This is a genomic window from Olsenella sp. HMSC062G07 (genome assembly GCF_001811895.1).
GTDB classification, from domain to species: Bacteria; Actinomycetota; Coriobacteriia; order Coriobacteriales; family Atopobiaceae; genus Olsenella_F; species Olsenella_F massiliensis.
In genome coordinates this window covers 912,989-967,250 of the sequence record NZ_KV806951.1, presented here as the reverse complement: position 1 = coordinate 967,250, position 54,262 = coordinate 912,989, and the positions used below count along the sequence as shown (strand labels likewise).

General features: G+C 65.4%; 57 protein-coding genes and 4 tRNA genes. 53 read left to right on the top strand and 8 right to left on the bottom strand.

Annotation, left to right across the window (positions count from 1 at the left end):
• The first annotated feature begins 97 nt into the window (after positions 1 to 97).
• The 11 genes from HMPREF2826_RS07515 to HMPREF2826_RS07465 all read left to right on the top strand — a co-directional run bounded on the left by HMPREF2826_RS07515 (position 98) and on the right by HMPREF2826_RS07465 (position 11,743).
• Complete coding sequence (locus HMPREF2826_RS07515) at positions 98 to 1,063, top strand: tyrosine recombinase XerC (RefSeq protein WP_070640651.1); 966 nt, start codon at positions 98 to 100, stop codon at positions 1,061 to 1,063.
• Between the two features lie 233 nt (positions 1,064 to 1,296).
• On the top strand, positions 1,297 to 2,100 hold the full coding sequence (gene rpsB, locus HMPREF2826_RS07510) for a 30S ribosomal protein S2 (protein ID WP_070640649.1): 804 nt from the start codon (positions 1,297 to 1,299) through the stop codon (positions 2,098 to 2,100).
• A gap of 48 nt (positions 2,101 to 2,148) precedes the next feature.
• Positions 2,149 to 3,018 carry a translation elongation factor Ts gene (gene tsf, locus HMPREF2826_RS07505; RefSeq protein WP_070640647.1) on the top strand — a complete coding sequence of 290 codons (870 nt, stop codon included), beginning with the start codon at positions 2,149 to 2,151 and terminating at the stop codon, positions 3,016 to 3,018.
• Between the two features lie 210 nt (positions 3,019 to 3,228).
• The gene (pyrH, locus tag HMPREF2826_RS07500) at positions 3,229 to 3,948 is read left to right on the top strand and encodes a UMP kinase (protein ID WP_058270539.1); all 720 of its coding nucleotides are present in this window, start codon (positions 3,229 to 3,231) and stop codon (positions 3,946 to 3,948) included.
• Positions 3,949 to 3,957: 9 nt separating this feature from the next.
• The gene (gene frr, locus HMPREF2826_RS07495) at positions 3,958 to 4,509 is read left to right on the top strand and encodes a ribosome recycling factor (protein ID WP_058270338.1); all 552 of its coding nucleotides are present in this window, start codon (positions 3,958 to 3,960) and stop codon (positions 4,507 to 4,509) included.
• On the top strand, positions 4,510 to 5,295 hold the full coding sequence (locus HMPREF2826_RS07490) for an isoprenyl transferase (protein ID WP_058270339.1): 786 nt from the start codon (positions 4,510 to 4,512) through the stop codon (positions 5,293 to 5,295).
• On the top strand, positions 5,292 to 6,251 hold the full coding sequence (locus tag HMPREF2826_RS07485) for a phosphatidate cytidylyltransferase (RefSeq protein WP_070640645.1): 960 nt from the start codon (positions 5,292 to 5,294) through the stop codon (positions 6,249 to 6,251). Before HMPREF2826_RS07490 ends, HMPREF2826_RS07485 begins: the two co-directional genes overlap by 4 nt.
• Positions 6,248 to 7,447, top strand: coding sequence for a 1-deoxy-D-xylulose-5-phosphate reductoisomerase (gene dxr, locus HMPREF2826_RS07480; protein WP_256388673.1), 1,200 nt, complete (start codon positions 6,248 to 6,250; stop codon positions 7,445 to 7,447). Before HMPREF2826_RS07485 ends, dxr begins: the two co-directional genes overlap by 4 nt.
• On the top strand, positions 7,441 to 8,808 hold the full coding sequence (locus HMPREF2826_RS07475; RefSeq protein ID WP_246824716.1) for a M50 family metallopeptidase: 1,368 nt from the start codon (positions 7,441 to 7,443) through the stop codon (positions 8,806 to 8,808). Before dxr ends, HMPREF2826_RS07475 begins: the two co-directional genes overlap by 7 nt.
• An 8-nt stretch (positions 8,809 to 8,816) precedes the next feature.
• Positions 8,817 to 9,929 (top strand): flavodoxin-dependent (E)-4-hydroxy-3-methylbut-2-enyl-diphosphate synthase, encoded by a 1,113-nt coding sequence (gene ispG / locus HMPREF2826_RS07470; RefSeq protein WP_070640643.1) that lies wholly within the window; start codon positions 8,817 to 8,819, stop codon positions 9,927 to 9,929.
• A gap of 92 nt (positions 9,930 to 10,021) precedes the next feature.
• Positions 10,022 to 11,743 (top strand): proline--tRNA ligase, encoded by a 1,722-nt coding sequence (locus HMPREF2826_RS07465; RefSeq protein ID WP_371440579.1) that lies wholly within the window; start codon positions 10,022 to 10,024, stop codon positions 11,741 to 11,743.
• Between the two features lie 70 nt (positions 11,744 to 11,813).
• Here the strand turns inward: HMPREF2826_RS07465 and HMPREF2826_RS07460 are convergent, their stop codons facing one another.
• A complete protein-coding gene (locus HMPREF2826_RS07460) occupies positions 11,814 to 12,194 on the bottom strand; it encodes a hypothetical protein (protein WP_070640639.1) in 381 nt (126 codons plus the stop codon).
• A 252-nt stretch (positions 12,195 to 12,446) separates the two neighbouring features.
• Between HMPREF2826_RS07460 and HMPREF2826_RS07455 the strand changes: the two genes are divergently transcribed.
• The 26 genes from HMPREF2826_RS07455 (at position 12,447) to HMPREF2826_RS07325 (ending at position 37,230) form a co-directional block, all read left to right on the top strand.
• Positions 12,447 to 12,521 (top strand) — tRNA-Val (locus HMPREF2826_RS07455).
• 154 nt (positions 12,522 to 12,675) lie between these two features.
• A tRNA-Ile gene (locus tag HMPREF2826_RS07450) sits at positions 12,676 to 12,751 on the top strand.
• 490 nt (positions 12,752 to 13,241) lie between these two features.
• Positions 13,242 to 13,317: transfer RNA gene (locus HMPREF2826_RS07440), tRNA-Ala, on the top strand.
• 241 nt (positions 13,318 to 13,558) lie between these two features.
• Positions 13,559 to 15,574 (top strand): ABC-F family ATP-binding cassette domain-containing protein, encoded by a 2,016-nt coding sequence (locus HMPREF2826_RS07435; RefSeq protein WP_070640635.1) that lies wholly within the window; start codon positions 13,559 to 13,561, stop codon positions 15,572 to 15,574.
• Positions 15,567 to 15,929 carry a hypothetical protein gene (locus tag HMPREF2826_RS07430; RefSeq protein ID WP_083307330.1) on the top strand — a complete coding sequence of 121 codons (363 nt, stop codon included), beginning with the start codon at positions 15,567 to 15,569 and terminating at the stop codon, positions 15,927 to 15,929. The genes HMPREF2826_RS07435 and HMPREF2826_RS07430 overlap by 8 nt, the downstream gene beginning before the upstream one ends.
• A 16-nt stretch (positions 15,930 to 15,945) precedes the next feature.
• Positions 15,946 to 16,620, top strand: coding sequence for a site-2 protease family protein (locus tag HMPREF2826_RS07425; protein WP_070640633.1), 675 nt, complete (start codon positions 15,946 to 15,948; stop codon positions 16,618 to 16,620).
• Between the two features lie 5 nt (positions 16,621 to 16,625).
• Positions 16,626 to 17,435, top strand: coding sequence for a segregation and condensation protein A (locus HMPREF2826_RS07420; RefSeq protein ID WP_070640631.1), 810 nt, complete (start codon positions 16,626 to 16,628; stop codon positions 17,433 to 17,435).
• Positions 17,435 to 18,103 carry an SMC-Scp complex subunit ScpB gene (gene scpB / locus HMPREF2826_RS07415; RefSeq protein ID WP_070640629.1) on the top strand — a complete coding sequence of 223 codons (669 nt, stop codon included), beginning with the start codon at positions 17,435 to 17,437 and terminating at the stop codon, positions 18,101 to 18,103. Before HMPREF2826_RS07420 ends, scpB begins: the two co-directional genes overlap by 1 nt.
• Positions 18,090 to 18,920: a pseudouridine synthase gene (locus HMPREF2826_RS07410; RefSeq protein WP_070640621.1), complete on the top strand. Its 831-nt coding sequence runs from the start codon at positions 18,090 to 18,092 to the stop codon at positions 18,918 to 18,920. The genes scpB and HMPREF2826_RS07410 overlap by 14 nt, the downstream gene beginning before the upstream one ends.
• Positions 18,904 to 19,584 (top strand): histidine phosphatase family protein, encoded by a 681-nt coding sequence (locus HMPREF2826_RS07405; RefSeq protein ID WP_070640620.1) that lies wholly within the window; start codon positions 18,904 to 18,906, stop codon positions 19,582 to 19,584. Before HMPREF2826_RS07410 ends, HMPREF2826_RS07405 begins: the two co-directional genes overlap by 17 nt.
• Complete coding sequence (cmk, locus tag HMPREF2826_RS09450; protein WP_070640618.1) at positions 19,581 to 20,270, top strand: (d)CMP kinase; 690 nt, start codon at positions 19,581 to 19,583, stop codon at positions 20,268 to 20,270. The genes HMPREF2826_RS07405 and cmk overlap by 4 nt, the downstream gene beginning before the upstream one ends.
• A 5-nt stretch (positions 20,271 to 20,275) precedes the next feature.
• Positions 20,276 to 21,040 (top strand): lysophospholipid acyltransferase family protein, encoded by a 765-nt coding sequence (locus HMPREF2826_RS09445; RefSeq protein ID WP_168163992.1) that lies wholly within the window; start codon positions 20,276 to 20,278, stop codon positions 21,038 to 21,040.
• A gap of 7 nt (positions 21,041 to 21,047) precedes the next feature.
• A complete protein-coding gene (gene ispH, locus HMPREF2826_RS07390; protein WP_070640616.1) occupies positions 21,048 to 21,905 on the top strand; it encodes a 4-hydroxy-3-methylbut-2-enyl diphosphate reductase in 858 nt (285 codons plus the stop codon).
• A complete protein-coding gene (locus HMPREF2826_RS07385) occupies positions 21,895 to 23,334 on the top strand; it encodes a DUF512 domain-containing protein (protein ID WP_070641253.1) in 1,440 nt (479 codons plus the stop codon). The genes ispH and HMPREF2826_RS07385 overlap by 11 nt, the downstream gene beginning before the upstream one ends.
• A gap of 40 nt (positions 23,335 to 23,374) precedes the next feature.
• Positions 23,375 to 24,697 carry a ribosome biogenesis GTPase Der gene (der, locus tag HMPREF2826_RS07380; protein WP_070640614.1) on the top strand — a complete coding sequence of 441 codons (1,323 nt, stop codon included), beginning with the start codon at positions 23,375 to 23,377 and terminating at the stop codon, positions 24,695 to 24,697.
• Positions 24,694 to 25,383 (top strand): glycerol-3-phosphate acyltransferase, encoded by a 690-nt coding sequence (locus HMPREF2826_RS07375; protein WP_246824715.1) that lies wholly within the window; start codon positions 24,694 to 24,696, stop codon positions 25,381 to 25,383. The genes der and HMPREF2826_RS07375 overlap by 4 nt, the downstream gene beginning before the upstream one ends.
• Before the next feature lies 1 nt (position 25,384).
• Positions 25,385 to 26,404: an NAD(P)H-dependent glycerol-3-phosphate dehydrogenase gene (locus HMPREF2826_RS07370; protein WP_083307329.1), complete on the top strand. Its 1,020-nt coding sequence runs from the start codon at positions 25,385 to 25,387 to the stop codon at positions 26,402 to 26,404.
• 8 nt (positions 26,405 to 26,412) lie between these two features.
• The gene (gene rpe / locus HMPREF2826_RS07365; RefSeq protein ID WP_070640611.1) at positions 26,413 to 27,090 is read left to right on the top strand and encodes a ribulose-phosphate 3-epimerase; all 678 of its coding nucleotides are present in this window, start codon (positions 26,413 to 26,415) and stop codon (positions 27,088 to 27,090) included.
• Between the two features lies 1 nt (position 27,091).
• Positions 27,092 to 28,270: a cysteine desulfurase family protein gene (locus tag HMPREF2826_RS07360; protein WP_070640609.1), complete on the top strand. Its 1,179-nt coding sequence runs from the start codon at positions 27,092 to 27,094 to the stop codon at positions 28,268 to 28,270.
• Between the two features lie 26 nt (positions 28,271 to 28,296).
• Positions 28,297 to 29,022: a zinc ribbon domain-containing protein gene (locus tag HMPREF2826_RS07355; RefSeq protein ID WP_070640607.1), complete on the top strand. Its 726-nt coding sequence runs from the start codon at positions 28,297 to 28,299 to the stop codon at positions 29,020 to 29,022.
• The gene (gene coaBC, locus HMPREF2826_RS07350) at positions 29,019 to 30,269 is read left to right on the top strand and encodes a bifunctional phosphopantothenoylcysteine decarboxylase/phosphopantothenate--cysteine ligase CoaBC (RefSeq protein WP_070640605.1); all 1,251 of its coding nucleotides are present in this window, start codon (positions 29,019 to 29,021) and stop codon (positions 30,267 to 30,269) included. Before HMPREF2826_RS07355 ends, coaBC begins: the two co-directional genes overlap by 4 nt.
• Positions 30,270 to 30,319: 50 nt before the next feature.
• Entirely contained in the window at positions 30,320 to 31,159 is an 840-nt protein-coding gene (locus HMPREF2826_RS07345) for a deoxyribonuclease IV (RefSeq protein WP_210389003.1), read from the top strand.
• Complete coding sequence (locus HMPREF2826_RS07340; RefSeq protein ID WP_070640601.1) at positions 31,160 to 32,956, top strand: ABC-F family ATP-binding cassette domain-containing protein; 1,797 nt, start codon at positions 31,160 to 31,162, stop codon at positions 32,954 to 32,956.
• Positions 32,957 to 32,970: 14 nt separating this feature from the next.
• Positions 32,971 to 34,719, top strand: a complete 1,749-nt coding sequence (locus tag HMPREF2826_RS07335) for an ABC transporter ATP-binding protein (protein WP_070640599.1) — start codon at positions 32,971 to 32,973, stop codon at positions 34,717 to 34,719.
• Positions 34,719 to 36,581 carry an ABC transporter ATP-binding protein gene (locus HMPREF2826_RS07330; protein WP_070640597.1) on the top strand — a complete coding sequence of 621 codons (1,863 nt, stop codon included), beginning with the start codon at positions 34,719 to 34,721 and terminating at the stop codon, positions 36,579 to 36,581. The genes HMPREF2826_RS07335 and HMPREF2826_RS07330 overlap by 1 nt, the downstream gene beginning before the upstream one ends.
• Before the next feature lie 82 nt (positions 36,582 to 36,663).
• The gene (locus HMPREF2826_RS07325; RefSeq protein ID WP_070640595.1) at positions 36,664 to 37,230 is read left to right on the top strand and encodes a cysteine hydrolase family protein; all 567 of its coding nucleotides are present in this window, start codon (positions 36,664 to 36,666) and stop codon (positions 37,228 to 37,230) included.
• 24 nt (positions 37,231 to 37,254) lie between these two features.
• Here HMPREF2826_RS07325 and HMPREF2826_RS07320 read toward each other — a convergent pair whose 3' ends face one another.
• Positions 37,255 to 38,037, bottom strand: coding sequence for a GntR family transcriptional regulator (locus HMPREF2826_RS07320; RefSeq protein WP_070640593.1), 783 nt, complete (start codon positions 38,035 to 38,037; stop codon positions 37,255 to 37,257).
• Positions 38,038 to 38,239: 202 nt separating this feature from the next.
• Between HMPREF2826_RS07320 and deoC the strand changes: the two genes are divergently transcribed.
• The 5 genes from deoC (at position 38,240) to HMPREF2826_RS07295 (ending at position 41,023) form a co-directional block, all read left to right on the top strand.
• Positions 38,240 to 38,971, top strand: coding sequence for a deoxyribose-phosphate aldolase (deoC, locus tag HMPREF2826_RS07315; RefSeq protein WP_070640591.1), 732 nt, complete (start codon positions 38,240 to 38,242; stop codon positions 38,969 to 38,971).
• 196 nt (positions 38,972 to 39,167) lie between these two features.
• Positions 39,168 to 39,244, top strand: a tRNA-Pro gene (locus HMPREF2826_RS07310).
• 254 nt (positions 39,245 to 39,498) lie between these two features.
• Complete coding sequence (locus HMPREF2826_RS07305) at positions 39,499 to 39,945, top strand: hypothetical protein (protein ID WP_070640590.1); 447 nt, start codon at positions 39,499 to 39,501, stop codon at positions 39,943 to 39,945.
• A 209-nt stretch (positions 39,946 to 40,154) separates the two neighbouring features.
• Positions 40,155 to 40,385, top strand: coding sequence for a hypothetical protein (locus tag HMPREF2826_RS07300; protein ID WP_070640589.1), 231 nt, complete (start codon positions 40,155 to 40,157; stop codon positions 40,383 to 40,385).
• Positions 40,386 to 40,534: 149 nt separating this feature from the next.
• Entirely contained in the window at positions 40,535 to 41,023 is a 489-nt protein-coding gene (locus HMPREF2826_RS07295) for a helix-turn-helix domain-containing protein (RefSeq protein WP_070640588.1), read from the top strand.
• 44 nt (positions 41,024 to 41,067) lie between these two features.
• On the opposite strand, the gene HMPREF2826_RS07290 is transcribed toward HMPREF2826_RS07295, so the two are convergent.
• Positions 41,068 to 41,361 carry a hypothetical protein gene (locus HMPREF2826_RS07290; protein WP_148138357.1) on the bottom strand — a complete coding sequence of 98 codons (294 nt, stop codon included), beginning with the start codon at positions 41,359 to 41,361 and terminating at the stop codon, positions 41,068 to 41,070.
• Positions 41,362 to 41,720: 359 nt separating this feature from the next.
• A complete protein-coding gene (locus HMPREF2826_RS07285; RefSeq protein ID WP_210388985.1) occupies positions 41,721 to 42,509 on the bottom strand; it encodes a DeoR/GlpR family DNA-binding transcription regulator in 789 nt (262 codons plus the stop codon).
• Between the two features lie 205 nt (positions 42,510 to 42,714).
• Here HMPREF2826_RS07285 and HMPREF2826_RS07280 point away from each other — a divergent pair, with 205 nt between their 5' ends.
• The 6 genes from HMPREF2826_RS07280 to HMPREF2826_RS09130 are packed head-to-tail and all read left to right on the top strand — an operon-like array spanning position 42,715 to position 47,035.
• Positions 42,715 to 43,431, top strand: coding sequence for a class II aldolase/adducin family protein (locus HMPREF2826_RS07280; protein WP_083307328.1), 717 nt, complete (start codon positions 42,715 to 42,717; stop codon positions 43,429 to 43,431).
• 53 nt (positions 43,432 to 43,484) lie between these two features.
• Positions 43,485 to 43,937, top strand: coding sequence for a PTS sugar transporter subunit IIA (locus tag HMPREF2826_RS07275; protein WP_070640582.1), 453 nt, complete (start codon positions 43,485 to 43,487; stop codon positions 43,935 to 43,937).
• Between the two features lie 46 nt (positions 43,938 to 43,983).
• Positions 43,984 to 44,286, top strand: coding sequence for a PTS sugar transporter subunit IIB (locus tag HMPREF2826_RS07270; RefSeq protein WP_070640580.1), 303 nt, complete (start codon positions 43,984 to 43,986; stop codon positions 44,284 to 44,286).
• Between the two features lie 47 nt (positions 44,287 to 44,333).
• On the top strand, positions 44,334 to 45,758 hold the full coding sequence (locus HMPREF2826_RS07265) for a PTS transporter subunit IIC (RefSeq protein WP_070640577.1): 1,425 nt from the start codon (positions 44,334 to 44,336) through the stop codon (positions 45,756 to 45,758).
• 38 nt (positions 45,759 to 45,796) lie between these two features.
• Entirely contained in the window at positions 45,797 to 46,468 is a 672-nt protein-coding gene (locus tag HMPREF2826_RS07260) for a class II aldolase/adducin family protein (RefSeq protein WP_070640576.1), read from the top strand.
• 21 nt (positions 46,469 to 46,489) lie between these two features.
• The gene (locus HMPREF2826_RS09130; protein WP_168163991.1) at positions 46,490 to 47,035 is read left to right on the top strand and encodes a YcxB family protein; all 546 of its coding nucleotides are present in this window, start codon (positions 46,490 to 46,492) and stop codon (positions 47,033 to 47,035) included.
• 811 nt (positions 47,036 to 47,846) lie between these two features.
• Here the strand turns inward: HMPREF2826_RS09130 and HMPREF2826_RS09790 are convergent.
• From HMPREF2826_RS09790 to HMPREF2826_RS07250, 4 genes are all read right to left on the bottom strand, one after another.
• Complete coding sequence (locus tag HMPREF2826_RS09790) at positions 47,847 to 48,008, bottom strand: MGMT family protein (RefSeq protein ID WP_083307326.1); 162 nt, start codon at positions 48,006 to 48,008, stop codon at positions 47,847 to 47,849.
• A gap of 118 nt (positions 48,009 to 48,126) precedes the next feature.
• Positions 48,127 to 48,522, bottom strand: coding sequence for a hypothetical protein (locus HMPREF2826_RS09300; protein WP_148138356.1), 396 nt, complete (start codon positions 48,520 to 48,522; stop codon positions 48,127 to 48,129).
• A gap of 227 nt (positions 48,523 to 48,749) precedes the next feature.
• Entirely contained in the window at positions 48,750 to 48,914 is a 165-nt protein-coding gene (locus HMPREF2826_RS09440; RefSeq protein ID WP_168163989.1) for a hypothetical protein, read from the bottom strand.
• A gap of 115 nt (positions 48,915 to 49,029) precedes the next feature.
• Positions 49,030 to 50,268 carry a CHAD domain-containing protein gene (locus tag HMPREF2826_RS07250; protein WP_070640572.1) on the bottom strand — a complete coding sequence of 413 codons (1,239 nt, stop codon included), beginning with the start codon at positions 50,266 to 50,268 and terminating at the stop codon, positions 49,030 to 49,032.
• 298 nt (positions 50,269 to 50,566) lie between these two features.
• Between HMPREF2826_RS07250 and HMPREF2826_RS07245 the strand changes: the two genes are divergently transcribed.
• The 5 genes from HMPREF2826_RS07245 to HMPREF2826_RS07225 all read left to right on the top strand — a co-directional run.
• Positions 50,567 to 51,118, top strand: coding sequence for an RNA polymerase sigma factor (locus tag HMPREF2826_RS07245; protein WP_070640570.1), 552 nt, complete (start codon positions 50,567 to 50,569; stop codon positions 51,116 to 51,118).
• Complete coding sequence (locus tag HMPREF2826_RS07240) at positions 51,099 to 52,199, top strand: DUF4179 domain-containing protein (protein ID WP_070640568.1); 1,101 nt, start codon at positions 51,099 to 51,101, stop codon at positions 52,197 to 52,199. Before HMPREF2826_RS07245 ends, HMPREF2826_RS07240 begins: the two co-directional genes overlap by 20 nt.
• A gap of 132 nt (positions 52,200 to 52,331) precedes the next feature.
• Positions 52,332 to 52,655, top strand: coding sequence for an MGMT family protein (locus HMPREF2826_RS07235; RefSeq protein WP_070640566.1), 324 nt, complete (start codon positions 52,332 to 52,334; stop codon positions 52,653 to 52,655).
• A 255-nt stretch (positions 52,656 to 52,910) separates the two neighbouring features.
• Positions 52,911 to 53,411, top strand: coding sequence for an acyl-CoA thioesterase (locus HMPREF2826_RS07230; RefSeq protein ID WP_070640564.1), 501 nt, complete (start codon positions 52,911 to 52,913; stop codon positions 53,409 to 53,411).
• Between the two features lie 142 nt (positions 53,412 to 53,553).
• Positions 53,554 to 54,262, top strand: a 709-nt coding sequence (locus HMPREF2826_RS07225) for an RICIN domain-containing protein (protein ID WP_210388984.1), incomplete at its 3' end; no start/stop codon positions are given.

The following is a 54,262-nucleotide window of genomic DNA, read 5'->3' as shown; positions in this document are numbered from 1 at the left end:
AAAAAAAAGCGCGAGCGCTATCAGGCCTACGCCGACCGCGCGACGGAGGACCTCGCCCGCTACCTGGCGAGCCGCCCGGAGCTCTTCGAGGTGTCCCATGCCTAGCGCCCGCCGCCACGCGGCCGCCGGCGACCTTTCCGAGTCTGTCGCCGACCCCCAGGACGCCCGCCTCAGAGAGGACGAGGAGCGCTTCCTTGAGCATCTCCGCGTGGCGCGCGGCCTCTCGCCTCACACGATACGGGCCTACCGGTCCGACCTTGACGCCTATCGGTCATGGGTGGTGCGCCACGGCAGGGACGCGCGCGAGGTCTCCCATCGCGACCTGCGCGGCTTCTTGGGGGAGCTTTCGCGGGCGCGCTACGCCACGACGACCATCGACCGCCGGCTCTCCGCCGTGCGCAGCTTCTATCGCTGGCTCGCTCGTGAGGGGATCTGCGACAAGGTCGCCGCCGACGCGATCGCAAGCCCCAAGGCCGCCCGCTCGCTGCCCCGCACGATCGACGACGCGGACGTGAGCCGCCTTTTGGACGCCTGCGAGCAGGACGTCGCGGGACGCCGTGACGCCCTGCTCATCGAGCTGCTCTACGCCACGGGCGCGCGTATCTCCGAGGTCGCCCGGCTCACGGTGGGAAGCGTTGACGTCGCGCGCGGGCAGGTGCGACTGTTTGGCAAGGGCTCCAAGGAGCGCATCGTGCCGCTCTACCGCGGAATCGTCGAGCGGCTCTGCTCGTACGTGCGCGGCCCTCGCGCGGAGCTCGCGTCCCGGGCGCGCGGGGGCAGGACCGAGGCCCTGTTCGTCTCGATCAGGGGTAACGCCATGAGCGCCGACGCGCTGAGGGCGGCCTTCGAGCGTCGGGTCAGCCTCGCGGGGCTCTCGGACGAGGTGACGCCGCACACGCTTCGTCACAGCTATGCGACCGAACTGCTCGCCGGCGGTGCCGACCTGCGCAGCGTCCAGGAGCTGCTGGGTCACGCAAGCCTCTCGACGACGCAGATCTACACGCACCTGTCGGCCGAGCGCCTGAAAGAGGCCGCGCGTCAGGCGCACCCGCGCGCCGAGTGACGACGCGCCGCTGCCCTTCTTCGTTCACTAACTGTGGATGAACGAGCGCACGGCGTCGTTCTTGGTGGCGCGGACGCGGCGCGCCTGCTACAATCAAGAGCTGCCGTGCGACCGCACGGCGTCAATTCGCACGCGTGGCTACTCGAACCCCTGGTGCCCAGGCCTCTTGCCAAGGCGTGGGTGGGGCTTTGGGACTGACACCACGCGGAGGCCCAACCAACGGAGGTTAGAACATGGCTGTCAAGATTAATATTCGCACCCTGCTCGAGGCCGGCTGCCACTACGGTCACCAGACCCGTCGCTGGAATCCCAAGATGAGGGAGTACATCTTCGGCGAGCGCAACGGCATCTACATCCTCGACCTCAAGAAGACCGTCCTCGGTGCCGACAGGGCCTACAGCTTCCTCAAGGAGACCGCCGCCAAGGGCGGGCGCGTGCTGTTCGTGGGCACCAAGAAGCAGGCCCAGGAGCCCGTCGCCGCCCAGGCCGAGCGCGCGGGCATGCCCTACATCAACCAGCGCTGGCTCGGCGGCATGCTCACCAACTTCGTGACCATGCGCTCCCGCATCGACCGCATGGAGGAGCTCGAGGCCATGGTGGAGGACGGTCGCATGGCGCTTCGCGGCAAGAAGGAGCAGGCCGTGCTCACCAAGGAGCTTGAGAAGCTCCAGCGCAACCTCGGCGGCGTCCGCGACATGAAGAGCCTGCCGCAGGCCCTCTTCGTCATCGACTCCAAGCGCGAGGAGATCGCGATTCGCGAGGCCAACCGTCTGCACATCCCCGTCGTCGCCCTGCTGGACACCAACTCCGACCCCGACGTCGTCGACTATGGTATCCCCGCGAACGATGACGCCATCCGCTCGGTGAACCTCATGTGCGAGCTCGTCGCCGACGCCGTCCTCGCGGGCTCCGGCAAGGAGCAGATCAGCGTCGAGGAGATGGAGGCCGGCCAGACCACGCCTGCCGTCGAGACGACCCCCGCTTCCGAGCCCGCCGCCGCGCCCGAGGGCACGCCTGACGCCGGCAAGGCCGAGTAGCTCGAGCCCAGACACATCAGCTCTCAGGACCCAAGAAGGAGACACACCATGGCCAACGTTACCGCCGCAATGGTCAAGCAGCTGCGCGAGATGACCGACTCGCCCATGATGGAGTGCAAGAAGGCCCTCGTCGAGGCCGACGGGGACATTGAGAAGGCCGTTGACGTGCTGCGCAAGATGGGCGTCGCCAAGGCCGTCAAGCGCGCCGGCCGCGACACCAATGAGGGCACCATCGCCACGCACATCTCCGAGGACGGCAAGGTGGGTGCGATTCTCGAGCTCACCTGCGAGACCGACTTCGTAGGCACGAACCCCAAGTTCACCGACTTTGCCGCCGAGCTCGCCAAGGTCGTCGCGCAGAACGATCCCGCGGACGTCGAGGCGCTCAAGGCCTGCGCCATGGGAGACGCGACCGTGGCCGACGAGCTCACCGAGATGATTCACGTCATCGGTGAGAACATGAAGATCGCCCGTTTTCGCCGCGTGAGCGTCGAGGACGGCGCCCTCTCCTCCTACGTGCACCTGGGCGGCAAGCTTGCCGACCTCGCCTGGTTCTCGCTCGCCAAGGCCGAGACGGCGCAGAGCGACACGTTCAAGGTCTTCGCGCATGACGTCGCCATGCAGGTTGCCGCCGCCGCGCCCGTGGCTGCCAGGCGCGAGGACGTGCCCGCCGAGACCGTGGAGCACGAGAAGTCCATCTACATGGCCCAGGCCGCCGAGTCCGGCAAGCCCGCGTTCATCCAGGAGAAGATTGCCGTCGGCAAGCTCGAGAAGTTCTACAAGGAGATCGTCCTCACCGAGCAGGAGTTCATCAAGGACTCCTCGATGACCATCGCCGATTACGCCGCCAAGGTCGGCAAGGAGCTCGGCGACACCGTCAAGGTGGAGGGCTTCGTCCGCTTCGCCTTCGGGGAGTAGGTCTCGGGGCCTGCGGATGCTGCGCCTGTCAGGCCCGCACCACACGGTGCGGGCCTTTTTTGGGCCGCGCGGACGTCGCGCACGAGGCGGACGGCACGCCTTTGCGGGCGCGTCCGCGTCGGGGGAGGGGGGAGTCTGCGGGCTCTGGTAGAATTGACGGGGCCAGGCTGCTGCCGGGCCACTTGAAGGGCTCGCGTCTGGAGGTCAACGGTGACTACGTACAAGTACAAGCGCGTCTTGCTCAAGCTGTCCGGCGAGGCGCTCATGGGCGACAAGGACTTCGGGATCGACCCCTGCGTCCCCCAGAAGATCGCCGACGACATCAAGCCCGCCTATGACAACGGCGTGCAGATAGCCGTCGTCGTGGGCGGCGGCAACATCTTTCGAGGCCTCTCCGGCGCTGCCGCCGGCATGGATCGCGCCCAGGGCGACAACATGGGCATGCTCGCGACGGTCATCAACTCCCTCGCGCTGCAGGACTGCTTCGAGCGCAACGGCATGCAGTGCCGCGTCATGAGCGCCATCGAGATGCACCAGGTGTCCGAGACCTACATTCGGCGCCGTGCGATTCGCCACCTCGAGAAGGGTCGCATCACCATCTTCGCGGCGGGCACCGGCAATCCCTACTTCACCACCGACACGGCGGCGGCCCTCAGGGCCTGCGAGATCGGCGCGGAGGTGCTCATGAAGGCGACGCAGGTGGACGGCATCTACGACGCTGACCCCCGCACGAACGAGGATGCCACCAAGTACGATACCATCAGCTACACGGAGGTCCTCCTCAAGGGTCTACAGGTCATGGACTCTACGGCCACGGCGCTCTGCCATGACAACCACATGCCCATCATGGTGTTCAACCTTGATGGCACCGACATATTCGAGCGCGCCCTCAAGGGCGAGTCCGTGGGAACGACCGTCGTTGACGAATAGGAGACAGCTATGAGCGAGTACACCGACTCGGCCAAGAGGCACATGGAGAAGTGCGTTGACGCCCTGGGCCACAACTTCTCGAAGGTGCGCACGGGGCGCGCCAACCCCCATGTCCTCGATGACATCCGGGTTGACTACTACGGTCAGTCAACCCCGGTCAACCAGCTTGCGGGCATCAAGTCCGAGGCGTCCCTGCTCATCGTCGAGCCCTGGGACAAGAGCTCCCTCAAGGCCGTCGAGAAGGCCATCGCCTCCTCGGACCTGGGCATCACGCCCAGCAACGACGGCGTGAGCATTCGCCTGCCCTTCCCCAAGCCCACCGAGGAGCGCCGCCGTGAGCTTGCCAAGGAGTGCAGCAAGTACGCCGAGGAGGCGAAGATTTCCGTGCGCAACGCCCGTCGCGACGCCAACAGCCTCGCCGAGCGCGCCGAGAAGGCGGGCGACCTCTCCGAGGACGACGTCAGTCGCGAGAAGAAGTCCATCCAGAAGCTCACGGACGGCTTCATCGAAAGGATCGACGCCATGCTCAAGGCGAAGACCGCCGAGGTCATGGAGATATAAGTGGAGTTTGACCTCGACAAGCTGCGCGCGCACTATGCCGATGCCCGGAAGGACGTCTCCCTGGCCGACGTCGACCTCTCGCGCCTGCCCTCCCACGTCTCGATCATCATGGACGGCAACGGCCGCTGGGCCCAGGCCCGGGGCCTCGACCGCTCCCGAGGCCACGTTGCCGGCGTGGACGCGCTGCGCGAGACGGTCACGACGAGTGTGCGTCTGGGGTTGGATGTGCTGTCGGCCTACGCCTTCTCCACGGAGAACTGGCGTCGTCCCCAGCGCGAGGTCGACCTGCTCATGCACCTGTTTGCCACCACGCTCGTCAAGGAGCTCCCCCTCTTTCGCCAGGAGAACGTGAGGCTGCGCTTCCTGGGCGACCTCGATGCCCTGCCCCGCAAGACCCACGACGTCTTCATGCGCGGCCTGGACGAGACGGCCGGCAACACCGGCATGACCTTCGCGCTGGCGGTCAACTACGGCTCGCGCGCCGAGATCGCCCGTGCTGCCCGCCTTGTCGCCCTCGACGTCGTCGAGGGGCGCTCGCGCGTCGAGGACGTCGACGAGGAGACGCTGGGACGGCACCTCTACACGGCGGGACTTGCTGACCCTGACCTGCTCATTCGCACCTCCGGCGAGCTGAGGCTCTCCAACTACCTGCTGTGGCAGCTGGCATACACGGAGCTGTACGTGTCACGCGTGTTGTGGCCCGACTTCGATCGCTGGGAGCTGCTTCGCGCCATCCGGGACTTTCAGTCCCGCGACCGCCGCTTTGGGGGTGTCCACTCGTCGTGAGCGACGCATCTGGCACAGAGGGCCGCGGGACGGAGGCGCGGCGCACGCGCGGCCTTGACGCGGGCATAGACCTGCTCGAGCGTATCCGCCTGAGGCGGGAGCCCCGGCGCGACCGCGGCGACCTGCGCTCCCAGAAGGTCCGCGCGCGCACCGAGAGGGTCCTCACTCGCGTGCTCACCGGCGCCATCTACGCCCTCACGACCCTGGCGGCCATCCTCTTGGGGAGCCTTCCCACGGCAGTCGTCGTCTGCTCCATGTCCTGGCTCTGCTGCTCCGAGTTCTACAAACTCACGCGCCTCTCGGGTCGCATGCCCAACGAGGTGGTTGGCCTGGCCGCCGCCGTCGTCTTTCCCCTGATGCCCCTCACGGGGCGTCTCGTGGGGTCGCTCGTGGCGCTGTTCGTGTTCATAGCCCTTGTGGCGGGCTGGTACGTGGTGACGCCGCGGGCCAACGTCTCGGACGTCGCGATCACGTTCTTCGGCCCCGTCTACACCTCGCTGACCCTCTCGTGCATCGTGATCATCCGCATGTGCGACGGCGGCGTCAACGGGCAGCTGCTCACCTTTGGCGTCATGGGGTCGGTGTGGCTCAACGACTCGCTCGCGTACTTTGCGGGCTCGCGCCTCGGCAAGCATAAGCTCGCCCCGCGCATCTCGCCCAACAAGAGCGTCGAGGGGCTTGTCGCGGGCCTGCTCGGCAGCGTCCTCGTCTGGATCCTCATGTGGCTGCTGGGCGTGCGCGGCCTCACCCTGGACCTCGCCGTGGCGGGCGGCCTGCTCGTGGGCGTCTTCGCCGTCGTGGGCGACCTCTTTGAGTCGCGCATCAAGCGCGGCGTCGGCGTCAAGGACTCCGGCACCATCATGCCGGGCCACGGCGGCCTTCTCGACCGCTCGGACTCCATGCTCTTTGGTGCCACCGTGGCGTTTTTGCTTCTCTATCTAGGAGGTATGCTGTGAGCATCCTCGACGAGCCGCCCGTCCCCTGCGGCGGGTGTCCGCGCCCCCTGCGCCTTGCCATCCTGGGCGCCTCGGGCTCCATCGGCATGCAGGCCCTGGACGTCTGCCGCCGTCATCGTGACCGCCTTGAGGTCTACGGCCTGTCCGTCAACGGCTCCGTCGCCGCGGCGGTGCGCGCCGCGCGGGAGTTTGGCGCTCGTCGCGTCGTCATCACCGACGAGGCGCATCGCGATGACGCCGCCCTTTTTGACCTGCCTGCGGGCTGCCGCGTCGACGTGGGCCCCGCCGCGCTCGAGGACCTCGCGCGCGACGCCGAGGTGGACTGTGTGCTCAATGCCGTGACGGGCTTTGCCGGCATCGGCGCCGGCTTCGAGGCGCTCAAGGCGGGCAAGATCCTGACCTACGCCAACAAGGAGTCCCTCGTCGTGGGGGGCGACCTCCTCATGCCGCTTGCGCGGCCGGGACGCTTTCGTCCCATCGACTCCGAGCACAGCGCCATCTTCCAGTGCCTCGTGGGGGAGCGCCACGAGCGGATTCACGCCCTGTGGCTCACCTGCTCGGGCGGCCCCTTCCTCGGTCGCAGCCGCGAGGAGCTCGCGCGCGTCACGGCCGCCGAGGCGCTCAGGCACCCCACCTGGTCCATGGGCCCCAAGATCACGATCGACTCGGCGACGCTCATGAACAAGGGGCTCGAGGTGCTCGAGGCGCACCAGCTCTTTGACGTGTCGGTCGACCAGGTGCGGGTCCTCGTCCACCGCGAGAGTCGCGTCCACTCGATGGTCGAGTTCTCCGACGGGGTCGTGAAGGCGCAGCTCGGCCCCTCGGACATGCGCACGCCCATCCAATACGCCCTGAGCTACCCGGAGCGCTGGGACTGTCCCGAGGAGCGTGTGGACTACTGCGCCATCGGGAGCCTGAGCTTTGACGCCCCCGACGAGGAGGCGTTCGGCTGTCTGGCGCTCGCCCGCGAGGCGGGGCGCGTCGGCGGCACGCTTCCCTGCGCCATGAACGCGGCCAACGAGGTCGCTAACGCGCGCTTCCGGGACGGGGCCTGCGGCTTCTTGGACATCGAGGCCTGCGTGAGCGCCGTCATGGACGCCACGGACGTCGAGAGGGTCGAGTCCCTCGGTCAGCTTCGTGACGTGGATGGTCGGGCCCGTCGGCAGGCCGAGGCCTTCCTGGGGTCGCTGTGCTGACGGCCGCCTGCGCAGGCGCGCTTTCGGCGGCGTTCTGGGGCGTGCTCGTCCTCTCCCTGCTCGTCTTCGTGCACGAGGGGGGTCACTACCTCATGGCGCGCGCCTGCGGCATGCGCGTGACGGAGTTCTTCCTGGGCATGCCCTGCAGGCTCAAGCTGTCGTGGAAGTCGCGGCGACGGGGCACGGAGTTTGGCGTGACGCCCCTGCTTCTGGGGGGCTACACGCGCATCTGCGGCATGGGGGGCGTCCAGGACGAGCTGCTGGGCGCCTGCTTCGAGCTGGTCCAGCGCCAGGGGCGCGTGAGCCTGCCCCAGGTGGCCCAGACCCTGGGCGTCGACGAGGAGCGGGCCTACGACCTGCTCGTCACCCTGTGCGACTGGGCGGCCATCAGGCAGCGGCCCGCCGCGACGGGCGACGACGCGCGCTTCGAGACCCTCGCGCGCGACGGGCGCTTTTTGACTGAGTACGACCGCGGCTGCGACTTCGCCCTGCCTGGATGCACCGACGCGGGCGCGCCGCGCCCCCTGGTCGGGGACGTCGCCTCCGCCCTCGACAGGGAGCGCTCGTTCACCTACCTGGGAAAGAGCTTCGTCCGCCGCACGCTCACCCTTCTGGCCGGCCCCCTCGTCAACCTGCTTTTCGCGTTCGTGGTCATGACGGCGGGGCTCTGCCTCGTGGGGACCGACGTTGTCTCCGGCAGCAACGTCGTCGGGTCCGTGGGCGACGGCAGCCTCGCCCAGGCGGCGGGGCTTCAGGCGGGCGACGCCGTCGTCTCCGTCGATGGTCGACCTGTGAGCGACTGGGCCGGCGTCGCGCAAGCCCTGTCGGGGGTGCTGGGGGAGGGGCGCGACTTCTCCCTTGACGTCATGCGCGCGGGCGAGACCGTCACGCTTTCCGTCGACGTCCCCGACGGCCAGGACGTCCAGGCCATCGGCATCAGGCCCACCACCCGCAAGGTCAGGATGGGCCTTGTCGAGGCCTCCCGCGTCACCCTGTCCTACGGCGCCTCGGTGGCGGGCTTTGCCGTTCGGCTCATCATGCCGCAGCACACGCTTGAGACGATCCAGGGCACCTCGTCGGTGGTGGGCATCTCGGCCATGGCGAGCGAGGCGGCCTCTGCGGGAGCCTACCCGCCGATCCTCTTCATGGCGCTCGTCTCCATGTCGCTGGGCGTCATGAACCTGCTGCCCATCCCGCCGCTGGACGGGGGCAAGGTCATCATCGAGCTGATTCAGCTCGTCCTGCGCCGCCCCCTTTCGCTCAGGGTCCAGACAGTCGTGAGCTACGTGGGGCTCGCCCTCTTCGTCCTCATCTTCGTCATCGCCCTGAGGAATGACGTCTTGCATCTCATGCTCGGATAGGAGGACCTATGAACCTTCCGGAGGAGCGACGGTTTTTCCATCCGCCGACGGGCGACGCCCGCCTTGCCACGCACCAGGTTCGCGTGGGGTCCGTCGCCGTGGGCGCAGGGGCGCCCATCTCGGTGCAGTCCATGTGCACCACCAAGACGGACGACGCGTCCGCGACGCTGTCGCAGATCGCCCTGCTCGCGCGGGAGGGCTGCGAGATCGTCCGCGTGGCCGTCCCGAACGCCCGCTCCCTCGACGGGTTTGCGGCCGTCTGCGAGGCGAGTCCGCTGCCCGTGGTGGCCGACATCCACTTTGATTACCGTCTGGCGGTCGAGGCCGCACGGCGCGGCGCCGCGGCGCTGCGCATCAACCCTGGCAACATCGGCTCCCTCGATCGCGTGGACGCGGTCATCGACGCGGCGGGGGAGGCGCACATCCCCATTCGCATCGGGGTCAACGCGGGCTCGCTCGACCCTGCGGTGGACGGGCGGGATGACCTCACCCTGTCCGAGAAGCTCGTTTACTCCGCGGCATCCTTCGTGAGGCACGTGGAGGGGCGGGGCTTTCATGACGTCGTGCTCAGCGCCAAGGCGCACTCCGTCCCGGTGACGCTCGCCACCTACCGCGCCCTCTCGCGCGAGCTGCCCCACGTGCCCCTGCACGTGGGCGTGACCGAGGCGGGCGGCCTGCGCCAGGGCACCGTCAAGAACTGCGTTGCCGTGGGCGTCCTGCTCGAGGAGGGCATCGGCGACACGATGCGCCTCTCGCTGACGGCCGACCCCGTCGAGGAGGTCCGCGTCGCCTGGGACCTCCTGGGCGCCCTGGGCCTCAGGCGCCTGCATCCCGAGCTTGTCAGCTGCCCCACCTGCGGACGCTGCCAGGTGGACCTCATCGGGCTCGCCGACGAGGTCCAGCGGCGCCTCCAGGAGGTTGACGCGCCGCTCTCCGTCGCCGTGATGGGCTGCGTCGTCAACGGGCCCGGCGAGGCGCGCGACGCCGACCTGGGCATTGCCTGCGGCCTGGGGCAGGGCGTGCTCTTTGAGAACGGTCGGCGCGTCAGGAACGTTCCCGAGGAGCGCATCGTGGACGAGCTCATGGACGAGGTGGCCAAGAGGGTCGCCGGCACGTCCTAGCGCGAAGTCGGACCCGGTGATGTACCATGGCAGCCGGTCGCAGGGGCCTGACCTTGCATGCCGGCGAGGAAGATGACGTGAAAGGACGAGCGTTGAGAAGCTACATGAGGATGTCAAGGCTGTACGGCCCCACCCTGAAGGAGGATCCCGCGGAGGCGGAGCTCGCGAGCCATCGGCTCCTGCTGAGGGCCGGCTTCATCCGCAAGGGCGCGTCGGGCCTCTACAGCTACCTGCCCCTCGCGTGGCGCTCGATCATGAAGATCGAGGCCATCATCCGCGACGAGATGGACGGCATCGGCGCGCAGGAGATGCAGGTGCCCATCCTCACGGACGCCGAGCTCTGGCACCAGAGCGGCCGCTGGGACGCCTACGGGCCCGAGCTCATGCGCATCACCGACCGTCACGACCGCCAGTTCGCCCTGGGGCCCACCCACGAGGAGTCGTTCACTGACCTCGTCTGCAACGAGCTCAAGAGCTACAAGCAGCTGCCCGTCACGCTCTATCAGATCCAGGACAAGTTCCGCGACGAGCTGCGGCCCCGCTTTGGTCTCATGCGCGGCCGCGAGTTCATCATGAAGGACGCCTACTCCTTCAGCGCGACGCAGGAGTCGCTCCAGGAGTGCTACGACCAGGAGAAGGAGGCCTACGCCCGCATCTGCGAGCGCTGCGGCCTCAGGGCGCTTCCCGTCGTGGCTGACTCCGGTCAGATCGGCGGCGACACCTCCGTCGAGTTCATGGCGCTGGCCGAGGCCGGCGAGGCCGAGCTCGTCTACTGCGACGCCTGTGGCTTCGCGGCCGACACCGAGGCCGCGACGGCGCCGATCAGGCTCATGGAGGGCGAGGAGGGCTCGCTTGAGGTCGTCTCGACGCCCGGCTGCTCCACCATCGCCCAGCTCGCGGACTTCCTCGGCGTGGACGAGGCCGCGACGCGCAAGGCGCTCGCACTCGTGGACGGCGAGGGAGCGCCCGTCGTCGTGTTCGTCCCCGGCGACCACGACATGAACGACGTCAAGGCACGGCACGCCTTTGGCGACTACCACCTGATGAGCGACGAGGAGCTCGAGCAGGCCGGGCTCTGCAAGGGCTATATCGGGCCCATCGGCCTGCCCGACGGCGTGCGCGCCTGCTTTGACGTCTCGCTCAAGGGCTCCCAGTGGTGGTGCGCGGGAGCCAACGAGGAGGGTCGTCACATAGTCCACGCCCTCGTGGGCCGTGACGTTGACATTCCCGACGACGCCTGGGTTGATGTCCTTGCGGTGAGGGAGGGCGACCTCTGCCCGCGCTGCGGCTCGCCGCTCGCGAGCGCCCGCGGCATCGAGGTCAGCCAGGTGTTCCAGCTGGGCACCAAGTACTCCGAGGCCATGGGGGCGACCTTCGCCGACGAGGACGGCAGGGAGCGGCCCTTCCTCATGGGCTGCTACGGCATCGGCGTCTCGCGCATGCTCGCCGCCGTGGTCGAGCAGCATCACGACGAGGCTGGCATCGCCTGGCCCGTTCCCGTGGCACCCTTTGAGGTCGAGGTCATCGCCCTTGATGTCAAGGACGACCTGGTCTGGCCGGCGGCGCAGGCCCTCGCCGCCGCGCTCGCCGAGCGTGGCCTTGACGTGCTGCTCGACGACCGCAGGGAGCGTCCGGGCGTCAAGTTCAACGACGCCGACCTCATGGGCCTGCCCTTCCAGCTCATTTGCGGCAAGCGAGGGGTCAAGGCCGGCATGGCCGAGCTCAAGGTGCGTGCCACGGGCGAGCGCAGCGACGTCGCGCTCGACGAGGCTACAAAGCTCGTGGCGTCAAAGGTCGCGGCGCTGAGAGGCTAGGGGAGAGCCAGGGAGCCTCCGGGGAGCCGTCGGGGGTCTTTTCAGGCCTGTCCCGCCAGGACCCCCTTCCTTACGCTCGCTCGAGGCGTCTCTTGACGACAAGGGCGGACAGACAGACGACCAGACAGAGCACGGCCCCCATGGCGATGGCGCCCAGCGCCAGGACGTCGGCGACGCCCACGGTCGCGACGGCGGTCGAGAGATTCGCCAGCTCGACGGCGCACCCCACGCCCGAGGCACGGCTGATGAGGCGGGCGTTGGAGGGGACGTTGGCCAGCCTCGCCAGGCGCAGGTTGATGACGAGCAGCACGACGCCTCCCATGAGGACCAGACCTCCCTTGACGGGATGCTGTCCCTGGGCGAGCAGCACCGCGCCGAAGACGGCGGCTGCGGCGCCGGCCGCGAGGGCGACGAGGGTCAGGATCTTCACGCGCTTGGCGTCTTGGGGCATGGCTACTCCCTTTCATGTCGGCTCACGTGGGTAGTCTACCTCACAGGCGTATGACGCGCGTGGCGAGGCGCCTGCGACGGCGGCTGCCAGGAGCCTCATGTTGCGGGCACCCCGCGATTGCGGGCTCGCCCGACATGCGGGCCCTCTCGACAGGGAGGTCCTCTCGACAGAGGGGGTCCTCTCGACATGTGCAGAACTGATAATTTCTCCTTGGGTCCCGACGCCGCTTCTGGTACCATAGCTAGCGCGCTAGGGCGATTGGCTCAGGGGTAGAGCACTTCCTTCACACGGAAGGGGTCGCTGGTTCAAATCCAGCATCGCCCACCATGACATGACGAGGGCCAGGTCGGGTGACCTGGCCCTTTTTTGTCTTGCCGCGTTTGCGCTTGCCAAGCCTGCCAAGGCCGCGTAAAATTCCCTTGCGCGACTGCGGGCTTGACTGCGGGATTCTTCGTGTCGTTCCGGTCGTGCGTCCTCATAGGGGCCTATGGCGCAACGGTTAGCGCAGGGGACTCATAATCCCTGGGTTGCAGGTTCGAATCCTGCTGGGCCCACCACGACGTCTCACCCCGTCTCACGCTCGTGGGGCGGGGTTTACTACGCCGCTGATGTTTCGACGGTACGCAAGAGCACGCGACGGCGCGATACGGGGCGGTGCGACGCGATACGACACGGCGCGATATGACGCGATGCGATATGACACGCTCATCTTGCCATTTGACGCACTTTTCGCTCAAAATCGGCCATAAACTGTGTAAAAAGACAAGATGAGGGCGCTGCGGGGCGCCATGGAGTGCTGCGTCGTGCTGCAGGGCGCCATGGGGTGCTGCGTCGCGCTGCAGGGCGCCATGGAGTGCTACGTCGTGCTGCAGGGCGCCATGGAATGTCGCGTTGCGCTGCAGGATGCTACGGAGTGCCGCGTGGCGACGCACGGGGGGGCTTCGCCAACAGTTCCGCCTTGGCACGACGGTACCGAGAAAAACTTCTCAAATTTTCCCTAGGCAGTCGCCAAAGTCTTTGCTATAGTAGCTAGCGCACCAACGCAACGGGGAATTAGCTCAGTTGGGAGAGCGCATGACTGGCAGTCATGAGGTCAGGGGTTCGAATCCCCTATTCTCCACCATGTAATTGCTGACCAGGGCTTTTGCCCTGGTTTTTTTATACGGACCTGATTCGTACGCGAAAATGTCCCGTGTCGAGGCTGCGCCGCCAGCGACGGGGGCGTCCCTTGGCAAGGGCGTCCGTGCGCTCTGTATGTGGCGGCGCCCCGAGGCGACTGCCGCGTCCGCGGGCATACCGTATAATTCATGCGGAAGGTTGGGGGGCGCCCGTCAAGGCGCCCGGCGACGCTCAGGGGGTCATGCTTGATCGCGCTCGCGGACAAGGTGTCAAAGTCGTTTGGCGGCCGGGTTCTGTACTCGGCCGTCAGCTTGCAGCTCAACGCCGGCGAGCGCTGGGGCCTCGTGGGGCCCAACGGCGCCGGCAAGACGACGCTGCTCAAGATCCTGATGGGCCAGGAGACGGCCGACGAGGGCAGCGTGAGCTTTGCCAAGGACACCACCGTGGGCTATCTCGAGCAGGAGACGAGAATATCCGGGACCAAAAGCGCCCTGCAGGAGGTCATCGATTCCGCTCACGAGATTCGCGAGCTCGAGCGCCGCATCAAGGAGATGGAGCGCCAGATTGCCGCCACGGTCGGCGCGGACGAGCGCCTTCTCGAGCGCTACGGCGTCGCCCAGGACCGCTTCGAGCGCCTGGGGGGTTACGAGCTCGAGGCCAAGGCCCGCCAGATCCTGGGGGGGCTGGGCTTTCCGATCAAGGACTTCGACAAGCCGTCCGGGGACTTCTCCGGCGGCTGGCAGATGCGCATCGCCCTATCGAAGCTGCTGCTCAAGCATCCCGACCTACTGCTGCTTGACGAGCCCACCAACCATCTTGACCTTGAGTCCGTGGGCTGGCTCGAGCAGTTCCTCTCGGCGTATGACGGGGCCGTGCTCCTGGTGAGCCACGACCGCTCGTTCATGGACGCCTGCGTGAGCCACGTGGCGTCGCTCGAGAACAAGCGCCTTGTCACCTACGTGGGAAACTACTCCCTCTACCTGCGCCAGCGCGAGGACAACCTGGAGCAGCTCCGGGCCAAGCGCGCAGCCCAGGAGCGCGACCTCAACCACATGCAGGTGTTCGTGGACAAGTTTCGCTACAAGCCCACCAAGGCCCGGCAGGTCCAGGAGCGTCTGCGCCGCATCGAGAAGGTGCGCAGCGAGCTCGTGCAGCTGCCCGAGAAGTCCAAGAGCGTGCACTTTGCGTTTCCCGAGCCCCCGCGCACGGGCGACGAGGTCGTAGCCCTCGAGGGCGTGTCCAAGCGCTTTGGCGACAACGTGGTCTACGAGGGCGTTGACCTCAAGCTCTACCGCGGGGACCATGTGGCCCTCGTGGGGCCCAACGGCGCCGGCAAGTCCACGCTCATGAAGCTCATCGTGGGCCGCGAGGCCCCCAGCGCGGGCACGGTGAGCCTGGGTCAGAACGTGACCCAGGCCTATTACGCCCAGCACCAGCTCGACACCCTCGACGAGTCCAAGACCGTCCTTCAGGAGATGGACGAGGCGGCCCCCGGTTGGACCAGCTCGGAGGAGCGTCGTCTGCTGGGCGCCTTCCTCTTCCACGGGGACGACGTGGACAAGCGCGTGGGGGTTCTCTCGGGCGGCGAGAAGGCCCGTCTGGCCCTCGCTCGCATGCTCGTGGCGCCCGACCCGCTCCTCTGCCTGGACGAGCCCACCAACCATCTTGACATTGACTCGGTGAGCGTCCTCGAGGACGCCCTGAGGTCGTTTCCGGGCACCATCGTGCTCATCAGCCATGACGAGCACCTGGTGAGGGCCGTTGCCAACAAGGTGGTGGACGTCCGGGACCACACGGTCACGCTCTATGACGGCGACTTCGAGTACTATCTCCTCAAGCGCGCCGAGCTCGAGGCGCGCGCATCGCAGGACGCCGGCCCGGATGCCGCGCACGCCGTTGCGTCCGTCCCGAGCGCCCAGGCTCCCGGCGGGGGTGCCCAGTCGGCGGCGGACAAGATGGCGACGGGACGCAACGTCAAGACCCGCGAGCAGCGCCGGGCCGAGGCCGAGGCGCGCAACGCCGCCAACAAGGCCGTCAGGGAGGAGCGTCGGCGCCTTCGTCAGGTGGAGGCGGCGCTCAAGCCCGCTCAGCGTCGCTACCAGGAGCTCATGGGCCTCATGGCGAGCGAGGAGCTCTACAACGACGCCGCGCGCTTTGACGCCTGCATGAAGGAGTACAACGCGCTCTCCAGGAAGATCCCCGCGCTGGAGGAGGAGTGGCTGGCGCTGAGCGAGTCCATCGAGGAGGGGCTCAATGGCTGACGAGCGACACGTTTCGGACGCGACGCGCGTGCTGCGGCGGGGTCGTCCCGGCGCCTTCGAGGCGACGGCGGCCCTCGCGCGCCTGCTGTCGCTGGCCTGCCGCCTCGCCGCCCTGGCGCTCACCGCCCTGGTCGTCCTTTCCGCCGTCGTGACGGGGGCGGGCCGCCTGACGCTGGTCGGCTACAGTGGTACGGTGACGTCATGGCTTCCCGACGGCCTGGCCGGGCGTTTCGTGTTCGAGACCCCCCTGGGCGGCGTGCTGCGCGGGGACTTTGCCCTCGCCGCGCTCGCCCTGTTCGTGACCGATTGGCTGCTTGCCCGCCTTGCGCACGCGTTGCGGTCCCGGCGCGGCTAGAAAGGAACGTGCGACCATGAACATCTCCACCGTCAGAATCGTCACGATGGTCTTCTCCATCGTGCTCGTGATTTTCTCGACCATCCTCCATGAGGTGGCGCATGGCTGGATGGCCCTTACGTGCGGCGACACCACCGCCCGCGACGCCGGGCGCCTCTCGCTGGACCCGCGCAGGCACCTTGACCCCTTTGGCTCCTTCGTGCTGCCCCTCATCATGGCCTGGCTGGGCGGGCCCGTCTTCGCCTATGCGAAGCCGGTCCCCTATGACCCCCGCAACCTGCGTAACCGCCGCGTGCAGGAGTTCCTCGTGGCGCTTGCGGGACCCCTGTGCAACGTCGTCCAGGCGCTTGCGGGCACGCTCCTGTTCGTCATCGCCTTCCGCGTCTGGGACGGGGGCATGGGCGCGCTCTTCTGGGTCCTGAGAGTGCTTTCCACCTACGTGTACGTGAACCTCGTCCTCGCCTTCTTCAACCTCATACCGCTCCCCCCGCTTGACGGGTCCAAGGTGGTCTCGCTCTTCCTCAAGGGGTCCCGGCTCGACAGCTACTACGCCTGGCAGCGCTACTCCATGCCCATCCTGCTGGTGATTCTCTTCGTGCTGCCCATGGTGCTCCACGTCGACATACTGGGCGCCTATCTCAACGCCACGGCGGGCGCTCTCACCGATCTGCTGCTGGGGCTGGGGGCGTAGGTCGCGTGTCGTTTGCGGTCAGGACACAGGCCTACTCGGGCCCCTTCGACCTTTTGCTCCAGCTGGTGAGCCGCCAGAAGGTCACCATCGGCTCCATCTCCGTCGCCGAGGTGGCCAGCCAGTACCTTGCCGAGGTCGATGCCATGGGGTCGCTCGACCTGGACGTCGCCAGCGACTTCGTGCTCGTGGCCGCGACGCTGCTCGACATGAAGGCGGCGGCCCTCGTGCCGAGCCGGCCCGTGCGTCCGCGCGGGGACGAGGACGAGGACGACGACCTCGCGGGCCTCTCGCCCGACGAGGCGCGGGAGGTCCTGGTGGCGCGCCTCGTCGCCTATAAGCAGTTCCGTGCCGCCGGCGCCGCGCTGGCGGGACGCATGGAGGCCGAGAGTCGCATGGAGCCGCGCTGCGCGGGTCCCGACCCCGAGTTCGTCGGCCTCATGCCCGACTTCCTGTCGGGCATCTCGCTGCGCTCGCTCGCGGTCATCTGCGCGGACCTCGACGGTCGCCGTCAGAGCCTCCTGCTCGAGGCGGAGCACGTCGCCCCCCGGCGTCTTCCCATCGCGCTGACCGTGGCGACGATCGACCGCGTGACGCGCTCGCGCTCCGTCGTGACCTTCTCGGAGCTTCTGGGGGCGGATCGGCGGGCCGAGACGGTCGTGGCGACCTTCCTGGCCATCCTCGAGCTCTCGAAGAGGGGGGCGGTGACCCTCTCGCAGTCCGAGACCTTTGGCGACATCGACGTCGTGCGCGTGGAGGGGGCCCCGGCCTTCGAGCTTGACGAGTCGACGCTCAGTTTTCTTGAGGAGGACATCTGATGCACGACCTGCAACCCTTGGAGGCGGGGTCACTGAAGGCGGCGCTCGAGGCGCTGCTGCTGGTGTCGAGCGACGCCGTGAGCGCGCTCGACCTTGCCCGCGCCCTTGGCGTCGCGCCGACGGAGGCCTCGTCCGCCTTGGCCGACCTCGCCGCGGAGTATGCGGACGCCGGCCGCGGCTTTCAGCTGCGCGAGGTGGCGGGCGGCTGGCGCCTCTTCACCCATCCGGCCTTTCACGAGCAGGTCGAATCCTACGTCCTCAGCTGGGACACGCGCCGGCTGTCCCAGGCGGCCCTCGAGACGCTCGCCGTCATCGCCTACCATCAGCCCGTGTCGCGCGAGGGCGTCAAGGCGGTCCGCGGCGTCAACTCCGACGGCGTCATCGGCTCTTTGCGCGAGAAGGGCCTCGTGCGCGAGGCGGGGCGGGACCCCGGCCACGGCAATGCCGTGCTCTTTGGCACGACGCAGCGCTTCCTGGAGCAGTTCGGGCTGCGCTCGCTCAGGGAGCTCCCCCCGCTGGAGGACTTCGCCCCGGACGAGCAGGCGCGCCAGTTCATCCGCGAGCGGCTGTCGGGCACGGCCGCCTCGTCCACGCTCGAGGAGACCGTGGACGACATGGACGACGAGCGCGAGCTGCTGGGCGAGGAGTACGACGATGCCGACGAGTGAGCGCGAGGGATACCCGCGGACCATGCGCCTGCAGCGCTTCCTCGCGCGCGCGGGCGTCGCCAGCAGGCGGGGCGCGGAGGGCCTCATGACGGCGGGGCGCGTGAGCGTCAACGGCGTCGTGACCAGCGAGCTGGGCAGCAAGGTGGACGCCGACCGCGACGAGGTGGCCGTTGACGGCAGGGTCGTGCGTCTTGACGATGGACACAGCTATCTCATGCTCTACAAGCCGGCCGGCTACGTGACCACCATGAGCGACCCCCAGGGACGCCCCTGCGTCGCCCAGCTCGTTCCCACGGACCGCCTGCCAGGACTCTTTCCCGTGGGACGCCTGGACGCCGACACCACGGGGCTGCTCCTCTTCACGACCAACGGCGACCTCGGCAACCTCATGCTCCGCCCCGCGAGCCATGTGTGGAAGCATTACGTGGCCCTGGTGAGGGGGTCCTTGGGCGACGAGGCCGTCCGTCGCCTGAGGGAGGGCGTCGCGCTCCAGGACGACCGCGCCCAGCCCGCCCACGTGGAGCTGCTGGGCGTGGACGACGCACGGGCGCGGCCCGTCGTGGCGCAGGGGGTGCCGCGCGGCACGAGCGTGGTGGGCATCACCGTCCATGAGGGCAAGAAGCATCAGGTCAAGCGCATGCTCAAGGCCGTCGGGCATGAGGTCGTGCGGCTGCATCGCGACGCGTTCGGGCCCCTGCGCCTCACGGGGCTTCGACCCGGGCAGCTGAGGGGGCTCGACCCTGGCGAGCGCGCCGCCGTCGAGGGGCTTATGAGGGACGTTGCCCAAAAGGGAGGCGCTTATGATGCGACGTCATAGGATCCTGGTCATGCGTCACTCCGAGACGTTGGCCAACGTTGCCCACACGCTCTCGGGGCGCAAGGACGTCGACCTCACGGAACGCGGCGAGGCGCAGATGGCTCGCGCCGTCCGGGCGCTCTGCGCCTGGGGTCCCGACCGCCTGTGGACCTCCCCGCTCTCGCGCTGCCGCGCCATCGCCGAGGAGGCCTCCGCGCGCCTCGGCGTGCCGTGCACGGTGGTGGAGGACCTCCAGGAGATCGAGTTTGGCAGCGCCCAGGACCTGACGCTGGAGGAGCTCGAACGACGGGGGCTGAGCTTTCCCTGGCGCTTCGGCGCGGACGGTCGCTCACGTCCGGCGCCGGGCGCCGAGAGCTTCGAGGAGCTGCTGGAGCGCGGCCGTGCGGTGCTGGACCTCCTGCGACCCCTGGACGGCGCGACCGCCTGCGTCACGCACGGGGGCCTCTCACGGGCCCTCGTCGGCGCCGCCCTCGGCGCCTCCGCGCGCAGCTTCTGGAACCTGCGCGTGGCCAACGTCAGCTCCCTGGAGCTGAGCTGCGACGGCGACGCCTTCACGCTGTGCTCCCTGGGCCTCTCGCCCGAGGAGCTCATGGAGCGCCGCCGGCATCCCGAGCGCGCGGGGACCGACGTCGCCGACGCGTTCAGAAAGGACACGACGACATGATCGTTGCCATCGACGGGCCCGCCGGGTCGGGCAAGAGCAGCGTCGCCAGGGCCGTCGCCCGCCGCCGCGGCCTCATGCTGCTCGACACCGGGGCCATGTATCGCGCCATCACCTGGCGCTGCCTCATGCGCGGCGTCAGCTGCGAGGACGAGAGGGCCGTCTCGCGCGAGGCGGCGCAGGCGCGGGTGAGCTTTGGCGTGGGCGACGACGGGTCGCAGACCGTCATGCTCGACGGCGCCGACGTCACGCGCCAGATTCGCCTGCCCGAGGTCGACCGCAACGTCTCGGCCGTCTCCTCCTTCAAGGCGGTGCGCGAGGCCATGGTCGCCCAGCAGCGCCAGCTGGCCGCGGCGCAGGACGTCATCGCCGAGGGACGTGACGTCGGCACGGTGGTCTTCCCGCAGGCGGATGTGAAGGTCTTCCTGACGGCGGACGCCCGCGAGCGCGCCTTTCGCCGCGCCGCCCAGCGCGCGGGCGCCGATGCCGCCATCGACGCTGACGTGCGGGTGGACGAGACAGAGCGCCAGAGCGTCCTTATGGATCTCCTCCGCCGCGACGAGCTGGACTCGACCCGTCGCGAGTCACCGCTCAGGGCTGCCGCCGATGCCGTGCTCATCGACTCCTCTCGCCTCACGTTTGACGAGGTGGTCGACAGGATCGTACGGATGATGGACAGGGTGGGGTGAGGGCGATGACGCAGCAGATCTCCCAGGGCGCCGGCGACGCGACGACGGCGCCCGCCCGTCCCGGCAGCTCGCTCGAGCGCCTCTACGACGGTCCCATGCGCGACTACCCGCTGTACAGCCGAGCCCTCCTTGCCGTCGTCATTGTCATGCTGGGTCTCGTCACCAAGATCCTGTGGCCCTGGAGAATCGAGGACGGCCATAAGCTCTGGGACGACGAGCGCGGCCGCGTGCTGATCATGAACCATCAGTCCATGCTCGACCCGGTGGTGGTGGTCGTCTCGCTGTGGTTCCACCATCGCCGCGTGCGCTGCATCTATAAGAGCGAGTTTGACACGTCGCCTATCGTGCGCTGGCTCTTTGCGCATGCGGGCGGCATTCCCGTGGCGCGCGGCACCGCCGACATGAGGGCCATCCGCCGCGCCCAGCACGCGGTGGAACGCGGCGAGTACGTGCTCATCTACCCTGAGGGGACGCGCGTCAAGTCCGACGACCAGAAGGTCGAGATACACAAGGGCTTCTCGCTCATCGCCCGGCTCGCCAAGGCGCCCGTGCAGCCCATCGCCATCGTAGGCGCCCGGGACATCACGCCCAAGGGACGTCACCTGAAGCGCCTGGGCCGCGTCTACCTGCGCGCGGGCGATTGCATCGAGTTCAAGGACCTGGGCGTCACGTCCAGGAAGGGACAGGCCGAGGCCATGGAGCGCAGGGCCATGGGCGCGGTCTTTGACATGGTGGACGCGCTCAGGCGCGAGCACCCCGGAAAGATGTGAGGAGGCCATGACGCCCACGATTCGCGTGGCCGACGAGGCTGGCGCCTGCTATGGCGTCAACAGGGCCCTGGACATGGCGCGCGCCGCGACCCGCGAGGCGCCAGCGCCCATCCACACCCTTGGGCCCCTCATCCATAACCCCAGCGTCGTGGCTCAGCTCGCCGCCGAGGGCGTGGGCGTGGTCGAGGACCCGTCCGACCAGCCGGGGGGTACCCTGCTGCTGCGGTGCCATGGCGTGACGCCGAGCCAGGAGCGCGAGGCGCGCGCCACCCACGAGCTGGTTCTTGACGCCACCTGCCCCTTCGTGGTCAGGGCCCATCAGGCCGCCGAGCGCCTCACGTCCGAGGGCTACCAGGTGATCGTCCTGGGCGAGAAGGGGCACCCCGAGGTCGAGGGCACGCTGGCCCATGCTCCCGACGCCGTCGTGCTCTCCGGCGCGGGCGGGCTCGACGGGATGTCACTCGGCCGCAAGGTGGGCGTGGTGGTGCAGACCACGCAGGCCCGCTCCTGCCTGCGCGACCTCGTGGCCGCCCTCGTGGGGCGCTGCGCCGAGCTGCGCGTCATCGACACCATCTGCGAGGCGACCAGCCTCAGGCAGGAGGCCGCGGCGCGCCTCGCGGGCGCGTCCGACGTGATGGTCGTCATAGGCGGGCGCAATTCGGCCAACACGACGCGCCTGGCCCGCATCTGCGCCGAGCGCTGCCCTGCCACCCATCACATCGAGCTGCCGGGCGAGCTGAGGGCGTCCTGGTTCGAGGGGGCGGCGCGCATCGGCGTGACGGCGGGCGCCTCCACCCCCCAGACGCAGATCGACGAGGTCGTACACGCCATCGGCGCGCTGGTGGGTGACGGGCGTGGCGCGTGACGCGAGGCAGGCGCCGCCGCCGGCGCCCGGGTCCGTCGCCGCCACGCGCGCCGACTACGCCAGCTCACGTCCGCAGGCGGACGGCGCTTGGATCGCTGCGGTGCAGGAGGGAAGCCCCGCCTGGGAGGCGGGGCTGGAGCCGGGCATGCGCGTCGACGGCGTGGGGGGACGTCCCCTGCGCGACGTCATCGACTGGCGCTGGGAGGCCGACGGCCAGGTTGCCGACCTCGTCGTCAGCGTGCCGGGCGAAAAGGGGACCTTCGCCTGCACGCTCGAGCGCGAGCCGGGCCAGGACTGGGGCCTGACGTTCACGGACGTCCTCTTTGACGGCATACGCACCTGCGTGAACGCCTGCCAGTTTTGCTTCATGCGCATGCTGCCTGAGGACGCGCGCTCCTCCCTCATGCTCCGTGACGACGACTATCGCCTCTCGTTTCTCCAGGGCAACTTCGTGACCCTGACGAACGTGACGGACGAGGACCTCGAGCGCATCATCCGTTGCCGCCTCGAGCCCATGAACGTGTCCATACACGCCATCACGCCCGCGGTCAGGCGCTCGCTCATAGGGCCGCACGCCCAGCGGGGCATAGACGTCCTCGAGCAGCTCTGCGAGGCGGGCCTCGAGGTGCATGGCCAGATCGTGCTCTGTGCGGGAATCAACGATGGCGACGAGCTCGCGCGGACGCTCGACTGGGTGGAGGCGCGGCCCGCGATCAGCTCGCTGGCCATCGTCCCCATGGGCTACACGCGTTACTCGACGCGCTTTTCGTCCTCGTTCTCTGAGGACGTGGAGGCCTCGCGCCGGGTCGTCGAGCTCCTCGCCCCCTATCAGAGGCGCGCCCGCGAGACGCGCGGCATCACGCGCTTTCAGCTCTCTGACGAGTTCTACCTGGACGCTCGCATGGACGTGCCTCCCGCCGAGACCTACGACGGCTACCCTCAGTACTATGACGGCATAGGCATGCTGCGGAGCTTCCTGGACGAGAGCGAGGAGCTGTGCCGTCTGCGCGGCGACGACCTTGCGTTTGTCACGCAGCGCCTGCGGTCGCGGGGCCTGCGGGCGCTGATCGTGTGCGGCGAGGCGGCACTGGGCGTCAACAGCCGGCTCGTCGAGCTCTGGGACGCCGTCTGCGGGGGTGACTGCCTGGTAGGCGTCCAGGCCATCCGCAACGACTACTACGGGGGCGACGTCAACGTGACGGGGCTCATCGTGTCCAAGGACCTCCTGTCACAGCTTGCCGAGGACCTGTCCGGCACCCTCGTCGTGATACCCCAGATCATGTTCAACTTTGACGACGTCACCTTGGACGGGGACGACAAGGGGCACATCATGGACGAGCTCGCTCGCAGGGGCGCCCTTGCGCTCGCCTGCGACACCACCCCCGTCGCCCTCCTCGACGCGCTTGCGGGGGCGCTCGGGCTGGCATGATAGACTCTTAGGCACACGAGGACGAATCAGGGGGAGACGCATGCCCAAGCCCAAGGTAGCCATCGTCGGCAGGCCCAACGTGGGAAAGTCGACGCTCGTCAACAGGCTCGCGGTGAGCCGCGAGGCCATCGTCCACGAGTCGCGCGGCGTGACGCGCGACCGCTCGTATCATGACTGCGACTGGAACGGTCGAGAGTTCACTCTCATCGACACCGGCGGCATCGAGTCCGTCAGGAGCAAGGACGCGTTCGCACCGCGCATCCGCGAGCAGGCGCTGGTCGCCTGCGACGAGGCGGACGTCATCGTCTTCGTGGTCGATGGCAGCGTGGGGGTCACCGACGAGGACGAGGAGGTCGCCCGCGTCGTGCGCGGCGCCCGCAAGCCGGTCCTGCTCGTCGTCAACAAGGTTGACGATCCCTCGACGCTGCTCGACAGCTGGAACTACTACTCGCTGGGCGCGGGCGAGCCGCGTCCCATCTCGGCGGGCCACGGCCATGGCACGGGCGACCTGCTCGACGAGGTCGTGGCGATCCTGCCGGAGGGGGACGAGCCGGAGCGTGACGAATCGGTGCTCAACCTTGCCATCATCGGCAGGCCCAACGTGGGAAAGTCGTCGCTCGCCAACCGACTCGCCAAGACGAATCGCTTCATCGTCGCCGACCTCTCGGGCACCACGCGCGACGCCACCGACGTCATGATCAGCTGGAAGGGGCGCACCATCCGCCTGGTGGACACTGCGGGCATGCGCAAGAAGACCCAGGTCCACGAGGACGTCGAATACTACAGCCTCGTGCGGGCCCTGGCCGCCATGGACGAGGCCGACGTCTGCCTGCTGGTGATCGACTCCACGGTGGGCGTCACCGAGCAGGACCAGAAGCTCCTGGGCATGGCCGTGGACCGGGGCTGTGCTGTGGTGATCGTGCTCAACAAGTGGGACCTCGTCGACACGGACGAGCGCCGCGACCACGTCATGGACTCCCTCGCCGCGCGCATGGGCTTTGCCTCCTGGGCGCCTGCGATCAACGCCTCGGCGCTCACGGGCAGGTCCATCGACCGCGTCCTTGCGGCCGCCCTCAAGGCCGACGCCGCCCATGCCATCGAGATCAAGACGAGCCAGCTTAACGCCCTCATCACCAAGATTCGCGAGAGCGGCCATACCGTCACGGACAAGGGCCGCCGCCTCAAGGTTCGCTACGGCACCCAGACCGGTCGCCGCCCGCCCGCCCTCACCTTCTGGTGCAACGCCCCCGACCTGGTGAACGACAACTACGAGCGCTTCCTGGAGAATCGCCTGCGCGCCGCTTTCGACTTGGAGGGCACGCCCCTGCGCCTGCGCTTCAGGAGGAAGGACGAGGCAAAGTGACGAGCTCACTCATCCTGACGACGCTGTCGTGCATGCTGGGCGCCTACCTTCTGTGCGGCATCCCCTTTGGCCTCATCGTGGCAAAGGGGTCCAAGGGGCATGTTGATGTCAGGACCGTCGGCTCGGGCAACATCGGCATGACCAACGTCGCGCGGGCGGCGGGCGCCAAGGCCGCGGCGGCCACCTTCCTCCTTGACATGGGAAAGGGCGCCCTCTCGATGGCGGCAAGCCGTCTTGCCCTCGCCCATGTGGCGGGCGTCCCTGCCGGCGAGCTGGGCGCGACCGGCGCGCTCGCGCCACTTGCGGCCCTCGTCTTTCTCGCCTGCGTCTGCGGGCACGTCTTTTCGCCCTACCTGCGACTCAGGGGTGGCAAGGGCATCTCGGTTGGCTTCGGCGCGGGTCTGGTGCTCCTGTGGCCCATGTCGCTGGCCGCGCTCGTCATATTCCTCGCCTGCGTCGTTCCCACGCGCTACGTGTCCCTGGGGTCGGTGGCGGCGGCCGTCACCATGCCGTTCGTTGGCCTGCTGTTGGGCATGAGGCCGCCGGCGGCGCTCGTGGTGGCCCTCGCCTGCGCCGTCGTCGTCTGGCGGCACAAGGACAACATCCTGCGCCTGCGGCAGGGGAGCGAGCGTCGCCTTACGAGGCGGGAGGGCGCCGGACGGCGCGACGAGGGGGAGGGGAAGTGACGTGATAGGAAAGGTGCTGGTCATAGGCACGGGGTCCTGGGGCACCGCCGCAGCGGGGCTCGCCGCCGTCAACTGCGCCCAGGTCGTCCTCTGGGCACGCTCGCTCGAGGTCGCCCGGGGCATCAACGCCACTCGCAAGAATCCCCGTCACCTGCGCTCCTATCTGCTGCCACCCAACGTGACCGCCACGCACGACCGGGAGGAGGCGGCCTGCGGTGCCGAGGCGGTCGTGGTGGCCGTGCCCTCCAATCATCTGCGCTCTGTGCTGAAGGGGTTTACGGGCCTCATTGACGCCGAGGTGCCCGTCGTGGTCCTGACCAAGGGGATCGAGCCCAGCTCGCACCTGCTCATGTGCGAGGTCGTCGCGGACGTCCTGGGCGGCGAGGCGCGCGTCTGCGCCCTCTCGGGCCCCAACCATGCCGAGGAGATCAGCCAGGGCATGGTGTCCGCCGCCGTCGTGGGGTCTGCGAGCGACCGGGTCGCCGGCCTCTTTCAGGAGCTCTTCCTCAACCCGCACTTCCGCGTGTATCGCACGGACGACCTCAGGGGTGTCGAGGTCTGTGCGGCCGTCAAGAACGTCATCGCCATAGCCTGCGGCCTCTCCGTGGGCTACGGGATGGGAGACAACGCCACGGCGGTGCTCATGACGCGCGGTCTCGCCGAGATGAGCCGCGTCGTGCATGCCCTGGGCGGCAACGCCATGACCTGCATGGGACTGGCGGGCATGGGAGACCTCGTCGTCACCTGCTCCTCGGGGCATTCGCGCAACCGGACGTTCGGCGTGTCGCTTGCGCGGGGCGCGACGCTCGAGGGCTTTGAGCGGAGCACGGGGATGGTCGTCGAGGGCGCTCGCGCCGTCATCAGCGTCCGGGAGCTCTCGCGTGAACTTCACATCGAGACGCCCATCACGGCGGCCGTTCACGCTATCCTCTATGAGGGGCAAGGTTTCGAGGACGCGGCGCGCATGCTGCTCGCCCGCATACCCGACGAGGAGTTCTACGGACTGCCCACAAACGAATAGGGGAAGCTATGACGAGCGATGACGTACTGGTCGCACCTTCGGTGCTCTCTGCCGACTTCACGCGCCTGCAAGAGGAGCTTGATGACGTCAGGGGGGCCGATCTTCTTCACTTTGACGTCATGGACGGGCACTTCGTGCCCAACCTGTCCTTTGGGGTCGCCATCGCCCAGCAGGTCAAGCACTCAAGCTCCCTGCCCCTTGACGTCCATCTCATGGTCGAGAACCCCGAGGAGGTCGTTCCCTGGTTCCTTGAGGTCGGCGCCGACGTCGTGACCTTCCACTGGGAGGCTCAGACCCATGCCGAGCGCCTCGTTGACCTCATTCATCGCTCCGGCGCCAAGGCGGGCGTCGCCCTCAACCCCGCCACGCCCGTCTGCTGCCTCGAGAGCATCATCGACGAGCTTGACCTCGTCCTGGTCATGACCGTCAACCCCGGCTTCGGGGGGCAGGGGTTCGTGGAGGGCTGCCACCGCAAGCTGCGTCAGCTGACGGGCATGTGCCGCGATCACGGCGTCGAGCCCCTCATCGAGGTTGACGGCGGCATCAAGGCCGCCAACGCCTCCCAGGTGGTGCGCGACGGCGCGCGCGTCCTCGTCGCGGGGTCGGCCGTGTTTTCGGGCGACCGCGCCCGCAACGTCGAAGACATCCGTCGCGAGGCCCGCCTGGGCTTGCAAAGGAGCGTCTAGCGTGTCCGCGCCCGACCCCAGGCGCCTCGTCTACCTTGACTACGCCGCCTCCGCACCGATCAGGCCCGAGGCCCTCGATGCCGAGCGCGCCTACGAGGCCTCCGAGATCGCCGGTGTCAACCCCAACTCCCTCCACACGCTGGGACGTCGCGCGGCTCGCGCCCTCGACGGCGCCCGACGTGACGTCGTCAGGGCCCTGGGGGGCGGGTTCAGGCCCCAGGATTTCATCCTCACCTCGGGCGGCACCGAGTCAAACAACCTCGTCCTGTACGGCCTGGCCCTTGGCGCGCACGGTCGGGACCGCGCGCGCCGGCGCGTGGTCATCTCGGCCATCGAGCATGACTCCGAGCTGGACGTGGCGCCGTCCCTGCGCGACGCGGGCCTCGAGGTCACGCTCGTGCGACCCGGTGTGGACGGGTCGGTCTCGGCCGCGGCGCTCACGGACGCGCTCGGGCCCGACGTGGCCCTCGTCTCCGTCATGTGCGCCAACAACGAGACGGGCGTCGTCCAGCCCGTGGACGCCCTCGCCCGAGCGGCCCACGACGCGGGCGCCCTCATGCACGTCGACGCCTCACAGGCCTTCGGCCGCATACCCCTCGTGCTTAACGACGTGGACGCCGTGACCCTCGCGGCGCACAAGATCGGCGGCCCCGTGGGCGTGGGCGCCCTGGTCGTGAGGAGCCGCTGCCCGCTGCGGCCCCTCACCTTCGGCGGGGGACAGGAGGCGGGCAGGCGGCCGGGCACCCAGGACGTTCGGGGTGCCCTGGCCTTCGCCGCCGCGGCGCGGGCCGTCTGCGCGCGCCTCGACGACACGCGCGTTGTCGTCTCGTCTCGCGCGCAGAGGCTCTATGACCGCCTGTGCGCCGAAGGGACGGGCATCGTCCCCACGACGACGGCCCAGATGGGCCCCGACCGCCTTCCCGGCATCGTTTCGGTCATGACGGGCCGCCTCGACTCCGAGACGCTCGTGCTCAAGCTTGACGAGCGGGGCTTCGAGGTCTCAGCGGGCTCGGCCTGCTCCTCGGGCTCGCTCGATGCGAGTCACGTATTGTTGGCCATGGGCATACCGCGCGAGCTGGCCCTGGGTGCGCTGCGCATCTCGTTTGACGAGCGCGTGAGCCCCCAGGACCTCGACCGCCTCGCCGACTGCCTGCTGGGCATCGTCGCAGACGCACGCTAGGCGTGCGCCTCACCTAAGGGAGGGACATGAACGATTACGAGGCGCTCCTTTCGCTGCAGGACATCGACCTCAGGCTCATCCGCATCAGCCGCCAGCTCAAGGCCATGCCTCAGGAGCGGAAGATTCAGATGAACGGGCGTTCGCGCAAGCGTCTTGCCAGCGAGCTCTCGAAGATCGTGGGGCTGCGCAAGGACGCGCAGATGGAGCTCGACGAGGCCGACGAGGCCCGCGCCCATCTGGTGGACGTCCAGGCCGAGGTCCGCGAGCGCGCGCTCGCGGAGATTGACCATCGTCAGATCCTGAGCTTCGAGGAGCAGCTCTCCTCGCTTGCCAAGAAGATGGAGAAGAGCGACCACGGGCGCCCTGCCAGGCTTGAGGCCCTTCGCAAGCTCGAGCGGGCCGAGTCGAACACGCACGCGCTGCTCGAGCGTCTTGACGAGCAGAAGCGCGCCCTCGAGGCGTCGCTGAAAGACGAGTCGGCCGACCTGATGGGCGAGGCCAAGGAGCTCGCCGAGCGGCGCCGGGCGCTGTCGCGCGTCGTGGGCCCTGAGGTCATGGGTCGCTACGAGGCCGCGCTCAGGCGCTTCGGCGGCCTCGCCGTCGAGCGCCTTGACGGGGCGATGCCCAGCGTCTGCAGGGTGTCGCTCAGACCGAGCCAGGTCGCGGCCCTCGTCAGGGGCTCCGCCATCGCCGAGTGCCCCTACTGTCACCGCATGCTCGTGACGACGTCTGCGGCGGGAGAGGGAAAATGATGAGCGAGACGAGTACGGCGGCGGAGCGTCCGGCCTCTCGCGCTCCCCACGTGCTGCTCGCCGTGAGTGGCGGCATCGCTGCCTACAAGGCCTGCGAGCTGCTTCGCCTGCTTCAGAAGGCGGGCTGCGACGTGCGGGTGGTCATGAGCGAGGACGCCGCGCGTTTCGTCGGCGTCGCCACCTTCCAGGCCCTGAGCGGGCACCCCGTCGTCATGAGCCTCTTTGGCGACGCGTCCGACCCCATCCCGCACATCTCCCTGTCCGACTACGCCGACCTGTGCGTGGTGGCACCCGCCACGGCCAACGTGATGGCAAAGATGGCGGCCGGCATCGCGGACGACGCGCTCACCACGACGCTGCTTGCCGTGCGCTGTCCGGTCCTGATGGCGCCCGCCATGAACGTCCACATGTGGAACCACCCCGCCACCCAGGCAAACCTCAAGACGCTCCTGGGCCGCGGCGTGCAGGTCGTCGATCCCGCTAGCGGCCTGTTGGCCTGCGGCGAGACGGGGCAGGGCAAGCTCGCGGCCGTCGAGGACATCGCCGCCGCCGCCCTGACGCTCGTGACCCGTTTTGCCGCGGGCGCCCTGGCGGGCCGTCGGGTCGTCGTCAACGCCGGGCCCACGCATGAGGCCATCGACGCGGTGCGCTTCATCGCAAACTCCTCCACGGGCAAGATGGGCTATGCGATCGCCCGCGAGGCCGCCCTTCAGGGGGCCCAGGTCACGCTCGTCTCGGGCCCCTGCGCCCTGCCTGCGCCCGCCGGCGTGCGCAGGGTCAACGTGGTCTCGGCGGCTCAGATGCTGACGGCCACGTGCGAGGCCTTCGACGCCGCCGACGCCGCCGTCTGCGCCGCCGCGGTGGCCGACTACACCCCCGCCCGCCCGGCCGACCACAAGCTCAAGAAGGGTCGTGAGCCGCTGCGCGCGGTGGAGCTGAGGCAGACCGAGGACATCCTGGCGACGCTTGCCGAGCGCAAGGGCTCGCGCGTGGTCATCGGCTTTGCCGCCGAGACGGACGACCTCATCGCGAACGCCCGAGACAAGCTCGCTCGAAAGGGGGCCGACCTCATCGTGGCCAACGACGTCTCGCGCCCCGACTCGACGTTTGGCTCCGACACCAGTCGCGTCGCCCTCGTCGGGGCAGACGGTGTGGAGCAGCTGGACACGCTCCCGCTCGCGGACGTCGCCCGCGCCGTCGTCGGCAGGCTGGCGCGGCTCCTGGGGACGAGGGGGCGCCTGACGTGACGCGGCTGAGCCTGGGCTGTCACGTGTCCTGCGCCCGAGGCTACGAGGCCATGGGCAAGGTCGCCCTCTCGCTGGGGGCGACGACCTTCGCCTTCTTCACGCGCAACCCTCGCGGCGGTGCCGCCAAGCCCTCCGCTCCTGACGACGTCCGTGCCCTGCGCACGCTTCTGGACGAGGAGGGCTTCGGGCGTCTCGTCGCCCATGCGCCCTACACCTACAACCTCTGCTCCGCCAGGCCCGACGTCGTGGACTTTGCCCGGCGGGCCATGCGCGAGGACCTCGAGCGCCTCGAGGCCCTGCCCGGCGGCTACTACAACCTGCATCCGGGCAGTCACGTACGACAGGGTTGTGACCGAGGCATCGAGCGCATCGTCGAGGGTCTCAACGAGGTCCTCGTGCCGGGACAGCGCTCGATGGTGCTGCTCGAGACCATGGCGGGCAAGGGCACCGAGGTGGGGCGTAGCTTCGAGGAACTCGCGCGCATCCTGGAAGGCGTGCGATACCCCGAGCTCGTGGGCGTGTGCCTTGACAGCTGTCACGTGCACGACGCCGGCTACGACATCGCCGACGACCTTGACGGCGTGCTTGACGAGTTTGACCGCGTCATAGGCCTTGACCGCCTCAAGGCCCTGCACCTTAACGACTCAAAGAACCCCCGCGGGACGCGCAAGGATCGCCACGAGCGCATCGGCGCCGGGCATCTGGGCCTGGCGTGCTTTGGCCGCATCGTCACGAACGAGCGGCTCGCGCGGCTGCCCATGATCCTGGAGACCCCTAACGACCTTGAGGGGTACCGTCGCGAGATCGCCCTTTTGCGCTCCCTCGCCGCCGAGGGGATGCCCGAGGGCAGCGCGCCGGCGCGACGAGGGACGAAGGAGGGGAACGCGTAGGTGGGCATCCTCATCGGACTGGAGAAGGTCTTCCACGAGTGGCCGGGCAAGAAGGTGCTCGAGGGCGTGACCATCGGCGTCAACGAGGGCGACCGCATCGGCATCGTGGGCAAAAACGGCGACGGCAAGTCCACCCTGCTTGACGTCATCGCGCGCGCCACGCGTCCCGACGCCGGCACGGTCACCTATCGCAACGGCATCAGGCTGGGCTTCCTGGGGCAGACGGACGCCCTGAACGACGATGACGAGGCCCTCTTTGCCATCGTGGGCGACGTGCCGGAGTATGAGTGGGCCTCCGACGCCCGGGTCAGGTCCATCATGGAGGCGCTCGTCGCGGACGTCGGGCGGCACCAGAGGGTGGGGGCGCTCTCGGGCGGTCAGCGGCGTCGCGTGGACCTCGCCCGCGTCCTCATGGGCGACTGGGACGTCCTCGTCATGGACGAGCCCACCAACCACCTGGATGTCCAGGCCATCACCTGGCTGGCGGGCCACCTGCGGACGCGCTGGGCCGACGGCGCGGGGGCGTTCATGGTGGTCACGCACGACCGCTGGTTCCTTGACGAGGTCTGCGAGCACATGTGGGAGGTCCATGACGGCGTCATCGACCCCTTCGAGGGCGGGTACTCGGCGTACGTCCAGCAGCGGGTGGAGCGCCAGAGACAGGCCGCCGTCATGGAGGAGCGTCGGCAGAACGTCCTGCGCAAGGAGCTCAACTGGCTCGCCCATGGCGCCAAGGCGCGCAGCTCCAAGCCGAAGTTCAGGGTGGACGCCGCCCGCGCCCTCGTCATGGGCGACCCGCCCCTGCGCGATCAGGTCGAGCTCAGGCGCCTTTCCGTGGGACGCCTGGGAAAGCAGGTCATCGAGATGAGGGGCGTCTGGGCCGGCTACGGCGACGAGGTGGTCCTCGAGGACGTCAGCTGGCTCATCGGCCCCGGCGAGCGCATCGGCATCCTGGGCGAGAACGGGGCGGGAAAGTCCACTCTGCTCAAGCTCATGACGGGCAGGCTCCTGCCTCATCGCGGCTACGTGAAGGTCGGCAAGTCGGTGCGCTTCGGCATCCTCTCGCAGGACCTCGACTTCATGCACGAGCGGGACGACTGGCGCCTGAGCGAGCTCGTGGCCAGCTACAAGCGCTTCGTGCGCATCGACGGCAAAGACACGAGCGCCGATCAGCTGCTGGAGCGCCTGGGCTTTGGGCGGCGCGAGTGGCCAACCCGCGTCCGCAACCTCTCGGGCGGGCAGCTGAGGCGCCTTGCCATCATGTGCGTGCTGCTCGAGGAGCCCAACGTGCTCGTGCTGGACGAGCCCGGCAATGACCTTGACACCGACATGCTGGCCGTCCTCGAGGACCTTCTTGACGGCTGGCCCGGCACCCTTCTGCTCGTGACGCACGACCGCTACCTCATGGAGCGCGTCACGGACGACCAGTATGCCCTCATGGGGGGAGGGGTGCGCCATGTCCCGGGCGGCGTTGACGAGTACCTTGCCCTGCTGGGGGAGCAGGGCGCCCAGGACCACGAGTCCGCCCGACCTTGTCTCGAGCGCGCGCAACGGCCCAAGGCGGGCCTCGGCAACGTCGAGCGCCGCGAGCTCAAGAAGCGCCAGGGCGCCGTCTCGCGGCGCCTCGAGAGGCTCCGGGACGCGCTCGACGAGCTGCGCGGGCGCATGGCCGCCACTTCCGCGACCGACTACGAGGCCCTGATGGCGCTGCAGGCCGAGCTTGACGCCACGTCGGGCGAGATCGCGGGCCTGGAGGACGAGTGGCTCGAGCTCGCGGAGCAGCTGGACATCGACTAGGGACGGAGGATGGCGTGAGGGAGCTGCTGAGGCGCTTCGTGTTCTCGAGCTACCGCGGCCGCGTCGTGGTCGGGGTTCTCTGCAAGGTCGTTGAGGTCGTCTTTGACCTTATGACGCCGCTCGTCGTGGCGCGCATGATCGACGAGGGGGTTAGGGGGCGTGATGGAGGCCTCGTGCTGCGCCTGGGCGCCCTCCTCGTGCTCTTTGCCCTGATTGGCTACGGATTCACCCTGGTCTGCCAGAAGATGGCGGCCCTCGTGTCCCAGGGGACGGGCACCGACCTGCGCGCCGCCCTCTATCGCAAGGTCAACGAGCTGTCCTCGGCCGACGTCGACCGCTTTGGCATACCCTCGCTGGTGACGCGCGTCACCAGCGACGTCAATCAGGTGCAGGTGACGGTGGCGCTCGGGGTGCGTCAGCTCATCCGCTGGCCCCTTCTGGCCCTGGGCTCCATGGTGGCCGCCCTCGTAATCGACCTCAGGCTGGGGTTGGTGTTTCTCGTCTGCACCCCGGCCATAGGCGTGGTCTTCTGGTGGGTCACGAGCCGGTCGGTCCCCCTCTTTCGCGCCGTGCAGACCAAGCTGGACAGCATCGCCCGCATCACGCGGGAGTCACTCGCCGGCGTGCGCGTCATCCGCGCGTTTGGCCAGGACGGGCGCGAGGAGGCTCGGATGGCTCGCGCCGCCGCCGCCCAGGCGTCCACGGCAATCGCCGTGGGACGCCTCTCGTCGCTGCTCAACCCGGCCACCCTTCTCGTCATGAACCTAGGCGTCGTGGCCATCCTCTGGTCGGGAGCCCTGCGCGTGGACGCCGGACAGCTCACCCAGGGACAGGTCATGGCCTTCGTGAACTACATGGCACAGACGCTCGTCTCCGTGGCCTACGTGGCCAACCTGGTCGTGACCTTCACGCGCGGCGCGGCCTCGGCCGGCCGCGTCATGGAGGTCCTTGACTGCGAGGTAACCCTCGATGACGCCGGCAACGCCGAGGTCGTCGCAGCCACCAATGCGCCGGCGGCATGCGCCCTGGAGCTTGAGGGGGTCTCCTTCACCTACGCGGGCGCCCCCGCGCCCGCGCTGAGCGACATCTCCCTGCGTCTGAGGGCGGGCGGCACGCTCGGCGTCATCGGCGGCACCGGCTCGGGCAAGACCACGCTCGTCTCGCTGCTCCCGCGCCTCTATGACGTCAGCGCCGGGGAGTTGCGCGTCTTTGGGACCGACGTGCGCGACTATCCCTTCGGCCAGCTGCGGTCCCTTGTCTCGATCGTTCCCCAGAAGGCCTCCCTCGTCTCGGGCACCATTCGCAGCAACCTCGTCTGGCGCGACCCGACCGCCGACGACGAGGAGCTCTGGGCGGCTCTCGAGCTGTCCCAGGCGGCCGACTTCGTGAGGGCGAAGCCCGACGGCCTTGACGCGCGGGTCGAGACGGGCGGCAGGAACTTCTCCGGCGGTCAGCGGCAGCGGCTCACGATCGCCCGCGCCCTCGTGGGCGCCCCCCGCGTGCTGGTGCTCGATGACGCGGCCTCGGCCCTGGACTTTGCCACCGACGCGCGCCTTCGCGCGGCCTTATCCGGATTGGGAGACCGTACGACCTGCGTCATCGTGTCACAGCGAGTGTCGGCGGTCATGGGAGCCGACCAGATCCTCGTCCTCGATCACGGGCGTCCGGCGGGTCTGGGCCCGCATCGCGAGCTTGTGGCGAGCTGCCCGCTTTATCGCGAGATCTGCCTCTCGCAGCTCAGACCCGAGGAGGTGGGCGCCTGATGGCCAACCCGTACGCTGCCGGCGGCTCCGGCGCCGCCATGCTCGCGAACGTCCGGGGCGACCTGGGCGGGGGACCTGACGCCATGCTGGACGGGGAGGGGGGTGGCGGCTACCCCGTGACGGTCGTGGCGCGTCGGCTTTTTGCCTACGTGCGTCCCCACCTCGCCGCGCTCACGGGCGCCTTCGTCGCCTCGACGGCCTCGGTGCTCCTGCAGCTCTACGTCCCCATTCTCGTGGGCCGCTCCATCGACTGCCTCGTCGGCGCCGGCAGGTCCGACCTGGCGGGACTCGCGCCCGTCCTGCGCGAGCTCGCCCTCGTCGTCGTTCTTGCCGCCGCCTTCCAGTGGCTTGCCGGCTACTGCACGAGCCGCCTGAGCTATCTGACGATTCTCGACCTCAGAGTGGACGCCTTCGCAAAGCTGCGCCGCCTGCCGCTCTCCTTCATGGACGCACATGCCCATGGCGACCTGCTGCAGCGGGTGGCCACCGACGTTGACCTCGTGGGGGACGGCCTTCTTCAGGGGCTGACCCAGCTTTTTGGCGGCATCGTCACGATCGTGGGCACCCTCTGCTTCATGTTCTCGCTCTCCGTACCGGTGGGGCTGGTCGTTATGGTAGTCACGCCCCTCTCGATCGTGGTGGCCGGCGCCATCGCGCGTCGCTCGGCGTCGAGCTTTGCCGCGCAGCAGCAGACTCAGGGACAGCTCGGCGCCTACGTCGAGGAGATGGTCACAAACCAGAAGCTCGTCCTGGCCTTTGCCCGCGCCTCTGCCTGCGAGCGGGAGTTTGGCGCCATCAACGCTCGCCTGTACGAGGCGGGCCAGCGCGCCCAGTTCGTGAGCTCGCTCTCGAACCCCTCCACGAGGCTCGTGAACAACGTCACCTACGCCATCGTGGCCGTGGTGGGCGTGAGCTGCGTGATCGTGGGATGGCCCAGCGTGCTCACCGTGGGACAGGTCCAGAGCTTTCTCTCGTACGCCAACCAGTACATGCGCCCCTTCAACGAGGTCTCCGCCGTCGTGACCCAGGTCCAGTCCGCCTTTGCGAGCGCACGTCGCGTGTTTGCCCTGCTTGACGCTGCCGAGCTGTCCGCTGACCCCGTGCCGGGCGCGCGCGTCGCGCATCCTCGGGGCGCCATAGACGTCGACCACGTGGATTTTTCCTATGTGCCCTCCCGTCCCCTCCTGCGCGACGTGTGCCTTCATGCCGAGCCCGGCAGCCGCATCGCGCTCGTTGGCCCCACCGGCTGCGGCAAGACGACCCTCATCAATCTCCTCTTGCGCTTCTACGAGGTCGATGCGGGCAGCATCAAGGTGGACGGCATCGACGTGAGGGACATGACGCGCGCGCACCTGCGCTCCCTCTTTGGGATGGTGCTCCAGGAGACCTGGCTCTTTGAGGGAAGCGTGCGCGACAACATCGCCTACGGCCGACCGGACGCCAGCCCTGCGGAGGTCGAGGACGCCGCCCGCAGGGCCCATGCGCACAAGTTCATCATGCAGCTCCCCCAGGCGTACGACACCCTGCTGGGTGAGGGCGGCGGCTCGCTGTCACAGGGGCAGCGGCAGCTGCTCTGCATCGCTCGCGTGATGCTCGCCGACCCCGTCATCCTCCTTCTTGACGAGGCCACGAGCTCCATCGACACCCGTACCGAGCTTCAGGTGCAGGACGCCTTCGACACGATGATGGAGGGACGCACCTCGCTGGTCGTGGCCCATCGCCTCTCGACCATCCGCGCCGCTGACGTGATCCTGGTCATGAGAGACGGGCGGATCGTGGAGCAAGGGACGCACGAGGAGCTGCTCGGGGCGGGGGGCTTCTATGCCCACCTGTACGAGAGTCAGTTTGAGGGTGTTCGCTAGGCACGACGCGGGCGGAAAGTCGCGGACCCAAGTTCATGCCGGCCGCCGCCCTGACAGTTGACATACGAAGAGGGGAGCAACCATGCAGATCACGAGGACGAGGACGGCCCTGCTGGTCATCGACGCCATCGAGGCGTCGGACGCAGTCTATGAGCCCGACCGAGCGACGGCGGCGTATCGCGCGGGCGTCGCGCGAGTGGTGGACGCCTGTCACGAGGCTGGCGTGCCGGTGCTCTTCTGCAACGACGCGCATCTTCCGGGGCTGGACCAGGAGCTGAGGCTGTGGGGAGACCACGGCATCGCGGGCAGGACGCGCATCTTTCCCGAGATCGATCGCAGGGAGGGGGACCGCATCGTTCCCAAGCGGCGCTACTCGGCCTTCTTTGGCACTGACCTTGATCTGACCCTGCGGGAGCTGGGCGTGACCTGCGTCATCGCGGTGGGGGCTGACACCAACATCTGCGTGCTCCATACCCTCGCCGACGCCTACTTCCTCGCCTATGACTCCATCGTGGTCGAGGACGCCACGCTCACCTTTCTCTGCGGCACGCAGGAAGGGGCGATCGAGCACTGCGTGAAGTGCTATGGGAGCCAGATCGTGAGCGTCGCCGAGCTCGTCGGCGCGCTCGGCGAGCACACGACTGCCTGACGGCCGCGCCTGTCGGGCCGGAGCCTAGGTCGTGATCTTTGACACGGTCGTTCCGTGCGTGTCCAGCGTCAGCTGGAAGCGATTGCGGTCAGCGCGCAAAACGATGACCGAGGCCTCGAAGGGTCGCCCGTGCGCGTCGAAGGTCGTGCGTAGCGTGCGCAGGGCGGCCATCCCGGGCGACAGTTCCAGGGCGGAGGCCTCGCGGGCGTCAAGGTTGATGGCCTCGTAGACCTCGACCGCCCGCGCGGGCATGCGGCCCGACGCCTCGGCGATGAGGGTGTAGAGCGACGACTCCAGGGCCTTCTCGTCGATCTTGGGACAGACGGCGACGGGGACGTAGGCGACGACGTACTGCAGGGGCTTGCCGTCGGCGTAGCGAACGCGGCGAATCTCCCAGACCTCCGTCCCGTCAGGCACGTCCAGCCGTCTGGAGATGCCGGCCCTTGCTTTGACGCGCCCGAGGCGCAGCACCTTTGAGCTCGGGACCTTGCCGAGCGCGGATATCTCGGCCGTGAAGTTGAAGGACGTCTCGAGCGTGTGATACTGGCGCCGGTAGATGACGAAGGTGCCCCGTCCCCGCTTGCGAATCACGTGCCCCTCCCTTACCAGGTCCGCGAAGCAGCGTCTGACGGTGCCGCGCGAGAGCCCGAGCGCGCGGGCGATGCTCTCCTCAGTGGGAAGCGGCGTCGTCTCGTTGAGCGCGCGCGTGGCGACGACCTGCAGGATGCGCTCCTTGAGCTGCTGATAGAGGGGGATGGCGAGGCTTGGGTCAAGCGGCTCGGCAGCCAAGGCGGCAAGGGGGTCCATGGGAGCTCCTTATAATGACAGTTAGTACATAATGTACTGTACATACTAGCGTATTTCTCGTTCAGCCGTCGCAGCGGCGTCAGCCGTCGTACAGTACAGATGGCCGCCTGATGGGCGGCAGACAGACGCCGTCAGGCCCTAGGCCCTAGGCCCAGGGCCCGGCCCATAGGAGTGCCCTTGCGGGGGCAGAAAGGGGAGCACCATGAAGCCGACGAAGAAGGCAGCCGAGATGACCGTCCGCGAGCTCGCTCGCTACATCGACCAGTCAGTCCTCAAGCCCGAGTTCACCGTCGACGACATCAGGCGCTACTCCCAGGAGGGCATCGACTTCGGCTGCGCCACCATCTGCATCAACCCCTCGAGCCTGCCCATCGTCGCGCCCATGGTAAAGGGCACCGACACGGGCCTCTGCGTCGTCTGCGACTTCCCCTTCGGCCTCTCCACGACCGAGTCAAAGGTCAGGCAGGCCGAGACCTACTGCTCCCAGTACCAGATCGAGGACCTCGACATCGTCGCCAACTACGGGCGCCTGCGCTCCGGCGAGCTGGACTACGTCACCGCCGACATCAGGGCCGTCGTCGAGGCCTGCCACAAGCACGGCACGAAGGTGAAGGTCATCATCGAGACCGACGCGCTCACCCTGGAGCAGGTGGCCGCCGGCACCCGCTGCGCCGTGGCCGCCGGCGCCGACTTCATCAAGTCGTCCACCGGCTTCTTCACCGGCGGCGAGCAGCGCGGGGCAACGACCGAGGTCATCCGGACCATGATGGACGCCGGCGAGGGCAAGATCGCCGTCAAGGGCTCCGGCTGCATCCGCACTCGCGAGCACTTCCTCGAGCTCATCGACATGGGCATTGACCGCATGGGCGTGGGCTTCCGCTCCACCCCCGTCGTGCTCGACTGTACCGTCGAGGACGCCAGGAAGCTCGACTAGGTTCCATGTTGCCAAGACGACGGGACCTTTGGGCATGCTGAAGGGCGGAGACGTTCGATGGCGTACCGCGTGTGGACGCCTGCGAGCTGTAGGGGAGGGCATCGTGACACGTCAGGGGTGAGAAGAAATTTCTTCTTGCCACTGGCGGTATTGAGTGTTAGATTATGTACTCGCGCACCAGCACGGTGGGCAACGGCGGGTGGTGGCGCAGCTTGGTAGCGCACTTGACTGGGGGTCAAGGGGTCGCTGGTTCGAATCCAGTCCACCCGACCAGAAACTGCAGGTGGGACGGGTTTTACCCGTCCCACTTTTTGTTTGAAGAGGTTGTCGCTCCGCTAAGGTCCGCTAAGCCATAGCGCCAATCGACATAAATGCATAAAAATATGCACTCTCGCCGCTTGCCTACTAATTGCTACCGTCTACAGCTGCCAACTTAATTTTTCTCTTATGTAATTAACTTGCTATAAAATCAATTATATGCTATGTGACATAGGTTTTCTACCGTAGAGAGAAGAGTAGGAGACGACATGCGCAAGATAATTAAGGGGAGGCTTTACGACACAGACACGGCGGAGCCGCTCACCGAGACCATCAAGTCGGGAGGCATCGACAACGTTTCGCGATGCGAGGAGAGGCTCTACCGCAAGCGGACCGGCGAATTCTTCCTGTGCGGATGGAGCGGGCCTTTGGGGCGCTATTCGAAGCCATGCGGCGAGAGCGGCTTTGGCAGCATGCAGGGAAGCGGGATCATCCCCCTCACGCAGGAGGCCGCGCGCGAGTGGGGCGAGTACAACCTCGACACGGAGGACTACAAAAAGATTTGGGGCACCCCGCCGGAGGACGAGATGCGTCAGATAGGTGTGCAGGTGAGCGAGGCCACCTACCGCGCCATAAAGCGCGAGGCCGCCGACCTCGGCATTACGATGGGCGCCGTCGTGGACCGTCTCGCGGAGGCACTCCCGTTTGCCGACTAGGAGTGGCCGCCCGACGCGCTCGTAGGAGCAAACCCCGCCTCGGCGGGGCATTTTTGCCGCTTTTTACCCTTTGCCTCATGACTTGTCGCTTACCGCCGAAAATGTGCCGCTCACGCTTGTTTACATATGTACTCTAGCATATGCTTTACTTACTAGGTAGTCTTATATACTATAAGTACATAGAAATTAAGCGATGAAGTGATCACACCATGAGCAGCATCGAGACAAGGACATATGCAAACGACGGCGGCATGACGATCTACCGTCTGGAGAACGGGGAGACGGTCTGGGACAGCCGGTACACGAGCCTTGAGGACGCCACCTATGCAGCGCAAGACTTCATCGGCCTTGCCACTCAGTGCATGGACCCCATCGAGGAGGGCTGGCCCGGTGAGCAGCTTGACGAAGCCGTCGAGCTTGGCACCCCCATCGCCACCTAACTGCACGACGCCAGGACGGGAGACACCGACTGCACCAAGCCCGAGAGGGCGACCACGGCATACGAGAAGGCCTTCGCGAGGGCGATTTACGAGACCGCAAAACGGAAACGGGGGCGGGGCTGCCTCGACCCCCACATGACTGGAGGCATATGGAGGGCGGCAGGGCGAGGCGCGGCGGGGAGAGCTTCGAGCGCCAGAAGAGGGAGCGCCCGAAGGCGGAGTTTCGCGCCTTGCGTGAGACGGTCGGCATGACGCAGGGGTTCCTCGCAAGCGTCCTCATGGTGGGCGACAGGAGCGTGCGCAGGTGGGAGGGGCCGGACGACAGGTACTACCCGCCAGACGACGCCTGGGACCTCGTTGACGCCGCGCTCAGGCGGCAGAGGCGCGTCGTGGCGCTCGCCCTCGCGAGGGTGGACGAGACGGCGAGGGAGCGGGGAGGCTACCCCGACGTGGTCACGCTCACGTACTGGCCAAGCGACGAGCAGCACGTGGCGGGCAGCCGCGTCCCCGACGGCGGAGACTGGCGCATGGCGAACGCGAACAGCCGCCTGATAGCCTTCGCGCTCAGGCGTCGCGGCGTCCGCGTCGCGTGGTCGGACGGCCCCACGGCGCCCGGTCAGGAGCGCATCGAGGCATAAGAAAAGCCCCCGCGCCAAAAGACGCGGGGGGCATCTCTCACGGTCTACTTTGTCGATACGCTCAGCTCGATGCTGGCGCGCCTGGCCGCGACGGCGTCAGAGACCGCCTTGGCCACGGCTTCTGGGTCGGCGCCCCTCGTCGCCGCAAGGGTCTTCACGGCCTCGGTAAGCACGGCCACCTCGATCACGAGCCTGCCGCAGTAGGTGTCTATGTAGCGTATGCGCTCGGCCAAGCCCGCGCCGCTCGTCTCAACAAGGCGAAAGTCTGCCTGCATGAGGCGCCCACCGGCCTCAACCACCATCTCGGCGCACCCGCTCAAGAAGACGAAAAACAACAAGAAACTTTATCTTTAGATCTACGAAAGCCATATCATCATATTTACTTGATAATAGAAGATGTTCTGCCAATTCAGCGTTGAAGCATGGAAAAGTCCAGCCAAGGCTGTCTTTTTTTGCTATCAAAACGCATGTGGAATCCTAAAGATCAATGGCGTTAAAAGCTAAACACGGACCTTTAGTGTGTGTAGATAAGATCGAGGTCTGGAAACACTTTTTTCTTTGCAGAAAGCCTGGTAGCAAGAGGTCAGATAGGCGCTGGAAGCATCATAAGGTGCAGGATGAAGGGTGGTCCATCTGTGGGGCGTAGCCGCGGATAGGTTGTTATTCTCTGTGTAGGAGATGCACGAGGTTTTGAGACTCAGACTTCGTCCGTATCGATCAGAAGGCAATCTGCCCTGTCCAGGCCTTCATGCCACCCTTTGCTCAGAGGCTCATCGGTGATTATCCCCGTCGCTTCCGTGAAGTCGCAGAGATGGACAAAGGACGTGTTATCGAACTTGGAATGGTCTGCGACAAAGTAGGTATGCTGCGAATGTTCGAGAACAATCCTTCTGACATCATTCCAACGGTCGGTGGAATCTGTGATGCCGCTGTTCAGGGATAGGGACCGGCAAGAGAGAAATGAAGTGTCGACGTAATAGCGCGCTATGGTCAGTTTTGCTATAGGTCCGTAAAAGGCCTTCTCCGTTAGGGAATAGTTGCCACCGATGCCAATGAGCTTTATGTTCGAACACTTTGCAAGCATGTTCAGAATCATCAGGTTGTTGGTCAGGACTGTAATTCGCATGTCCTGCAGAAGCTTCGCTATATAGAAGCAGGTCGTCGAGTTATCCAGGAAAATGGTGTCCCCGTTACTGATAAAACGCAGACAGCGCGCAGCGATGATTTTTTTGCTGTGGCGGTAGGCGGTCGTTCGGATATTGACATCTACAAGATTGTCAACACCCGTCTGGACATATGCTCCTCCATAGGAACGCCTGAGAGTCCCTTTGGATTCGAGGACCTTGAGATCTCTCCGGATGGTTTCGTCCGTCACCGAAAAGATCTGGGCAAGTTCCGTTACAGAAGCGCTCTTCTTTTCGCGAACGATCTCTGCAATTTTCTGACGTCTGACCGCACCAATCATTGTCCACCAGTCCGAGGGCATAGAGAATCACGTTAAGACATTAATTATGACTCTTTTTGCTTGTTCTTGTACTTCTTTTTATGAAAAATCCGTTCACCGAAAAATCAACAATATATGACACAAATCAAAAAGACTCTCACATAAACCAAAAAGATACGTGTAATATCAGGCAATGTGCTATGTGTTTCCTGTTGAAATCTGTTGATTTTGAGAGGCGGTGAATTCAATGAAACAGATATTCATGTCTGAAAAGGAGGCTCGTCAGGCAATTGTCGAAGTAGGAAGGCGCATGTATGGTCATGGCTATGTCGTCACTAACGACGGTAACATTTCCGTCCGGATTTCTCGATCGGAGATAGTTGTTACGCCGACTGGTGTTTCCAAGGGATTCATGACGCCAGAGATGATGGTGAAGATGAATCTAGATGGTGAAGTGCTTGATGCAAAGGGCACAAAGCCTTCCAGCGAAGTGAAAATGCATCTGCGTGTCTACGCAGAAGACGACAATGTGACGGCGGTTGTCCATGCGCACCCCATCTATGCGACGTCCTATGCAATTGCGGGCATTCCGCTGGATGAACCGATTTTATCTGAAGCGATGCTCCAAATAGGAGCTGTGCCTATTGCAAAATATGCAAAGCCCGGAACATATGATGTTCCGGATGGCATTGCGGCGTTCGTGAAGGGCTATGGGGCAGTACTTCTCTCGAACCATGGTGCCCTGACATGGGGGACGACGCTCGGTGAAGCATTTTCCCGCATGGAGGTGCTCGAGAACTATGCACATATCAGCTTTGTTGTAGGCCTGCTCGGTGGTGGACGAGGTCTTGATGCGGAACAGGTTGCCGGGCTGGCCGGAATCCGGAAAGAGATGGGTCTTGCGGCGATTTCCATGCCCGTGGGTCGGCAAGAAAAGGAAAACGGAGAAGACCTGATTCCGTAAACGTCACGGATTCTGCAGGTGCGCGCAACGAATGTGGTGAGGGGTATTTCGAAATGCTGTTGAGGAAAGAACTTGTCTATGTCAATCTCAAAGTTTTGTCAAGGGAGGACCTGCTTCGAAAGCTTGCAGGTGAATTTCTGGAAGTGGGGTTGGTCAAGCCGTCTTTTCCCCAGGCGATCCTTGACAGGGAGGCAGTGTATCCCACAGGACTTCCTGCTGTTGCGTTTGATATAGCCATTCCTCATTGTGCAGCTTCGAATGTCAACGAGACGTCTATGGCGGTGGCTACCCTGGAACATCCTGTGGAATTCCAGCAGATGGGGTCAGCAGATATAACGCTGCATCCTGAAGTCGTTTTCATGCTTGCCATCCAGGATCCCGGCAAGCAGCTGGAGATGCTCCAAAAGATCATGGGAATCATACAGGATCGCGGGCTGCTCGAAAAGATTCGCAGCTCGAAGAATGCCGATGAGCTGTATGGTTTGCTGTCGCCAAAGGTCAATTAAGGTCAGGCTGTCGGATGGATCGGCAAAAGCGAGGAAGGAAGCAATCATGCTCAAGAAAGTAAAGTTCCTGTCAGTGTGCGGTTCAGGTGTGGTGACCTCCCACATGATGGCCAATAAAATCGTCGATATGCTCTCTGATGAGGGCTATGACGCAGAAGCTGACGAATGCAACCCCTCTGAGCTCGATGGATATCTGATGCGCGCAAATTATGATTTCATTGCCAATTCGAGCCCCATTGGCGACGCGCATGGAGTGCCTGCATTCTCCGCAATGGGTCTCATTACGGGACTGGGAGACGAGGAGTTTTTGGAGCAGGTGCTTAATCTTCTTCAGCAAAAAGACAAGTAAGTGCTTTCGCTCGGGCAGCAAGCTTGGATATAACAGAAAGGGAAAGAATGGACGCATTCCTCAATGCCTTGAATCTGTTCTTCACGACATTCAAGGCTGCCGTTTTTGTTCCTGTATTCATTTTCATCATTGCCCTTGCCATGGGCGTAAAACCCAAGAAGGCCTTCTTCTCTGCACTGTCAGCTGGTGTAGGCCTTGAGGGCTTCTCGCTCGTTATCGGCACGTATAGCCCGATTCTCCAGCCTGTCGTCGACAACATGATCAATTCGGTTGGTATCAATCTTCCTGTCGTTGATCTTGGTTGGCAGACTACTTCCATCATTGCCTATTCTTATCAGGTTGGCATGATCTATATTGCAGTTGCAATTGCCCTGCAGGTCATTCTCTATCTTGTAAAATTCACGACCATTTTCCAGGCAGGAGACCTCTGGAACAACTACTCGTACTTTGCATGGGGTTCCTGCCTGTTTGTACTCACGGGTAATTTCTGGCTTGCAATGGCATGCATGGTCGTACAGCAGCTCTACACGCTGCTCTGCACCGAAATAATCGCTAAGCGTTGGTCTACCTACTACGGTTATCCTAACTGCTCCATTGCGTCTCTTCACACTGCAACCTGTGGTATTATCGCGGTCCCCCTAAATCTTCTTCTCGACAAGCTCGGCCTCTACAAGACCAATGCCGATCCCCAGACCCTTCGCCAGAAGCTCGGCTTCATCGGCGAGCCTATGACCCTTGGTCTATTCCTCGGGCTCCTGATTGGCGTCATTGGCGACTTCAATAAGTTGGGAGAGCTTGCTACTTGGGGAGAGATTACGACTTGCGGCATCGCCACGGCAGCTGTTATGGCAGTATTTCCGAAGGTATCCGGCATCTTTGCTGGATCTTTCTCAGCCATTACCGAAGCCGGCAAGAAGAAGATGAAGAAGGCCGGAGCCAGCAATCGTGAGTGGTATCTTGCCGTCAACGATGCTACGGGCTACGGTGAGGCCGCAACGCTGATCACCGGCATCCTGCTTATGCCGGTTACGCTGCTTGTCGCATTCATCCTGCCGGGCAATCTCACGCTCCCAATGCTCGATCTCGTTGCTATTCCGTATATCATCCAGCCTTTCGTTGCCTGCTCCAACGGAAACATTGTCAAGTCGTTCATCGGCGGCTTGGTTTTCATGATTATCGACCTGTACTGCTGCTCGTTGACAGGCGCTGCATTCACGCAGGTGGCAATCTCTACCGGCATTGATATTGGCTCCTATGGCATGATTACCTCCCTTGTCATCCTTGGACAGCCAGTCGGAGCCATCATCTTCCTGGCATTTCTCAGCCAGAGCCCCATTATGATTGCGATCGTGATTGCCATCTATGCCGTTTGCTACATTCTCGTTCACAAGAATATGGAATCCATTCATGGATTTATCGAGAACTCTGCAGTGAACCACCAGATTGGTGTTCCAACAGCGACGGCCGAATAGCGGTTTTCCGACGTTATCAAAGAAGGAGACTTGTTTCCATGCCTTCATCTAAAGATGTGAAGCCCGATCTTCAGGAGCTTGTTAGACTCTCGGGTGTCCGGATGATTGATTCTGGTCTTACTGTGGCAACATGGGGCAACATCAGCTGCTGCGACAGAGAGACGGGCCTGATGTATATCACGCCCAGCGGCATGAACTACCATGAGATAGTCTACGATGATATCAATGTATATGATCTAAAAGGCAACCTTGTCCAAGGCCATCGTCGTCCGTCTATCGAGCACGATATGCATCGCGGCATGTATAATGCGCGCCCCGAGATATCGGCTTGCGTACATACCCATCCCATTTTTTCAACCGTATTTTCGTCGATGGGGGAGAACATTCCCATTAACCTTCACGATGAAGCAGCGCAGGCGTTAGGTGATACCGTGCGCTGTGCGGACTACTGCCTTCCGGGGACGATCGATCTGGCAAGTGCTGTAGTGAGGGCCATGGGGGAAAAGGCAAATGCGTGCCTGCTCCGGAATCATGGAGCCGTGTGCATTGGTGAAGATATGGACGGTGCGTTCAAAGTTTCGACTGTCCTTGAAATGGTCGCGGAGATCTATTGGCGCATTCGCGCTACAGGCAGCACCTATATCCCCATATCTGATGAAAACGTCGCTGCGATGCAAATGTTTGTCAAGACTAAGTACGGCCAGTACTAGATTTGCATGGAGAGACAGGCCATGAAGTATACATATAAGTTCAAAATTGATGTGCCTACTTTTCGGAAGGCGCTGTATTTCAATGCCTTTGCTCGTAACCGTGCTCAGCTGGGATTTGTGGCCGCTGCATGGGCAGGAGCTGCAGTCCTTGCCGGTTTGGACCTATTTGGCAGGCTAGAGCTTACCAATGTTGTCCAGATTTGCTATATCGTGGTACTTCTCTCAATGCCGCTTCTTATCTTCTCATGCGAGCGCGGGTGGCGTGAATATCGGGATAGTGGGCTGCAAGAACGCGAACGAAGCGTTTCTGTCAGTGAGGACTGGGTGAAGTTTTGCATAAGCGGAGATGCAGATTCAGACAAGGTCGAGTGGCATAATATATCTGCTATTTTCGAACTTTTTGATGAGTTCGTCATCTACCGTGATGCCGATCAGATGGTTGTTCTCCCAAAATCAGTGATTAGTAATGAGGAAATGCTAGTTCTACGTAGCCTGTTCATCAGAAAGTTGGGAAGAAGCTATAAGCTGCGAGCTTCTGTACCTGAGGTAGCATGTATTAAAGCATGATGACGAACGGGGATTGATCCAATTTCGGAGCAGAGGGGCTGTATGCCTCTCTGCTTTTTGCTTATAACATTTTTACCTATGTCGTTGTCCTCTTGCCTGAGAAGTCCGGCTTACTGAGCTTGAGAAAGGTCCATGGTCTCGAAGTAGGTGGTGTTTCTCTGGAACCGGATGGCGGATTGAGCCATTGAGGGATGCGTTATTGGGTTGCTTTCCCATCAGTCGAGTATCTCTCGCTGCTCTTTTTGCAGAGCCTCCTGCCATGGTCTTCATCTCCCACGCGTCGAAATGCTCGCTGAGTTCATGAAGATCTACTGCATCCATTTCTGTTCTTAAGGGTCTAACTGGAACCGGAGCTGCGAAATCTATGCAAAAACCTCCAAGCATCTCGATAGTCCCTCATGTAATTCCAAAGACATATGGCCCGCATAGATCTTAAAACTTGCTGTCCATGACATTTACAGGGATTACGGGACGAGAACCAGAAATACGAGACAGGGAGCTGCTGCTTGCGACTGACAGTATGTTAATCCGGAGCACAGTTATTTTTGTCCCTCGGGCCTCCAAGCCCTCCAAGCCCTCCAAGCTGCTGACTCTCCAAGATGTCTAGGGTTCCGTTCCCAATGAAAGCGGCTTATAAGCTTTGCTGTCATATGGATGCTAAAAATTCGAACAATTCGGCGATTTCAAACATAACAAGTTGATCTGCCTGGCAATCAAAAATGTCCCCAGCGACAAGTGCGTGGCATGCAGGCTACCGCGTAATTCCTGGATTCTGCGAATTGTTTCATCCTCACGGATGCCTGGGACTCCTTCATAGTGCCCTCGAACTTAAGGCGATCTTTTCATCGATGCCGCTACTGAAGTTTGTCAGGTTGTCGTTGATTCCAATGACGCGGTGGCAGACAACAATGACGGGATAGATGTTGCGGATGATGGCACCTCCGACGACATGAGGAGACAAGCGCCTTCCTATCTTTTTTCATGATGTCCTTGGTTATGTCGCCGTGGGTCATTGTTTGCCGCAGGGAATAGCGAGCTGGACAGTGCGGACAGTTTTCCAGACTTGGTGCCGCATGGCGCAAAGGGGGCTCTCAGGGATCGGGACGCATGTCTACAAAATGGCGGTCAAGTCTGTCTCGCTCCTGCTGCAGAATGGCCAGATCGTTTTTGCTTTCCATCGTGCCGCCCAGGCCAAATCCGAAGCGGCATGCGCTGCCGACGATGGGGGTGGGGCATCCCCTGAAATACACAGGCCTTTCTTCCTGTTGGTCAGGCATGTCTTTGCGCCGTCCTTTTGGCGGCATCCGTCTTGGATCGTGCGTCTGTTCCTGCTCACGGCGTCTCTCGCCCGGAAGGATGCAGACGGAAATATCCGTCGCATTTCGTGTGCAGAGGATGTGCCATGGTGCAGAAGCCTGCCGCCAGTCGAGAAATATAGGATGCGGGATCTCAGCTGCTGTCATTATTATGGTGTCGGAAAGATACAATGTGAAAGCCTCTTCGTTACGCTCGTGAGTGCATCTGCATCCGTTATCGGCCGCACGAATAGGGGATGCTCGGAGATTTCTGGTGCAACGGGTGTCGGAAGGACACCCCTCTCTTGCTCATGATTTCAATCGCCGGACTGTTGTCGCGTTCGGACAGACCTTTAGTCTACCGACATGGGAGCCGCGCTCAAACACCCGAGATCCGAGATCTCCGGCATACTCCTCGCTCATTTGGCAAAGAAGAGTGCCCGGTACGCGCACGCTGCAAAGAGATAGGACTCCCGCGAGATGTACCGCATGGTCTTAACCTCGCTTGCGCGCTCGAACGTCATGCCCTTGCCCCTGAGAAACGCGATTTGCCTCCTCGGGGTGAGCTTCGACTTCTTGGTCATCCGTTAATCCACTATCTCCACCCTTGCGACGCGTTTCCCGGCCGCCTCGGCCCTAGTCGAGCCTCAGTCGGGGATGAGGGTGACGCCTCGCGCGTCCTGGACCACATCCAGGTGCTCATGCCCCTTCAAAGAGCCCCCTTGTCTCTCTCCACGTCTTTAGGCCTTCCATCAGCGTGTGCTCGTCGGCCGCCTGTCTCTCTGCCATGTGCTCGAGCTCCGCGCACCACGTCTGACCCGCGCTGCAAGACAGCCTCCCCAGCAGCTGCTGGTTGGTGCGGGCGTCGCAGAGCTCCCCCAGGCGCGTCTGGAGCTCCTTGAGCCGTGGCTCCATCCCCTCGAGGGACTCGGGGCATCCCAGGCTCTCGATGACGTACCGCAGCCGCTTTGCGGCTTTCCTGAGCTCATGTGTTGCCGTGACGTCCGCAAAGTCGTGGTCGTCGAGCCGCAGCTGGAGGTTGAGGGCCTCATTAAGACAGGTCTCGTCCCCCTGACGCGCCAGGGCGTCCTCGTCCAGCTCGAGCGCGCCGAGGGCTTCGCGCAGGGAGTCGAGCCTGGTGGGCAGCGTCCCGTCCACCATCGCGTCGAGAAACACCTCCATAGACGTCGCACGTCGCTGCGTCAGCCTCGTGACCAATGCCCGCGCCGCGTCCGTCGTCAGCTGCCCCACCTCTTCCGCCTCCTTCAGGCGCGCGCACAGCACGTCGGTCTCGCGCACGTCCGATAGGCTTCGTGCGAGGTCGCGCAAAATCTGGCGCGCCTGGCGGTTGGGAGCACGCCTTGTCCACGGTCGCATGAAGTCAAGCAGGGAGCGCAGGGTTCGTGCCCTCACCCGCACGTCATGAACGGACTCCCCGTCGCCGCCCTGAAGGAGGCGCAGGAGTGCCGCGCGAAGCGCTCGTTCCAGCTCGTCCAGGCGTCGTGTCGCTGACGTCCCGGCATGCTCGCGCGTCGCTGACGAGCGAAAGAGGTGCGTCCGCCCGCTCTCGTCGATGCTCCAGCGAACCTGAGAGGAGGGTGCGTTGCCATCCAGGTCGAGCAGCACGGCAATGCGGTCTGACCCTCCCGTCGAGCAGAGGCAGCGATACGTCTTTCTGAACAGCCTCCGCGGCTGTATGACGGCAAGCCGCCCTTCATAGCCCATGACAGCGGCGAGGACCTCCCCCAGGCCGGGGCCGGACGTAAGCCGCAGCCGTGAGCCGGGTGGTAGCAGGCCCTCGCCGGGCTCCGCCGCCGCGAGCCAGCGGGTCGGCAGGCCGCCCGCAAGCAGCGAGCAGCGCCTGAGCAGCTCTTCCGAAGAGATGGCATGCCCCGACGTCCGCCGTGGCTCTGTGAGGAACAAGACCCAATGGTCCATGGCGCAACCCCCCTGCACGGTCGTTTCGCATGGCCTCGGCCGTTCGCGCTTATGCCTCAAGTATCGCCCTAGGTCGGGCATCATTGGCGCGCATGCGGGGGAGAGGCGCGGCGGCGTCGGGGAAGGCGACACAGTCCCGGCTCGCGCGACGATCGCGTCGCAGGATGAGGGGCTGCGGGTGCATCTGCGAGTGACATCGGCGTTCTTGTCAGCTTTGGCGACGTGCATCGTGTCATACGTAGAGAGGGTCCCTACTCGGGTATGACGACGAAAAAGAGGGCATGTGCGCGGAGGAAGCATGTTCACACTGACGAGAGATTCCGCCCGACGGGGCCGATGGAAGCGAGGACGAGCCGAGCGGCTGGTGGAGGCCTATGCCGACCTCATTCTGCGCCTGAGCTACAGCTACCTGCGCTCCACGCAGGACGCGGAGGACATCTGCCAGACGGTGCTGCTTCGGCTTCTCATGACCGACCCGCCCATACGCGACGAGGAGCATGAGCGAGCCTGGGTCATTCGCACCACGGCAAACGCCTGCAAGGACGTCCTCAAGTCAGCTCGACATCGTCGAGTGGTGGCACTTGACGCTGTCGGCGAGGTCCAGGGCCCGGCGACGGACGACCCCGCCGAACTCGTGAGCGACGCGGGCGCGGAGGCGCTCGCCGCCGTTATGGAGCTGCCCGACGTCTACCGCGAGGCAGTGCACCTGCACTATGTGGAGGGATGCCCCATAAGGGAGGTCGCCCGACTTACGGACTCGACAGAGGCGGCCGTCGCCAAGCGTCTGAGCAGGGCGCGCAAGATGCTGCGTACAAGATTGGGGGAAGACCATGGCCGAGCCGATGGATGACTACAAGAGGCGGATGAAGGCGCTGTCGTTCTCTGACGAGGCAAAGGAGCGCCTGGTGACGAGGCTCGTCGAGGCGTCGACGCAACAACGGGTGGGGGAGGCGGACCACCGTCGGCGCCACATGGCGCTGAGGCCCGTTGCGGCAGCTGCCGTCCTTGTCGCGGCGTGTGCCCTCGGCGGGCTGGGCGTGGCATATGCCGGCGGCTCCCTCGTGAGCGTGTCGGACTTCTTCGGGGACGTCTTCCAGGGCGCCCCGGCACAGACTGACGTCGTCAACAAGGTGGGACGTCCCCTGGGCGCCGTCGCGCATGCGGACGGCATCAGCGTGAGCGCCGACGCCGTCATCGGTGACGGCAAGAACGTCGCCGTGGTGTACAGCATCACGCGCGACGACGGCAGGCCCCTGGTTGAAGCCGAGCGGGATGGCGACGCAATCGTCCCGCTCATGTTCTCGACGAGCGACCTGCGCATCGCGGGCGTCACGGGAAGCTACGGCAGCAGCTACTTCTATGACGCGGACCCTGCAGACCCCTCCGTGCAGTACGTGCAGCAGCTGTCGATGAGCGGAAGCTCAATCGTCGGCAAGACGGCTCACGTGACCTTGGCCGGCCTCTCTGCGACTGACGCCGCTTCGCAGCAGGCCACGCCCCTCTCGTCCGGCAGCTGGAACCTCAAGTTCGACATCAACTACGAAGACAGTGCACGGTCGCTGCCGGCGGGCGAAGACATCACGTTCAATGGGCTCTCTGCCACCGTGAGCGAGGCGTCCGTTTCGCCGATCGCGCTCAATCTGCGCTACGTCGTCCATGATGCAGCGGGCCTGCCCGCGGACGCGCCGAGCGGAAAGCTGCCCGCATACATGGAGGAGCGCACAAGGCAGCTCCTTGACCTGGGTACCATCACCATCACCATGGAAGACGGGAGCGTCGTCACAATCAAGGACAACGGCGGCGGCGTAGTCTCAGAGTCCCGCGACGGCGTGATCGAGGTCGAGAAGAGCGTCTTTCTGCCGCAGGGAATCGACGTCGGCCGGCTTGCCTTCGTCACGGTGGGCGGTGCGACCTTACCCGCAGGCGCATAGCTTCCCCGTCCGACCTCATCGCACGCTCAGAGGGCGTGGCTTGCGCGCTGCGTGTCGGTGGCTCACGATGGGCACGACAACAGGAGGGGCGCGGCGGAGGACGTCGCGCCCCGTGCAAAACGGGAGGCAGGCATGACGCGCGCCGACGGCGGATTCTTTGATAGATGCTATGGGGTGGTCCAACAGATACCGTGCGGACGGGTGGCAAGCTATGGGCAGGTGGCAGCGCTGATGGGTGAGCCGCGCAAGGCGCGCTTCGTGGGCTTTGCGCTCCATAGGAGCCCGGGTGTGGCAGCAGGCGTTCCCTGCCATCGTGTGGTCTTCAAGGACGGGATGCTGGCGCCGGGCTTTGCCTTTGGCGGTCCCGACGCCCAGAGAGATCTGCTCGAGCACGAGGGCGTGGCATTTTTACAGGACGGGCGCGTGGACATGGAGCACTGTCAGTGGCTCAGGTAAGTCTCAATTAAGTCTTAGGTAAGTCTGTATCATGTCGTAACCATATCATTCAAAAACTCTCAAGTAACTCGTAAGTCACCAGATATAAGGCCCTGTTTTTCACGCCGCACCCATACGACCCGATACCAACGCGATCCATCAGTCGTCGTACCACGTATCGCTTGTGAGCGACCCCGTGATCTTTAGGTAGGTGGGCCTCACGACATGCCGTAGACTGTGGGCGTCGGGTCCATGCAGTCGGAGAGGGGGCCGCGTATGGCCATGGAACATGAGGAGCGACGTCCCTGCAAGAGGCGGGAGGACTCCCTTACCGAGACGGTCCATGTGGTCATGCATGCCGACGCAAACCCCGGGGGGCGTATCTTTGGCGGCAGGCTCATGGAGTGGATAGACATGGTGGGGGGTATCTCCGCCATCAGGCACTGCGGCGGTTCCGTGACCACGGCCTGCGTGGACAACCTCAACTTCATGGCGCCCGCCTACGTGGGCGACATCGTCGTCATGCGCGCCTTCGTGACCTTCGTGGGCCGCAGCTCCTGTGAGGTGCGCGTCGAGACCAACGTCGAGAACGTGGCGACGGGGGAGCGTACGCTCATCAACACCGCCTACCTCACGGAGGTCCATGTGACGCACGAAGGCCTTGTGGCGCCCATACCCTTTGGGCTCGCGCTTGACGATCCCGACGTGCGCCGGGAGTGGGAGCTGGCCCTGCGCCGCCGGGAGATTCGGGGGATCCGCCGCTCGTCGGGCGTATAGGATCGCGGGGGCGTGGGGCGGGGGTGCCCGTCCATAGCGAACGGCTCGCACCGACTTCTTCTGTCACCGACCTCCCTGATATACGATGGTCGTGTCAGCCACTCTTCAGTTCTCAGCCACCATTCGAAGAAGGTCGTGCTCGATGATGTCCTCTCGTCTCGCCTCGCTCGGTGTCGCCGCGGCCCTCATGCTCGGGCTGCTCAGCGCCACCCCCGCCAACGCAGCTGACGTTGCGCCCACTCTTGCGCCGACGCCATCACAGGGGCAGCCCGTCGCCAGCGACACGCTCGGCGCCCCCACGAAGGACCTTGGCGAGCAGCCGGCCCTCCGGCCGGATGACCTGCCCGTCGAGACGCCCGCTCCGCAGGACTCAGGCGTCTCTTTTCCCGCAGTACCGCAGAACGACCCCGTCCCCCTGGAACAGCCCGTCCCTGCCGGCCCAACCGCCGACGAGCTGGCGTCACGCAACGTCGACGGGCGCCTCCTGGCGCCAGGCACCTACGCCGTCCACGCCCTGGGCAAGTCGCTCGACGTCGCCGGGGGCAGCGACGCGGACGGCGCCAACGTCCAGCTGTGGCGGGACAACGGCACCGCCGCTCAGCAATGGCAGGTGCTTGTCGATGCCAAGGGATACGTGACCTTGCGCAATGTCCGCTCGGGCAAATGCCTTGACGTTACCGGGGGGCGCGCCCGCGACGGCGCCAACGTCCAGCAGTACAACGGCAACGGAACCACCGCCCAGTCGTGGGTGATCGACAGGACGGATGCCGGCCTCGTGCTGCGCCCTGCGCTCGACTGCCGCCTGGCGCTCGATGTTGCCGGGGGCAGCGACGCGGACGGCGCCAACGTCC

Excerpts from the sequence above, each read along its gene's own strand:
- HMPREF2826_RS07515 (WP_070640651.1), top strand. The coding sequence starts at position 98 with ATGCCTAGCGCCCGCCGCCACGCGGCCGCCGGCGACCTTTCCGAGTCT.
- rpsB (WP_070640649.1), top strand. The coding sequence starts at position 1,297 with ATGGCTGTCAAGATTAATATTCGCACCCTGCTCGAGGCCGGCTGCCAC.
- tsf (WP_070640647.1), top strand. The coding sequence starts at position 2,149 with ATGGCCAACGTTACCGCCGCAATGGTCAAGCAGCTGCGCGAGATGACC.
- frr (WP_058270338.1), top strand. The coding sequence starts at position 3,958 with ATGAGCGAGTACACCGACTCGGCCAAGAGGCACATGGAGAAGTGCGTT.
- ispG (WP_070640643.1), top strand. The coding sequence starts at position 8,817 with ATGAACCTTCCGGAGGAGCGACGGTTTTTCCATCCGCCGACGGGCGAC.
- HMPREF2826_RS07460 (WP_070640639.1), bottom strand. The coding sequence starts at position 12,194 with ATGCCCCAAGACGCCAAGCGCGTGAAGATCCTGACCCTCGTCGCCCTC.
- HMPREF2826_RS07430 (WP_083307330.1), top strand. The coding sequence starts at position 15,567 with ATGGCTGACGAGCGACACGTTTCGGACGCGACGCGCGTGCTGCGGCGG.
- HMPREF2826_RS07425 (WP_070640633.1), top strand. The coding sequence starts at position 15,946 with ATGAACATCTCCACCGTCAGAATCGTCACGATGGTCTTCTCCATCGTG.
- scpB (WP_070640629.1), top strand. The coding sequence starts at position 17,435 with ATGCACGACCTGCAACCCTTGGAGGCGGGGTCACTGAAGGCGGCGCTC.
- HMPREF2826_RS07410 (WP_070640621.1), top strand. The coding sequence starts at position 18,090 with ATGCCGACGAGTGAGCGCGAGGGATACCCGCGGACCATGCGCCTGCAG.
- HMPREF2826_RS07405 (WP_070640620.1), top strand. The coding sequence starts at position 18,904 with ATGATGCGACGTCATAGGATCCTGGTCATGCGTCACTCCGAGACGTTG.
- cmk (WP_070640618.1), top strand. The coding sequence starts at position 19,581 with ATGATCGTTGCCATCGACGGGCCCGCCGGGTCGGGCAAGAGCAGCGTC.
- HMPREF2826_RS09445 (WP_168163992.1), top strand. The coding sequence starts at position 20,276 with ATGACGCAGCAGATCTCCCAGGGCGCCGGCGACGCGACGACGGCGCCC.
- ispH (WP_070640616.1), top strand. The coding sequence starts at position 21,048 with ATGACGCCCACGATTCGCGTGGCCGACGAGGCTGGCGCCTGCTATGGC.
- der (WP_070640614.1), top strand. The coding sequence starts at position 23,375 with ATGCCCAAGCCCAAGGTAGCCATCGTCGGCAGGCCCAACGTGGGAAAG.
- rpe (WP_070640611.1), top strand. The coding sequence starts at position 26,413 with ATGACGAGCGATGACGTACTGGTCGCACCTTCGGTGCTCTCTGCCGAC.
- HMPREF2826_RS07355 (WP_070640607.1), top strand. The coding sequence starts at position 28,297 with ATGAACGATTACGAGGCGCTCCTTTCGCTGCAGGACATCGACCTCAGG.
- coaBC (WP_070640605.1), top strand. The coding sequence starts at position 29,019 with ATGATGAGCGAGACGAGTACGGCGGCGGAGCGTCCGGCCTCTCGCGCT.
- HMPREF2826_RS07345 (WP_210389003.1), top strand. The coding sequence starts at position 30,320 with ATGGGCAAGGTCGCCCTCTCGCTGGGGGCGACGACCTTCGCCTTCTTC.
- HMPREF2826_RS07330 (WP_070640597.1), top strand. The coding sequence starts at position 34,719 with ATGGCCAACCCGTACGCTGCCGGCGGCTCCGGCGCCGCCATGCTCGCG.
- HMPREF2826_RS07325 (WP_070640595.1), top strand. The coding sequence starts at position 36,664 with ATGCAGATCACGAGGACGAGGACGGCCCTGCTGGTCATCGACGCCATC.
- HMPREF2826_RS07320 (WP_070640593.1), bottom strand. The coding sequence starts at position 38,037 with ATGGACCCCCTTGCCGCCTTGGCTGCCGAGCCGCTTGACCCAAGCCTC.
- deoC (WP_070640591.1), top strand. The coding sequence starts at position 38,240 with ATGAAGCCGACGAAGAAGGCAGCCGAGATGACCGTCCGCGAGCTCGCT.
- HMPREF2826_RS07305 (WP_070640590.1), top strand. The coding sequence starts at position 39,499 with ATGCGCAAGATAATTAAGGGGAGGCTTTACGACACAGACACGGCGGAG.
- HMPREF2826_RS07300 (WP_070640589.1), top strand. The coding sequence starts at position 40,155 with ATGAGCAGCATCGAGACAAGGACATATGCAAACGACGGCGGCATGACG.
- HMPREF2826_RS07295 (WP_070640588.1), top strand. The coding sequence starts at position 40,535 with ATGGAGGGCGGCAGGGCGAGGCGCGGCGGGGAGAGCTTCGAGCGCCAG.
- HMPREF2826_RS07285 (WP_210388985.1), bottom strand. The coding sequence starts at position 42,509 with ATGCCCTCGGACTGGTGGACAATGATTGGTGCGGTCAGACGTCAGAAA.
- HMPREF2826_RS07280 (WP_083307328.1), top strand. The coding sequence starts at position 42,715 with ATGAAACAGATATTCATGTCTGAAAAGGAGGCTCGTCAGGCAATTGTC.
- HMPREF2826_RS07275 (WP_070640582.1), top strand. The coding sequence starts at position 43,485 with ATGCTGTTGAGGAAAGAACTTGTCTATGTCAATCTCAAAGTTTTGTCA.
- HMPREF2826_RS07270 (WP_070640580.1), top strand. The coding sequence starts at position 43,984 with ATGCTCAAGAAAGTAAAGTTCCTGTCAGTGTGCGGTTCAGGTGTGGTG.
- HMPREF2826_RS07265 (WP_070640577.1), top strand. The coding sequence starts at position 44,334 with ATGGACGCATTCCTCAATGCCTTGAATCTGTTCTTCACGACATTCAAG.
- HMPREF2826_RS07260 (WP_070640576.1), top strand. The coding sequence starts at position 45,797 with ATGCCTTCATCTAAAGATGTGAAGCCCGATCTTCAGGAGCTTGTTAGA.
- HMPREF2826_RS09130 (WP_168163991.1), top strand. The coding sequence starts at position 46,490 with ATGAAGTATACATATAAGTTCAAAATTGATGTGCCTACTTTTCGGAAG.
- HMPREF2826_RS09440 (WP_168163989.1), bottom strand. The coding sequence starts at position 48,914 with ATGACCAAGAAGTCGAAGCTCACCCCGAGGAGGCAAATCGCGTTTCTC.
- HMPREF2826_RS07250 (WP_070640572.1), bottom strand. The coding sequence starts at position 50,268 with ATGGACCATTGGGTCTTGTTCCTCACAGAGCCACGGCGGACGTCGGGG.
- HMPREF2826_RS07245 (WP_070640570.1), top strand. The coding sequence starts at position 50,567 with ATGTTCACACTGACGAGAGATTCCGCCCGACGGGGCCGATGGAAGCGA.
- HMPREF2826_RS07240 (WP_070640568.1), top strand. The coding sequence starts at position 51,099 with ATGGCCGAGCCGATGGATGACTACAAGAGGCGGATGAAGGCGCTGTCG.
- HMPREF2826_RS07235 (WP_070640566.1), top strand. The coding sequence starts at position 52,332 with ATGACGCGCGCCGACGGCGGATTCTTTGATAGATGCTATGGGGTGGTC.
- HMPREF2826_RS07230 (WP_070640564.1), top strand. The coding sequence starts at position 52,911 with ATGGCCATGGAACATGAGGAGCGACGTCCCTGCAAGAGGCGGGAGGAC.